This is a genomic window from Neisseria musculi (assembly GCF_014297595.2).
Lineage (GTDB): Bacteria > Pseudomonadota > Gammaproteobacteria > Burkholderiales > Neisseriaceae > Neisseria > Neisseria musculi.
Window position 1 is genome coordinate 2106456 of the sequence record NZ_CP060414.2, and the last position, 57671, is coordinate 2164126.

Annotated in this window: 49 protein-coding genes and 1 pseudogene (2 of these 50 cut by a window edge); 12 read left to right on the plus strand and 38 right to left on the minus strand. The window is 55.0% G+C overall.

What is annotated here, in order from left to right; genetic code table 11:
* Together H7A79_RS10960 and H7A79_RS10965 are read right to left on the minus strand one after the other, a co-directional pair.
* A protein-coding gene (locus H7A79_RS10960) for a YadA-like family protein (RefSeq protein ID WP_353663646.1) crosses the window boundary here: on the minus strand, positions 1-5351 show its 5' end (the start). It extends 6133 nt beyond the left edge of the window; only the first 5351 of its 11484 coding nucleotides appear in the window; the start codon lies at positions 5349-5351; its stop codon lies beyond the left edge, outside the window.
* 144 nt (positions 5352-5495) lie between these two features.
* Positions 5496-5924, minus strand: a pseudogene (locus tag H7A79_RS10965) (ESPR-type extended signal peptide-containing protein); the annotation flags it as partial.
* A gap of 1272 nt (positions 5925-7196) precedes the next feature.
* Here H7A79_RS10965 and H7A79_RS10970 point away from each other — a divergent pair.
* Positions 7197-7349 carry a hypothetical protein gene (locus tag H7A79_RS10970; protein ID WP_353663618.1) on the plus strand — a complete coding sequence of 51 codons (153 nt, stop codon included), beginning with the start codon at positions 7197-7199 and terminating at the stop codon, positions 7347-7349.
* Between the two features lie 34 nt (positions 7350-7383).
* Here H7A79_RS10970 and secB read toward each other — a convergent pair whose 3' ends face one another.
* From secB to H7A79_RS11025, 11 genes are all read right to left on the minus strand, one after another.
* Positions 7384-7818, minus strand: coding sequence for a protein-export chaperone SecB (secB, locus tag H7A79_RS10975; RefSeq protein ID WP_187000260.1), 435 nt, complete (start codon positions 7816-7818; stop codon positions 7384-7386).
* Positions 7819-7877: 59 nt separating this feature from the next.
* The gene (grxC, locus tag H7A79_RS10980; RefSeq protein ID WP_187000261.1) at positions 7878-8138 is read right to left on the minus strand and encodes a glutaredoxin 3; all 261 of its coding nucleotides are present in this window, start codon (positions 8136-8138) and stop codon (positions 7878-7880) included.
* 248 nt (positions 8139-8386) lie between these two features.
* Complete coding sequence (gene cysE, locus H7A79_RS10985) at positions 8387-9190, minus strand: serine O-acetyltransferase (RefSeq protein ID WP_135036529.1); 804 nt, start codon at positions 9188-9190, stop codon at positions 8387-8389.
* A 302-nt stretch (positions 9191-9492) separates the two neighbouring features.
* Positions 9493-9951, minus strand: coding sequence for an aspartate carbamoyltransferase regulatory subunit (gene pyrI / locus H7A79_RS10990; RefSeq protein WP_187001702.1), 459 nt, complete (start codon positions 9949-9951; stop codon positions 9493-9495).
* Positions 9952-9961: 10 nt separating this feature from the next.
* On the minus strand, positions 9962-10882 hold the full coding sequence (gene pyrB / locus H7A79_RS10995; RefSeq protein ID WP_135036554.1) for an aspartate carbamoyltransferase: 921 nt from the start codon (positions 10880-10882) through the stop codon (positions 9962-9964).
* A 1070-nt stretch (positions 10883-11952) separates the two neighbouring features.
* A complete protein-coding gene (gene rpsJ, locus H7A79_RS11000) occupies positions 11953-12264 on the minus strand; it encodes a 30S ribosomal protein S10 (protein WP_135036525.1) in 312 nt (103 codons plus the stop codon).
* A gap of 18 nt (positions 12265-12282) precedes the next feature.
* The gene (gene tuf, locus H7A79_RS11005; protein WP_187000175.1) at positions 12283-13467 is read right to left on the minus strand and encodes an elongation factor Tu; all 1185 of its coding nucleotides are present in this window, start codon (positions 13465-13467) and stop codon (positions 12283-12285) included.
* Between the two features lie 81 nt (positions 13468-13548).
* Positions 13549-15654 (minus strand): elongation factor G, encoded by a 2106-nt coding sequence (fusA, locus tag H7A79_RS11010; protein WP_187000262.1) that lies wholly within the window; start codon positions 15652-15654, stop codon positions 13549-13551.
* Between the two features lie 18 nt (positions 15655-15672).
* The gene (gene rpsG, locus H7A79_RS11015; protein WP_135035583.1) at positions 15673-16143 is read right to left on the minus strand and encodes a 30S ribosomal protein S7; all 471 of its coding nucleotides are present in this window, start codon (positions 16141-16143) and stop codon (positions 15673-15675) included.
* Positions 16144-16263: 120 nt separating this feature from the next.
* On the minus strand, positions 16264-16635 hold the full coding sequence (gene rpsL / locus H7A79_RS11020) for a 30S ribosomal protein S12 (RefSeq protein WP_002218431.1): 372 nt from the start codon (positions 16633-16635) through the stop codon (positions 16264-16266).
* Between the two features lie 241 nt (positions 16636-16876).
* Positions 16877-19345, minus strand: coding sequence for a calcium-binding protein (locus H7A79_RS11025; protein WP_187000263.1), 2469 nt, complete (start codon positions 19343-19345; stop codon positions 16877-16879).
* A 42-nt stretch (positions 19346-19387) separates the two neighbouring features.
* Between H7A79_RS11025 and H7A79_RS11030 the strand changes: the two genes are divergently transcribed.
* Together H7A79_RS11030 and H7A79_RS11035 are read left to right on the plus strand one after the other, a co-directional pair.
* The gene (locus H7A79_RS11030; RefSeq protein WP_187000264.1) at positions 19388-21190 is read left to right on the plus strand and encodes a DUF294 nucleotidyltransferase-like domain-containing protein; all 1803 of its coding nucleotides are present in this window, start codon (positions 19388-19390) and stop codon (positions 21188-21190) included.
* Between the two features lie 14 nt (positions 21191-21204).
* Positions 21205-21813: a 3'-5' exonuclease gene (locus H7A79_RS11035; RefSeq protein WP_187000265.1), complete on the plus strand. Its 609-nt coding sequence runs from the start codon at positions 21205-21207 to the stop codon at positions 21811-21813.
* Between the two features lie 371 nt (positions 21814-22184).
* Here H7A79_RS11035 and H7A79_RS11040 read toward each other — a convergent pair whose 3' ends face one another.
* Together H7A79_RS11040 and H7A79_RS11045 are read right to left on the minus strand one after the other, a co-directional pair.
* Entirely contained in the window at positions 22185-22691 is a 507-nt protein-coding gene (locus tag H7A79_RS11040; RefSeq protein ID WP_187000266.1) for a GNAT family N-acetyltransferase, read from the minus strand.
* A 74-nt stretch (positions 22692-22765) separates the two neighbouring features.
* Positions 22766-23140 carry a DUF4298 domain-containing protein gene (locus H7A79_RS11045; RefSeq protein ID WP_187000267.1) on the minus strand — a complete coding sequence of 125 codons (375 nt, stop codon included), beginning with the start codon at positions 23138-23140 and terminating at the stop codon, positions 22766-22768.
* Between the two features lie 746 nt (positions 23141-23886).
* Here H7A79_RS11045 and bioB point away from each other — a divergent pair.
* The gene (gene bioB / locus H7A79_RS11050; RefSeq protein WP_187000268.1) at positions 23887-24894 is read left to right on the plus strand and encodes a biotin synthase BioB; all 1008 of its coding nucleotides are present in this window, start codon (positions 23887-23889) and stop codon (positions 24892-24894) included.
* Entirely contained in the window at positions 24894-25094 is a 201-nt protein-coding gene (locus H7A79_RS11055) for a hypothetical protein (protein WP_187000269.1), read from the plus strand. Before bioB ends, H7A79_RS11055 begins: the two co-directional genes overlap by 1 nt.
* 337 nt (positions 25095-25431) lie before the next feature.
* Here H7A79_RS11055 and H7A79_RS11060 read toward each other — a convergent pair whose 3' ends face one another.
* Both H7A79_RS11060 and H7A79_RS11065 read right to left on the minus strand, forming a co-directional pair.
* On the minus strand, positions 25432-27294 hold the full coding sequence (locus tag H7A79_RS11060) for an RNB domain-containing ribonuclease (RefSeq protein WP_187000270.1): 1863 nt from the start codon (positions 27292-27294) through the stop codon (positions 25432-25434).
* A gap of 285 nt (positions 27295-27579) precedes the next feature.
* Entirely contained in the window at positions 27580-28806 is a 1227-nt protein-coding gene (locus H7A79_RS11065; protein ID WP_135035535.1) for a YihY family inner membrane protein, read from the minus strand.
* A 113-nt stretch (positions 28807-28919) separates the two neighbouring features.
* On the opposite strand from H7A79_RS11065, the gene wrbA reads away from it, so the two are divergent.
* Both wrbA and nfsA read left to right on the plus strand, forming a co-directional pair.
* The gene (gene wrbA, locus H7A79_RS11070) at positions 28920-29525 is read left to right on the plus strand and encodes an NAD(P)H:quinone oxidoreductase (RefSeq protein WP_187000271.1); all 606 of its coding nucleotides are present in this window, start codon (positions 28920-28922) and stop codon (positions 29523-29525) included.
* Positions 29526-29565: 40 nt separating this feature from the next.
* The gene (gene nfsA, locus H7A79_RS11075; RefSeq protein ID WP_135035529.1) at positions 29566-30297 is read left to right on the plus strand and encodes an oxygen-insensitive NADPH nitroreductase; all 732 of its coding nucleotides are present in this window, start codon (positions 29566-29568) and stop codon (positions 30295-30297) included.
* Between the two features lie 134 nt (positions 30298-30431).
* On the opposite strand, the gene H7A79_RS11080 is transcribed toward nfsA, so the two are convergent.
* Together H7A79_RS11080 and prmA are read right to left on the minus strand one after the other, a co-directional pair.
* Positions 30432-31883: a tetratricopeptide repeat protein gene (locus H7A79_RS11080; protein ID WP_343060886.1), complete on the minus strand. Its 1452-nt coding sequence runs from the start codon at positions 31881-31883 to the stop codon at positions 30432-30434.
* A 333-nt stretch (positions 31884-32216) separates the two neighbouring features.
* Positions 32217-33104, minus strand: coding sequence for a 50S ribosomal protein L11 methyltransferase (gene prmA, locus H7A79_RS11085; RefSeq protein ID WP_187000272.1), 888 nt, complete (start codon positions 33102-33104; stop codon positions 32217-32219).
* A gap of 244 nt (positions 33105-33348) precedes the next feature.
* On the opposite strand from prmA, the gene rpmE reads away from it, so the two are divergent.
* Positions 33349-33564: a 50S ribosomal protein L31 gene (rpmE, locus tag H7A79_RS11090; protein ID WP_135035523.1), complete on the plus strand. Its 216-nt coding sequence runs from the start codon at positions 33349-33351 to the stop codon at positions 33562-33564.
* 238 nt (positions 33565-33802) lie between these two features.
* Here rpmE and H7A79_RS11095 read toward each other — a convergent pair whose 3' ends face one another.
* Positions 33803-34315, minus strand: coding sequence for an ACP-like domain-containing protein (locus H7A79_RS11095; protein WP_187000273.1), 513 nt, complete (start codon positions 34313-34315; stop codon positions 33803-33805).
* 207 nt (positions 34316-34522) lie between these two features.
* Here H7A79_RS11095 and dxs point away from each other — a divergent pair, with 207 nt between their 5' ends.
* Positions 34523-36424, plus strand: coding sequence for a 1-deoxy-D-xylulose-5-phosphate synthase (dxs, locus tag H7A79_RS11100; protein WP_187000274.1), 1902 nt, complete (start codon positions 34523-34525; stop codon positions 36422-36424).
* 718 nt (positions 36425-37142) lie between these two features.
* On the plus strand, positions 37143-38063 hold the full coding sequence (gluQRS, locus tag H7A79_RS11105) for a tRNA glutamyl-Q(34) synthetase GluQRS (RefSeq protein WP_187001704.1): 921 nt from the start codon (positions 37143-37145) through the stop codon (positions 38061-38063).
* A 246-nt stretch (positions 38064-38309) separates the two neighbouring features.
* On the opposite strand, the gene leuS is transcribed toward gluQRS, so the two are convergent.
* From leuS to H7A79_RS11175, 14 genes are all read right to left on the minus strand, one after another.
* Positions 38310-40940, minus strand: a complete 2631-nt coding sequence (gene leuS / locus H7A79_RS11110) for a leucine--tRNA ligase (RefSeq protein WP_187000275.1) — start codon at positions 40938-40940, stop codon at positions 38310-38312.
* A 164-nt stretch (positions 40941-41104) separates the two neighbouring features.
* A complete protein-coding gene (locus H7A79_RS11115) occupies positions 41105-41593 on the minus strand; it encodes a dihydrofolate reductase (RefSeq protein ID WP_135033974.1) in 489 nt (162 codons plus the stop codon).
* Positions 41594-41987: 394 nt separating this feature from the next.
* A complete protein-coding gene (gene dnaJ, locus H7A79_RS11120; protein WP_187000276.1) occupies positions 41988-43109 on the minus strand; it encodes a molecular chaperone DnaJ in 1122 nt (373 codons plus the stop codon).
* A gap of 141 nt (positions 43110-43250) precedes the next feature.
* Entirely contained in the window at positions 43251-43676 is a 426-nt protein-coding gene (locus H7A79_RS11125; protein ID WP_187000277.1) for a F0F1 ATP synthase subunit epsilon, read from the minus strand.
* A gap of 10 nt (positions 43677-43686) precedes the next feature.
* Positions 43687-45084 carry a F0F1 ATP synthase subunit beta gene (gene atpD, locus H7A79_RS11130; RefSeq protein WP_187000278.1) on the minus strand — a complete coding sequence of 466 codons (1398 nt, stop codon included), beginning with the start codon at positions 45082-45084 and terminating at the stop codon, positions 43687-43689.
* 36 nt (positions 45085-45120) lie between these two features.
* Positions 45121-45996, minus strand: coding sequence for a F0F1 ATP synthase subunit gamma (gene atpG / locus H7A79_RS11135; RefSeq protein ID WP_187000279.1), 876 nt, complete (start codon positions 45994-45996; stop codon positions 45121-45123).
* Between the two features lie 32 nt (positions 45997-46028).
* Positions 46029-47573, minus strand: coding sequence for a F0F1 ATP synthase subunit alpha (atpA, locus tag H7A79_RS11140; protein ID WP_135033979.1), 1545 nt, complete (start codon positions 47571-47573; stop codon positions 46029-46031).
* A gap of 10 nt (positions 47574-47583) precedes the next feature.
* Positions 47584-48117 carry a F0F1 ATP synthase subunit delta gene (locus tag H7A79_RS11145; RefSeq protein ID WP_187000280.1) on the minus strand — a complete coding sequence of 178 codons (534 nt, stop codon included), beginning with the start codon at positions 48115-48117 and terminating at the stop codon, positions 47584-47586.
* A 4-nt stretch (positions 48118-48121) separates the two neighbouring features.
* Entirely contained in the window at positions 48122-48592 is a 471-nt protein-coding gene (locus tag H7A79_RS11150; RefSeq protein ID WP_135033981.1) for a F0F1 ATP synthase subunit B, read from the minus strand.
* Between the two features lie 73 nt (positions 48593-48665).
* Positions 48666-48899 (minus strand): F0F1 ATP synthase subunit C, encoded by a 234-nt coding sequence (gene atpE / locus H7A79_RS11155; RefSeq protein ID WP_004284425.1) that lies wholly within the window; start codon positions 48897-48899, stop codon positions 48666-48668.
* 88 nt (positions 48900-48987) lie between these two features.
* On the minus strand, positions 48988-49857 hold the full coding sequence (gene atpB / locus H7A79_RS11160) for a F0F1 ATP synthase subunit A (protein ID WP_135033982.1): 870 nt from the start codon (positions 49855-49857) through the stop codon (positions 48988-48990).
* Positions 49847-50200: an ATP synthase subunit I gene (locus tag H7A79_RS11165; protein ID WP_135033983.1), complete on the minus strand. Its 354-nt coding sequence runs from the start codon at positions 50198-50200 to the stop codon at positions 49847-49849. The genes atpB and H7A79_RS11165 overlap by 11 nt, the downstream gene beginning before the upstream one ends.
* Positions 50201-51222: 1022 nt before the next feature.
* Positions 51223-52083, minus strand: coding sequence for a ParB/RepB/Spo0J family partition protein (locus tag H7A79_RS11170; protein WP_135033984.1), 861 nt, complete (start codon positions 52081-52083; stop codon positions 51223-51225).
* A 456-nt stretch (positions 52084-52539) separates the two neighbouring features.
* The gene (locus H7A79_RS11175) at positions 52540-52986 is read right to left on the minus strand and encodes a hypothetical protein (protein WP_135033985.1); all 447 of its coding nucleotides are present in this window, start codon (positions 52984-52986) and stop codon (positions 52540-52542) included.
* A gap of 124 nt (positions 52987-53110) precedes the next feature.
* Here H7A79_RS11175 and H7A79_RS11180 point away from each other — a divergent pair, with 124 nt between their 5' ends.
* Positions 53111-53557 carry a MarR family winged helix-turn-helix transcriptional regulator gene (locus tag H7A79_RS11180; protein ID WP_135033986.1) on the plus strand — a complete coding sequence of 149 codons (447 nt, stop codon included), beginning with the start codon at positions 53111-53113 and terminating at the stop codon, positions 53555-53557.
* A 64-nt stretch (positions 53558-53621) separates the two neighbouring features.
* A complete protein-coding gene (locus H7A79_RS11185) occupies positions 53622-53825 on the plus strand; it encodes a hypothetical protein (protein WP_353663619.1) in 204 nt (67 codons plus the stop codon).
* Here the strand turns inward: H7A79_RS11185 and H7A79_RS11190 are convergent.
* From H7A79_RS11190 to nuoN, 4 genes are all read right to left on the minus strand, one after another.
* Positions 53822-54088 carry a hypothetical protein gene (locus tag H7A79_RS11190; RefSeq protein ID WP_187000281.1) on the minus strand — a complete coding sequence of 89 codons (267 nt, stop codon included), beginning with the start codon at positions 54086-54088 and terminating at the stop codon, positions 53822-53824. The genes H7A79_RS11185 and H7A79_RS11190 overlap by 4 nt on opposite strands.
* Before the next feature lie 240 nt (positions 54089-54328).
* Positions 54329-55453: a glutamate 5-kinase gene (gene proB / locus H7A79_RS11195; protein WP_187000282.1), complete on the minus strand. Its 1125-nt coding sequence runs from the start codon at positions 55451-55453 to the stop codon at positions 54329-54331.
* Positions 55454-55611: 158 nt separating this feature from the next.
* Positions 55612-55911, minus strand: coding sequence for a DUF2818 family protein (locus H7A79_RS11200; protein WP_135033989.1), 300 nt, complete (start codon positions 55909-55911; stop codon positions 55612-55614).
* 388 nt (positions 55912-56299) lie between these two features.
* Positions 56300-57671: the 3' portion of an NADH-quinone oxidoreductase subunit NuoN gene (gene nuoN, locus H7A79_RS11205; RefSeq protein ID WP_187000283.1), read on the minus strand. Its footprint extends 71 nt past the window's final position; 1372 of the gene's 1443 nt are visible here — the last part of the coding sequence; its start codon lies beyond the right edge, outside the window; its stop codon occupies positions 56300-56302.

Consider the following 57671-nt stretch of genomic DNA (forward strand, 5'->3'; position numbering starts at 1 on the left):
ATGTTTTTGCCGGCATCAACGGTTACGGTTTCGCCGTTTTGCACCTTTTTATCGGCAGGTGCGGCGGTGTTGTCGACCGCTTGGCCGTCTGAAGCAGACGTGGCCAGGTTGAAGCCTGCGGCTTTCAGTTGGGCAACGTTTACGGCATCGGTGTCGTTTGTGCCGGCGGCCACGCTGGTAATCTGGCGGGTAACGGTAGTGCCGTTGCCCACAGAAACAGCTCCATAAAGGCTCCTGGATGTCCAAGTGGTATTGTTTTTATCTGTTACCGCGCCCAAAGGATCAACACCTTCTGCGCCCCCTGCCACATTTGCCACGCTGCCGGCACCCAATGCCACCGCGTTGTCAATCGCTGCGCGGGAACTGTTGCCGATGGCTACCGAACCCGTATTTTCAGCTACGGCGCTCGCGCCGAAAGCCGCAGAATTATCAGCCTGCGCGCGCGAGTTGCTGCCAACCGCCGTTGCATATCTGCCGCCTCGTTCGGCCTGACCGCTATTATCGGTTTTGCCGGTTCTTGCGTTGTAGCCCAGCGCGGTGCTGTATTGGGCGTTTGATGTGGTAGCGGCAGAGGCACCCAATGCCACCGAGCCCATGCCGCCCGCTTCTGTTTTATAGCCGACAGCCGTAATCAGGCCGGCCTCCGGTATGCCTGCGGCGGCCGTGGCTTTGGCATCTTCACCCAGCGCGATGCTGCCGTTTGCGGTAACGGTTGCGCCTTTGCCGATGGCAACAGAATTGTTGCCGCCCTTGCTGTTGGCTGCATCGCCTGCCCGCGCGCCTTTGCCCAACACCACGGCATTTTCGGCTTCGGCTACTGCTGTGGCAGATGAGCCGATCACGATTGAGTCGTTGGATTCGGTTTGTGCGCCGTAACCAATGGCGATATTGTTTTCTTTACCGCTGCCCAAGGCTTTGGCAGCCGCGCCGATGGCGATGCCTCTCAAACTTTCGGTTCGGCTTTCCGAACCCAATGCCAACGCTTTTTCCGAGCCTGCATTCGCTTTATAGCCCACTGCTGCCGCTTGGGCGCCGGATGCGGCGGCGCCGACACCCGCAGCCAGTGCACCATCGGCTGTGGCACCTTTGTTATCGTAGTTATCCTGCCTGTTGCCGCTGTCGTTGGTGCTGTAGTAGCGGGTTTTCGCCGCCTCCACTGCCGCATCTACCGCATTGATAGCCTGATTAACATTGCCATACTTCTTACCGCCTATCTCTAATTCGGTGCCGTCAAGTGTGTTGCCGCCCACCTTAACGCCGTCATTGCCCAACACCACTTGGTTATCGCCGCTGCCTGCGGTAACTTTATCGAACACCACTTCGTCTTTGGTGGCCACTGAGATGGTATTGCCGTTTTGGGTGAGTTTGATGTTTTTGCCGGCATCAACGGTTACAGTTCCGCCGTTTTTAACCTTTTTATCTGCAGGTGCGGCGGTGTTATCGACCAGTTGGCCGTCTGAAGCAGACGTGGCCAGGTTGAAGCCTGCGGCTTTCAGTTGGGCAACGTTTACGGCATCGGTGTCGTTTGTGCCGGCGGCCACGCTGGTAATCTGGCGTGTTGCGGTACCATCGGCACCCACAGAAACTGCCGCCATTGTTGATGTCCACGCTGAGCCGGTTCTATCGGCAACTGCGCCGAGCGGGTCAGCTCCGAGTGCGCCCTTATCCACGTTTGCCACGCTGTTGGCGCCCAAAGCCACACCCATATCAACTGATGCCGAAGCGTAGGCACCGATGGCCAATGATCCTTCTTTTGTAGCTACGCTGTTGGCACCCTGGGCGATAGAGTAATCGGCCTGCGCCGCTGCATTGGTACCGATTGCCACGGCATACCTGCCCTGCTCTCTAACATTTCCGTTCTCAACCAAGCCGGTTTTGGCGTTAAAACCCAAAGCGGTGCTGTATTCGGCAGCACTTGTGGTGGCAGATGAAGCACCCAAAGCCACCGAGCCTACGCCGCTGCCTTCGGCTTTATAGCCGATGGCGGTGATCAGGCCACTCTTCGTGGCCGCAATGGCGGTTGCCTTGGCTTCTTCGCCCAACGCAATGCTGCTGTCGGCTGTTACTTCTGCACCTTTGCCGATGGCAACAGAGTTGCTGCCGCCGTTATGGGCTTTGGCTTCTTTGCCCAACACCACGGCATTTTCGGCTTCGGCCTCTGCCCGGGCAGAGGTGCCGATCACGATGGAATCGTTGGATTCTGTTTGCGCCTCATTACCGATGGCGATATTGTTTTCTTTATCGCTGCCCAGGGCTTTGGCAGCCGCACCGATGGCGATACCGCTTGTGCTTTGGGCTTGGCTTTGCGCACCCAATGCCAATGCCTGCTCTGCACCGGCATTGGCGTTATAGCCCGCGGCCAATGCGCCGGTTTGCGATGCAGCGGCACTCATGCCCAATGCAACCGCATTATCCCCGCCTGCATTGGCTCCGCTGCCGGCTGCCAATGCGCCTGTTTTGGAGGCCTTAGCCTGCGTGCCCAATGCAGTGGCGTTGGCGGCTGTGGCTTTTGCATAATAGCCGGCCGAAAGCGCGGCATCTCCTGTTGCATTGGCCTGATAACCGATATTGGTTGCACCGGTGCCCTCCGCTTGGCCGCCCACGGCAATGGCAGAATCGCCTTCGCTCACTGATGATGTGCCGATGGCTACGGCATTGTTGCCGTCTGCGCTGGTGTTGCTGCCGAATGCCATTGCGCCCTGGCTTGATGCGAAAGCGGCTTTGGTGTTGGTTTTGGCGTTATAACCTACGGCATTATCGTAATTTTTGCCGGCTTTCGCCGCCACGCCCGCCGCCAATGCGCCTTCTCCCTCTGCGCCGGCGTTATCATGGTTATCCTGCTCTGCACCGCCGTCGTTTACGCTGTAGTATTTGGTTTTGGCGGCCTTCACGGCTGTATCCAAAGCGTTAATGGCCACGCCCACATTGCTGTAGGGGGTGCCGTTTACACTAAGCTGGGTGTTGTCGAGCGTAATGTCCTCCGCGTTGGGATTTGCTGTTTTGTCCACAGGAAAGGTGATGCTGCTTACTTTCAGATCATCTTCAAGCGCAAACGTGATGGTTTCGCCGTTAGTTGGCGATAAGCTTTGCGAGAGCTTCATATTTTTGCCGGCATCAAAAGCAATGGCATCGCCGTTTTTCACTTTTGCCACTCTGGAGTTTTCTGCGGTGCCGCCGCTGTTTTTAAGAGTGGTAAACTTAAAGCCTGCCGCCTTGAGCTGCGCCACATTCACGGCATCGGCATCTTCCTGGCCGGCGGCCACGCCGGTAATCTGGCGGCTTTGCTGATTGCCGTTTTCGTAGTTGCCTACAGAAACCGCCGCTTTGGTGGATGTCCAGGCGTAGCCCGTTTTATCGGCTGCCGCCTCCAGCGGATCTGCGCCGGTGATACCTGCACTCACAGAAGCCCGGCTGTCTTTGCCCAAGGCAACGCCGTCTGAAACTTCCACTTTGGTGTTGCTGCCCAAGGCCACTGCACCCGATATGGCTTTTACGCCGCCGAAGGTGATGCTGTCGGTGCGGTCGGGCGTGGTATCTCTGGCGGGGGCAATGTTGGTGGTGGTGAGCGTTGCGTTTGATGCGCCGATTTTCACGTTGTTGCCGAGAATAAAGCTGTCGGAGCTGGTGTTACCGATCAGGTTTTTATTGCCGATGGCGTAGCTGTTGGCGCCGCCTACCACGCTGCGGGTGTTGATGGCCCGGTCGGCAGCCTGGGCGGTGGCGTTATTTTGCAGCGAGCTGCCGATAGCGCCCGAATATTGTCCGCTCACCACCGCGCCCGAGCCCAGCGCCAGACCGCCATGCGCGCCCGAAACCACCAGGGCATCGCTGCCCAAAGCCACGCCGCTGTCGGCATGGGCGGCAGAATAACGCCCCACCGCCGTAGCGCGGTCGCCGGCAAACGAAGTGGTGCCCAAGGCCAAACCGTGCGCCTGTTTGGCGCGCGCCCGCGAGCCTACTGCGGTGGCATAGTTGCCCGCCACGGCATACGAACCGATGGCCAGGCCGTTTTCATTGATGGATTGGGCGGTATTGCCCAAAGCCACGCCGCTGTTGTGCGTGGTTTTGGAAGCCACGCCGATGGCCACTGATCCCGTGCCTGCTGCATTGTTTTGCTTACCGATGGCGATGGCGTTGTGGCCGGTGCCGCCGATAATGTTGCTGGTGCCTATCGCAATGGCCGGCTCTTCGTTGGCGGTGCCTGCTCCTGCAACAGTGTTGCTGCTGCCCATCACCACGGCGTGGGTGCGGGTTACAGTGTTTGCATTACCCTGAAGATGCACGTTGGCATTGGCATTCACTTTATTGCTGCTGCCGATAATGGTGGCGTTGCTCAGGTTGAGCGGAGTATTGGCGGCAGTGCTGACATTGTTGGCACCCAGCACATAAGTGCCGGTGCCGGATACGGTGTTGTTGCTGCCGATGGCGGCGGCATTGGCGGCAGTAACATTATTGTTTTTACCGAGCGACACGGCATTCTGCCCGCCTGCTTTGGCATCATTGCCCACTGCGGTGGCAGATTGGGCCGTAGCTTTGGCTCCCGAGCCTACCGCCACGGCACTGTCTTGGGTTGCCTCTGAGTCCAACCCCACCGACACGGCATAAGCTCCTGCGCCTTGGGCATTTTTTCCGATAGCCACTGCGCTGTCGGCATTTGCTCTGGCATTTTGTCCGACAGCTATCGTATCTTTTACGCTGGCCGCTGCATTCGCGCCCAACGCCATGCCATATCGCCCCGATGCAGCAGCACCGTTACCCACCGCTACAGCGTATGAACTGGTTGCAGTAGCGGCAGTACCCACTGCCATTGCCCCTTCGGCGGTCGCACCGTCATTATCGTAGTTGTCCCGTTTGTTTCCGGCATCGTTCACACTGAAATAGCGGGTTTGTTTGCGGATATTGGTCAGCTCTTCGGCCACCGAATAAAGCTGGCTACCGTTGATGGCATCGGTGCTGGCAGCTGAAACCATACCCGGTGCCACATTTTTCAGCTGACGCTCATAGCCCGCCGAACCGAATGAAATCTGGTCGCCCGCCTTCAAATTATTGCCGCCGCTGAATGTGAACGTTACACCGTTAATGGTTACATTACGGGTCAATGTAGCCGATTCGTCCGTTGTCGAACCGGCACCGATCGCCACCGCATTTTCTTTATCCGCCCTTGAGCCGACACCCAAAGCAACCGAAGCGGTACCGCTGGCATTGGCGCGGGTACCTAAGGCCGAAGCCAAATCCCCCGCATTGGCACTTATGCCTACTGCCACCGCGGCAGAACCTGCTGTAGTAGGATAATAACGTTTTCCCACTCCTTTACCGGGCTGGTCGAAATGCACCAAGTAATCACCTGTCAACTGATTATATTTTAAGGCTTGGGGCGTATTGTTGGCACTAGCATTATCATGGGCCGTATTCCACCCTGTTAGAACTGCACTATTTGTAGTGGCCACCCCATCCAAGTCATCCCCGCCAATAGCAATGGAAGATGTCCCGCTAGCTCTGGTATTGGCTCCCACAGCTACAGATTGTACCCCCGACGCCTTTGCCTCAGAACCCAAAGCTACTGACTGATTAGCGTGTGCAGTTGCGTCTGCTCCACAGACAACACTGCCTGTATTTGCAGCAGAATTCGGGTATACAGTATTAGTAGTACATGTTAAATTGGCCGCATGTACATTGGCCGAAACAGCATAAAACCCCAGTAACAGGGGAATAGTACGCAATACCAACGATAAAATCCGAATACCGCCCGCCGCTTTCACGCGGCAGCCGGCAGGCTTGCCTTTGGCAGTTTCAATTTCAGACACGGCAACCCATGCCCCTAGTGCTTCGTTCCAAATACTACGGTAATTCTTGTTCATAGGTTTTATTCCTTTGGATTCAGACTGTTCAATACTTCTCCGGCAAATTCCGAAGCAGCACCCCATCTACAAAATCTCAACTGACGTTTATTGTCACTTAATAGCAAAATATGCATTGCCAATCTATATCTTAATTTATAGTATTGAAACTTATATTTTTGCCGTTTGCGATACAAATCAGCCGTTTATCGAAATATCATTATCAAATATAATTTGATTTTTAATATTTCTTTTAAAATATATACAATATCCATGCAATTTGTGTGCCATATGAAAAATGACTTGCCTATTTTTAACAAAAAGGTGTTCAGGCCGAAGGCCGTTTGAAACGCCTGATTACCGTGATTTCCGTGCGGGCAGGCGGCACGGCGGCGCGGGTGAAGGACATAACGCGACAATGCGGCGGGGTCATGGCGTGCATAGCGGTGCCTTTTGCCGCATCGCACCTATGTGGTCGGATATAAAAGGCTTGAGGCCGTCTGAAACATCTGATTATCGTTATGGGCTTTGCAAGATTGCTGCGCTGCCCCGCGCAGGCGGGAATCCGATTGTTTTTTAAGTGATTGAAATAAACATGAGATATTTTTAAAGCCCGATTCCCGCCCACGCGGGAATAACGGGGCATCAATGTTTTCAGGCCTGGATTAGTTTTTTGCAAGGGGCTTAGGCCGTCTGAAAGTTTTCAGGCGGCCTTACGGCATCTTTACAAAGGTTTCGGCCTTTTCCTGACGGGGTATCTTTTCCCACCTGCAAGCTGTTTATGGCGGTTTGGGCTGAAACCCAACAAGGCGGGGGCAAGCAAGGCTGGCAAAACACTCGGCAAGCAGCGCGCGGCAGCGTGGCGGTGCGGGCGGGTAAGCGGGGCCGGGCGGCACGGCGGCGGGATAGTGCGGGGCAGTCCTGCCTGCCGTAAAAAATTGGCCGTCTGAAAGTTTCAGACGGCCTTTGGCTTAAACGGCTTGGCGTGTTCCCAAACATGACATTTCTCAAACACGCGGGCTTGTTTCTAAACGGTTTGGGTTTGGGGAGAACTTGTGCAAGGCAGCGGGCGGCAGGGTCAGGGGTGTGCGGGGAAAACCGCCGCGAGGGCAGGTGGCACGGCGGCGCGGGTGAAGGGCATCGCAGCAACACGGCGGGGTCATGGTGCGCATGGTGCCGTTTGCCGCATCGAGCCGATGTGGCCGGATAGAAAAGGCTTGAGGCCGTCTGAACGTTTCAGACGGCCTTACGGCATCTTTACAAAGATTTCGGCCTTTACCTGACGGGCTATCTTTTCTAATCTGCTAACTTTTTTGCGGCGGTTTCAATCCCGCCCCAACCCCGCGCGGCAGGCAACGCGTGGCGAAGCAGGAAACGGGGCTGGAAACCGGCAGCGGGCAAGCAGCACGCGGCAGCGTGGCGGTGCGGGCGGGTAAACCGGGCCGGGCGGCGCGGCGGCGGGGTAACGATGCGGTGGTTTTGTCTGCCGTAACAAGATTCAAGGCCGTCTGAAAGTTTCAGACGGCCTCGATAAGCTGTTCAGGCGTTAGGCGTTGCCTTCTTGGGCTTGTTGGTACATGGCCTCGAAATTAATCGGTGCCAGCAGCACGGGCGGGAAGCCTGCGCGGGTGATGGCGCTGGAAACGGCTTCGCGGGCATAGGGGAAAAGAATATTCGGGCAGGCAACGGCCAGCAGAAGCCGGGTGTCTTCTTCGGGAATGTTTTCCAAACGGAAAATGCCGCTTTGCGATACTTCGTTGAGAAACATCACGCGCTCATCGGGCAGTTTGGCGGTTACGGTTACGGTTACGGTTACTTCGTGAAAGTTTTCTTCGAGCTTTTCACTTTCGGTGGATACGCGCATATCGACTTCGGGCTCGCCCTGCTCTAAAAAGATGCCCGGCGCATGGGGCACTTCCAACGATAAATCTTTGATATACAGTTTTTCAATGCTGAATACGGGTTGCTGTTCTTCGCTCATGGTTTTCTTTCTGTTGGTTTAAGGGATTAATCATGCTGCACACGGCAGCGGGAAACGGTTCAGCCGCCGGCCAGCAGGCTTTTCAGGCGGCCTTTTTGGTGCAGGGCGTATAAATCGGTGAAGCCGCCCACATGGGTTTCGCCGATAAAAATCTGCGGCACGCTGCGCTGGCCGGTGCGCTGCTGCATTTCGCTGTAGCCGGCGGGGTTTTGGTCGATGCGGATTTCGGTTATTTCTTCTATGCCCTGCGATTTTAAAAATTGTTTGGCCATGGTGCAGTAGGGGCAATGGGGGCCTGTGTACATGGTGATCGGCTGCATGGTATTCCTTTTTTATGCGGGTGTGCCGGCGCGGCGGGGGTTTGCTTGGCGGCAACGGCAGCTCGGGGCTGCCGGGTTTTGCCGCTGCCTGCGGCCTGCCTGCTTTTGGCTGCTTTTCAATGTGAAGCAGACGGGATATATGGGCGTTGCTGTGTTTTTGCAAGCGGGCGGTAAACCGCGCCGGTTTGCGGGATATGCCTTCAGGCCGTCTGAACGGTTTCAGACGGCCTGAAGGCAGCCTGCGGGGTTCAAATCACAAAACCTATGCTTTGATCCATTTCGGCGGCGGGGTTGCAGGCTACTTTGCCGGCAGGTTTCGCGGGTACGCCCACTACGGTGGTGTGCGGCTGCACTTCGGCCACCACCACGCTGCCGGCGCCGATTTTGGCATTTTCGCCGATGCGGATGTTGCCCAACACTGAGGCATTGGCACCTATCATCACGCCGTCGCCCACTTTGGGGTGGCGGTCGCCGCTTTCTTTGCCTGAACCGCCCAGGGTTACGCCGTGGAGAATCGAGATGTTGTTGCCGAGCACGGCGGTTTCGCCCACAACAAATCCTGTGGCGTGGTCGAGCATCAGGCCGCTGCCGAAACGGGCGGCGGGGTGGATATCGACGCCGAACACTTCGGATGAGCGGTTTTGCAGAAAATAGGCCAGGGTTTTGCGTCCGCAGGTGTAGAGCCAATGGTTGATGCGGTGCGCCTGAATCGCGTGAAAGCCTTTGAAATATAACAGCGGCAGCGAATATTCATCGCAGGCGGGGTCGCGCTCGTAGCAGGCCAGCAAATCGAGCTTGACGGCTTCGGTGATGGAGGAATCGCTGCTTAAGGCTTGGATATACATTTCAAACAGGGCGCGTGCGTCCATTATCGCGCTGGAAAGTTTGCTGGAGAGATGGTAGGCCAAAACCGAATCGATGGTGCTGTGGCGCAAAACGGTTTGGTGCAGAAAGCTGGCCAGAAGCGGCTCGGCGGCTGCGGCTGCTTCGGTTTCTTCGCGAATGGCCTGCCAAACATCGAAATTCGGGGTGTTGAGATGGTCTTTTTTCATGATGAGGCCGTTTGAAATAGTGGATTGAACCGGTGTTATATTATAAGTTTGGCGGTGCTGGCAAGCGCGCACGGCAACCATCTGCAGATGGTATGGTAGGCGGCTTGATCTCCGTTGCGGCGCTGCTTGCTCCGCCGCTGCCCGAAGAGAGTGGTTGTGCAGGCCGGCAAAACGTTAATGGAATCGGTTTCTTGCCTGTATGGCTTGCGGCTTGCTGCCTTGTGCCGGAAATAAAGCGGATTCGCTGCATTCGGAATCAAACCGCACTGCCTGCATTTTTAACCGCGCTTGGCAGCCGTGTGTCAAGCCTCGGCAACAAATTCACGCGAATAGGTTTTTTCGCAATAATGACACTTCAGCCTGGTTTGGCTGCTTTGGGTTTTCACATAAAAACGGCTCTTCACCGGCTCGCCGTGGCTGGCGCAGTTGGGATTGGGGCAACGGAACACTTCGCTGATGATTTCGGGCAGGCTCAGGTGGCGTTTTGCAACCACTTGGAAATCTTCAATCACGTTAACTGTGGCTTCCGGCGCAAACACGGCCAGCCGGTTGGCGGCTGCTTCATCGAGATGCACGCCCGAAATTTTAATAATGTCTTTGCTGCCGTGGCTTTTGCTGGGCAGATTGAAACCCACGGTAACGGCGTTGCCCGGGTGCAGCAGTTTGAATTGGCGCAGAATCGTGAGGCCTTTGCCGGCGGGGATATGGTCGATAACGGTGCCGCTTTGGATGGCTTCAACGCTGTATTGCTTTTTGTTCATCATGCGCTCCTTATACTTCTTCGTTGAGAATCAAAGACAAAATCGCCATGCGGGCATACACGCCGTTGGCGGCCTGCTGAAAATAACAGGCATAGGGGGTGGCATCGACATCGGGGTGGATTTCATCTACCCTCGGCAGCGGGTGCAGAATACGCAGGTTGCTCTTGGCAGCGGCCAGCATAGATGCCTCCAGATTGAATCTGCCTTGGATTTTGGCAAATTCCTGCTCATCGAAACGCTCGCGCTGCACGCGGGTCATGTAGAGAATATCCGCCCATTCTACGGCTGCTTCCAATGAGGGCAGAATCTGATAGCGGCAACCGGCTTCGTCTAATTCTTCGGTGATGTAGTCAGGCATGGCCAGGCTGGGCGGCGAAACGAAAGCAAATTCACAGCCCCAGCGTTTTAACGCCTGCGCCAACGAATGCACGGTGCGGCCGTATTTCAAGTCGCCCGCCATCGCGATTTTCAAATTGTTCAGACGGCCTTGCGTTTCGTAAATGGTTACCAAATCGAGCAGGGTTTGGCTGGGGTGTTGGTTGGTGCCGTCGCCCGCATTAATCACCGGCACGCTTGAAAACTCGGCCGATACGCGTGCGGCACCGTCTTTGGGGTGGCGTTGGATAACCGCATCGGTGTAGCCGGAAATGATGCGCGCGGCATCGGCCAGCGTTTCGCCTTTTTTCGCGCTGGTGTTGGCACCGTCTGCAAAACCGATTACCTTGCCGCCCAAACGCTGCACGGCAGTTTCAAACGATAGCCGCGTTCTTGTGGAAGGCTCGAAAAAACATGAGGCTATCAGTTTTCCTGCCAGCAAATCACCGCGCGGCTCGGCCTTGAGTTTGAGCGCGGTGTGCAGCAGCAGTTCAAGCTGCGGGGTGCTTAAATCGGAGATGGAAATCACATTTTGACGGTAGAGCAGATTGGGCATGGCATTTCCTTTTCCCATAAAAAAACCCGTTGATACGGGCATTGTCGGAAAACGGCAAAACCGCTGCGGCAGGCAGCGCAGCTGAAAAGACGGCGCGGGCAAACAAAATACATGGCGGTTTTGCGGTCGGTAAACTGCGGCTGATTATCGCACAAATCGAAGGCCGTCTGAAAGCATTGTTTCAGACGGCCCCAACAGCATTTGCGGTTTCTCAAATTTCCAAAACATGCCCGATAGCGCCGCTCCATACAGCTAATCCAATAAAAGACATTGCGCAGGGGGCGTGCAACCACCATTGCCTGCCCGCTGAAGCCATTGCGGGACGGCCAATCTGGGAAATGCCCGCAGCCATAGCGAAACTGCGCAGTATTGGGAATCACGAAACCAGCATGGCGGCAAAAATAAAATCTGCCCCGCTCTGCCTAACCCGTTTCAGGGCAAAACGGGCGCAGCCGCATCGCGGTGAAAATGGTTCCCGACAGCCTGCAACCGCACACTTTCCCAATCGGCAGCCTGCCCGGGCTTGCAGTGCATGCAGGCTGTCTTAGCAAACCCCTGAGGCCTTGGCAAAATTCATTCAGGCCGTCTGAAATATTCACTATCGCCATTCCTTCACAGGCGGGAAGCTGGTCTGTTTTTATAACTTATTGAAATAAAATAATTAATGGTTTTAAAACCAGATTCACGCCTGCGCGGGAATGAGGGGAGCTTAAGCATTTCAGACGGCATTAAGGGTATTTGCAAAGACCCTCTCTTTATTTCTGCAAGGCTATTTTGCAAAGGGCTCCCTCTTTATTTTCTCTCCCCGGCAACAGGCCGCTAGCGGTGCGGAAACACAAAACCGATTCTGCTGCTGCCTCTTTAACGGCCAGCCAGGCCGTTCTCTTTAGATTAAGACGCAGCAACGGTGTAACGGAAATAAAATGAGCACACTATATAGTGCATACTGCCTGCAGCTTGCATCTGCCTTGTATTGCCATAAAAAAACCGCACCCCGTAAGCCGGGATATGGTGCCCGGCTTTCGAGGTGCGGTTCAAACCTTGCGGTTTGCTTGAAGATTCAACCTGAATTACTGCACTTTGATTTCCACATCCACACCTGCGGGCAGGTCGAGTTTCATCAAAGCATCGGTCGTTTTATCTGTCCAGTCCACGATGTCCATCAGGCGCAGGTGGGTGCGGATTTCCAATTGCTCGCGTGAAGTTTTGTTCACGTGCGGCGAACGCAGAATGTTGAAACGCTCGATTTTGGTCGGCAGCGGAATCGGGCCTTTTACCACGGCACCGGTACGCTTGGCGGTTTCAACGATTTCTTGGGCAGATCGGTCAATCAGGCTGTAATCATACGCTTTTAAGCGGATACGGATTTTTTGGCTTGCCATTTATCTATACCCTTCAAATCAAGCAATGATGGAAGATACTACACCGGCACCCACAGTACGGCCGCCCTCGCGAATCGCAAAGCGCAAACCGTCTTCCATTGCAATCGGCGCAATCAATTCTACCGTGATGGTTACGTTTTCACCCGGCATAACCATTTCCACACCCTCTTCCAAAGTTACCGCGCCGGTAACATCGGTGGTGCGGAAGTAGAACTGCGGACGGTAGTTGGCGAAGAACGGAGTATGGCGGCCGCCCTCTTCTTTGCTCAACACATACACTTCGGCTTTGAACTTGGTGTGCGGGGTAATCGAGCCGGGCTTGGCCAATACTTGACCGCGCTCCACTTCTTCACGCTTGGTGCCCCGCAGCAAAACACCCACGTTGTCGCCTGCCTGACCCTGATCCAGCAGCTTGCGGAACATTTCCACGCCGGTACAGGTGGTTTTTTGGGTGGCTTTCAGGCCTACGATTTCGATTTCATCGCCTACGTTGATGATACCGCGCTCCACACGGCCGGTTACCACAGTGCCGCGGCCGGAGATGGAGAATACGTCTTCAATCGGCAGCAGGAAAGGTTTGTCTACGGCACGCTCGGGTGTGGGGATGTAGCTGTCCAAAGCGGCGGCCAGTTCGAAGATTTTTTCTTTGTAGCCGGCATCGCCTTCCAAGGCGCGCAGGGCGGAACCTTGCACGATCGGGCAGTCGTCGCCGGGGAAGTCGTAGCTTGACAGCAGGTCGCGGATTTCCATCTCAACCAGCTCCAGCAGCTCGGCATCGTCAACCATGTCGCATTTGTTCATGAATACGATGATGTAGGGCACACCCACTTGGCGGGCCAGCAGGATGTGTTCTCGGGTTTGCGGCATGGGGCCGTCTGCAGCGGACACCACCAAAATCGCGCCGTCCATTTGGGCGGCACCGGTAATCATGTTTTTAACGTAGTCGGCGTGGCCCGGGCAGTCTACGTGGGCGTAGTGGCGGCCTTCGGTTTCGTATTCCACGTGCGAGGTATTGATGGTGATGCCGCGGGCTTTTTCTTCCGGGGCATTGTCGATTTGGTCGTAGCCTTTAGCCTGACCGCCGAATTTTTCTGCCAAAATGGTGGTCAGTGCGGCAGTCAAAGTGGTTTTACCATGGTCAACGTGACCGATGGTGCCAACGTTTACGTGCGGCTTGCTCCGCTCGAATTTTTCTTTAGCCATGAGCTAATTCCTTTATATAAAGAACGATTAAAGAACAGGATTTGCGGCCGTCTGAAATTTCAGACGGCCTGTTTCAACAGTTCAGCCTTTGCGGGCTTCTGTAACTTGCGCGGCAATGTGTGCGGGAGCTTCTGCGTATTTCTTAAACTCCATCGAGTAGGTTGCACGGCCTTGGGTGGCGGAACGCAGGTCGGTCGAGTAGCCGAACATTTCTGCCAGCGGCACTTCGGCGCGGACTTTCTTGCCGCCGATGCCGTCGTCGTCCATACCCAACACGATACCGCGGCGGCGGTTCAGATCACCCATCACATCACCCATATAATCTTCGGGCGTTTCTACCTCAACGGCCATAATCGGCTCCAGCAATACCGGAGAGGCTTTTTTCATACCTTCTTTGAAAGCCATGGAGGCGGCCAGTTCAAAGGCGATTTGAGAAGAGTCCACATCGTGATAAGAACCGAAAATCAAGCGGATACGCACATCAACCACAGGGTAGCCGGCAACAATACCGTTGGACAGGGTGTCGCGGATACCTTTATCGACCGAGGGGATAAACTCGCGCGGAATCACGCCGCCTTTGATTTCATCGATAAATTCATAGCCCGCACCGCCGGGTTCCAGCGGCTCCATTTTGATGACAACATGACCATATTGGCCTTTACCGCCGGACTGCTTAACGTGTTTGGCTTCGGATTCCACTTCTTTGCGGATGGTTTCGCGGTAGGCCACCTGCGGCGCACCCACATTGGCTTCCACACCGAATTCGCGCTTCATACGGTCAACGATGATTTCCAAGTGCAATTCACCCATGCCGGAAATAATGGTTTGACCGGATTCTTCATCGGTACGCACACGGAAAGACGGATCTTCTTTGGCCAAGCGGTTGAGTGCAATACCCATTTTCTCTTGGTCTGCCTTGGTTTTCGGCTCAACGGCAACGTGAATCACCGGCTCGGGAAATTCCATGCGTTCCAAGATAATCGGAGCATCTTCGGCACACAGCGTCTCACCGGTGGCAACATCTTTCAAACCGATGGCGGCAGCAATATCGCCCGCGCGCACTTCTTCGATTTCGGTACGGTCGGCAGCGGTCATCTGCACCAAACGGCCGATGCGTTCGCGGGTGCCTTTAACAGAGTTCACCACATTGTCGCCCGATTTCACCACGCCGGAATACACGCGGATGAAAGTGAGCTGGCCGACATATTTGTCGTTCAGCATTTTAAACGCCAACGCTGAGAATTTGGCATCATCACTTGCTTGACGGCTGTCGGATTCTTCGTTGTTCGGATTCACGCCTTGCACCGGAGGAATATCGGTAGGCGCGGGCAGAAATTCTATCACAGCATCGAGCATACGCTGCACACCTTTGTTTTTAAAGGCAGATCCGCACAACATCGGCTGGATTTCACCGGCCAAGGTGCGCTCGCGCAATGCAGCTACGATTTCTGCTTCAGTCAGCTCTTCACCGCCCAAATATTTATCCATCAGCTCTTCGCTGGCTTCGGCCGCCGCTTCGATCATGTTTTGGCGCCATTCTTCGGCAGTATCAACCAAATCTGCGGGGATGTCGCCGTATTCGAACGTGGTGCCTTTATCGGCTTCGTTCCAAATGATGGCTTTCATTTTCAACAGATCTACCACACCCTCGAAGCTGTCTTCCGCACCCACGGGAATAACAATGGGCACGGGATTGGCGCGCAAACGGGTACGCATCTGTTCGACCACGCGGAAGAAGTTTGCGCCCTGACGGTCCATTTTGTTCACAAAAGCCAAACGCGGCACTTTGTATTTATTGGCTTGACGCCATACAGTTTCCGATTGCGGCTGCACACCGCCCACCGCGCAGTAAACCATAACGGCACCATCAAGCACACGCATGGAACGCTCTACCTCCACGGTAAAGTCCACGTGTCCCGGGGTGTCGATGATGTTGAAACGGTGTTCGGGAAACTGCCCGCCCATACCTTTCCAGTAGGAAGTTACGGCAGCGGAAGTGATGGTAATCCCGCGCTCCTGCTCTTGTTCCATATAGTCGGTAGTGGCGGCACCATCGTGCACTTCGCCCAATCTGTGGGTTAAGCCTGTATAGAACAGGATACGCTCGGTAGTGGTGGTTTTACCTGCATCGATGTGTGCGGAAATACCGATATTGCGATAAAGATTAATCGGGGTTTTACGAGCCATTTTATGCGCCTTTCGAAATTAGAAACGGAAGTGTGAGAAGGCTTTGTTGGCTTCGGCCATGCGGTGTACTTCTTCACGTTTTTTCATTGCACCGCCGCGGCCTTCGGCTGCATCGATCAATTCGCCGGCCAAACGCAGATCCATGGATTTTTCACCGCGCTTACGGGCAGCATCGCGCACCCAGCGCATTGCCAGAGCCAAGCGTCGTGAAGGGCGAACCTCAACAGGAACTTGGTAGTTGGCACCGCCCACACGGCGGCTTTTCACTTCTACAACGGGTTTGGTGTTGGCAATGGCTTCGTTGAACACTTCGATTGCTGCTTTGCCGGTTTTTTTCTCGATTTGCGCAAGGGCCCCGTAAACGATGCGCTCGGCAACGGATTTTTTACCGTCAATCATCAATACGTTCATAAACTTGCTCAGCTCAACGCTGCCGAATTTCGGATCGGGCAATACATCGCGTTTGGGAACTTCTCTACGTCTTGGCATTTTAATTCCTTAAATATCTATTCAGTCGGGACAACCCCATGAATGCCTATCGAAGCATTCACTTACTCGGCCATGCCTGCTTTTCAGACGGCAAAACCGACGTGCCGTAGTGTTATTTGGTTACTTGGGCCGTTTGGCACCATATTTGGAGCGGGCCTGTTTGCGGTCTTTAACGCCTGCGGTATCCAAAGAACCGCGGACGGTGTGGTAACGCACACCCGGCAAGTCTTTTACACGACCGCCGCGAATCAGCACCACGCTGTGTTCCTGCAGGTTGTGTCCCTCGCCGCCGATATAGGAAATCACTTCAAAACCGTTGGTCAGGCGGACTTTGCACACTTTGCGCAATGCAGAGTTCGGTTTTTTCGGAGTGGTGGTGTACACGCGGGTGCACACGCCGCGTTTCTGCGGGCACGCTTCCAGTGCGGGCACTTTGTTTACGTACACCGGCTTTTGACGGCCTTTGCGTACCAATTGATTGATAGTTGGCATATTTTCTCGTCCTGTTGAGTGAAATATCTGCCGGCACCATGCCGACAAGAGCGGAATTATAGTTTCGGTGCAAACACTTAGTCAAGGCATTGCAAAACACGGCCTGCAAACATTCCGCAAAACACAGTTTCTAGGCAGCGCCTGCGCAACACAACAAGGCCGTCTGAAACTTTTTGCTTTCAGACGGCCTCGATTCCCACCGTCTTAGCGATATTGCGGCAGACTGCCCACGACTGCCCTGCTAAATAACGCTGACATTCATTTCCGCATCCACCTTCACTTTGGCATTGTCAAAGGCAAACTGGTTATAGCGGTAGCCGCTGTTCGAAAAGAAATTCTGCACACTCACCCGATCTTCGCCGCCGTAGGCCTGAACCAGCAGGTGATTGCCCTCGCGGCTGAACACCGCATTTTCCAGCAACGCATTTGTGAAAATCAGGGTATCGGTGTGTTCGGCCTGATAGCCATAATCGCTCACTATGTCCTGCCCGTGGCCTTTGGCAAAGATATAGGTGTCGACTCCGCCGCCACCGTAGAGTTTGTCGTTGCCTTCGCCTCCGTCCAGCGTATCATTTCCCGCACCGCCGTTCAATTCGTCATCGCCTGCACCGCCATCGAGCTTATCGTTGCCGTGCTCTCCATATAAACGGTCGTTGCCTGCACCGCCCGCCAGCCTGTCTTCCCCGTCTCCGCCATAAAGGTTGTCGTTGCCTTCATCACCGAACAGGCTGTCGTTGCCGCCATAGCCGTAAAGTGTATCGTTGCCTTCGCCGCCATTCAGAATATCCACCGTATTCCAACCATTGAGCGTATCGTTTTTCTCTGTGCCGCTGCCTTTTACCGTTATGCCGGCCATATCGGCGGCTGTGATGGTTTTGTCGTCAAAGGCAAAATCAAAATAACGGTATCCGTTGCCGTCAAAATAACCCCGCACCGCCACCTGATCGTTGCCGCCGTAGGCCTTAACCACCAAATCATTTCCGCTGCGGGTGAATACCGCATCGGCAAAGTCGGCTCCGCTAAAGCGCAGGGTATCGGTGTGTTCGGCCTGATAGCCATAATCGCTTACCACATCCTGCCCGTGGCCTTTGGCAAAGATATAGGTGTCGGCTTCGCCGTTGCCGCCGTAGAGTTTGTCGTTGCCTTCGCCGCCTATCAGCGTGTCTTTGCCATCACTGCCATAAAGCTTATCGTTGCCCGCGCCGCCATTAAGAATATCCGAGCCTGCGCCGCCGTTCAGTTCATCATCACCTTTCCCGCCCATCAGCGTGTCGTTGCCCGCGCCGCCGGCCAGTTCGTCATCGCCTTCCCCGCCATCGAGTACATCGCTGCCGCTTCGACCATAGATCCTGTCGTTGCCGCTGCCGCCGGCTAAAAAGCTTGCCCGGTCGTTGCCGTAAAGCGTGTCATCGCCGTCTGAGCCGAGCTTGTGTCCGATTTTCTCCACCGCTTCTGCGCCCAAAGCCTGCGCATACCGGCCCAGCAGGTTATTTTCGGCCGCGCTTTGCGCATATTGGAGCATTTGCGCCGAAAGCGCTTCGGCGGCGTTGCCCTTGCTGCCGGCGCCGGCCATCAACTCCCCCAAATCCACAAATGCTTTTTCGGGGTTTTCGGCATAAACCTGATTGAATTTTTCGATCACTTTGCCATAGTCTAAAACAAATTCGTTATTTTCTATTTTCAAACCGATTTCGTTTAAATAAGGCTGCAGGCGGGTTTGAAACAGCAATGCCTGATAAATGTTTTTGCTCAAAGCCGCATACGCCTTGTCGGCCGCTGCAAAAAACTGCCCGGCATCTTCGCTGCTGCTGATAAACACCGTGCCCGAATATTCGCCCGAAAAAGCATCAAGCGCCGCCACCTTGCCGGCATAGGCCTTTAACTTGGCCGACTCTTCCGGGGAAGGCAGATAAAGATTATTGCGCATTTCCCGCTCTTCACCTGGCGTAACCGCGCGGCCTTCATTGGCTGTTTTAACCCAGGCGCTGGAAAACACCGCGCCTGAATGATAACGCGGGTCGGTTTTCGCCCACTCGCCCACCAAAGCATCCACCAAAGCCAGCTGCTCCGCCTTGGTTTCGGCCTTGCTGTAGGCGGACAACACTTCGGCCAGCTTGGGCGACAGCGCCGCCGCCTCGCGCAGATCGCGCAATCTGCCCATGCCTTGCAGGTTTGCCGCCTGCATCTGCGCTTCGGTGAGTTTCACCGGGTCGGCATAGCGGCTGTGCAGATGGTCTGCCGCCAAGAGCAGATCGCCCATTTCGCGCTTTCGGCCGTCTGAAAGGGTATAGGAGCCTTTTTGGGCAATGGTGTTGCCGTTGTCCAAACGGATATCGGTATTTTGATAGGCCAAATCCAGCGACTGAATGCCCAACTCCGCCAAACCGAAAAGCTCGCCTTCTTGCGAAATGCCGTCCTGATTCAGATCGCGCCACACTTTCAAAGCAGCAAATTTCTCGTCTTTGTTATCGATCAGGCCGTCTGAATTGCTGTCGAACCCGGCCAATGCGGCATAGCCGTGGGCGGCATGTTCTCCGTTTTGCAATACCGAGCTGTCGCCGAACAGCTCGCCGCCGTTGTTAATCAGGCCGTCTGAATTGCGGTCGATTACCAGCAAACCGTCGTCGGCAGCCGCCCAGCCCGTTGATGTGCGGATGCCGTCTGAAACCCCTGCAAACCGCCCCGCCCCAATTTTTATAAAACATGGCATAATCGTTTGAACAACAACACAAAGCCTGCAAAGGACACCGCCATGGAACGTTTCGATTTCAACTATGCCCCTTTCAACTATCTGAGCAACCCCGAGCGGGTGATGCTGCAAAAAGCCGTGGATATTGCTTTTTTCGCCAACGGCGAAACCATTATCCGCCCTGATGAGCCTATAGGGTTTCTTTATGTGGTGATAAAGGGGCTGGTAAAAGAAACCGGCGCTGACGGCGAGGTGGTGTCGCTCTACCACCCGCGCGACACGTTTGAGGCGCGCGGGCTGATTGAGGGGGTGAGCCACCATCAGTTTTCGGTGGAAGAGGAAACATTGGTTTATACCGTTCCGAAAGAGGTGGTGCTGAAGATTATCGAAAGCAACCCGCGCTTCGGCGCGTATTGTTATGCCAGCGTGGCCGACAAGTTTGCCAGCCTTTCCAACAGTAAAAACGAGAGTGAGTTTGAAAGCCTGTTTACCGCCAAAGTGCGCGATGCCTACCGGGGCAGCCCCACCTGGCTCGAAGGCGGCGATTCGGTTTTGCGCGCGGCGCAGATGTTGAAGGAAAATAAAACCAAATCGGCACTGGTGCGCCATGAAGGCAAAATCGGGGTGTTTACCGAATCGGCGTTCCGCGACATTGTGATTGCGGGCGCGCCTTCAAGCGATGCCATACACAACTGGGCGGTGTTCAACCTGATTGCCATCGATATAGGCGATTTCGTGTTTAACGCGCTGCTGCGCATGACCACGTTTAAAATCCAGCGCGTAGTGGTAACGGAAAACGGCCAACCCATCGGCACGCTCGAGCAGATAGATGTGTTGGCCTATTTTTCGAACCACAGCCATTTGGCCGCCCAACGTTTGGAGCGCGCCAAAACCATAGACGAATTGGTGGATATTGCCGGCCAGATGACCGACTCTGTCCGCCTGCTGCGCAGCAACGGCGTGCGCGCGCCGCAGCTGGCACAGCTGATGCAGGTGCTCAACAGCAGCCTGTTTGAAAAAGCCTGGCGCATTCTCGCTCCGGCTGATTTATACGACAATTCATGCCTGATTGTGATGGGCTCGGAAGGGCGCGGCGAGCAGATTCTGAAAACCGATCAAGACAATGCGCTGATTCTGCGTGAAAGTGTCAATCCTGAAGAAGCCGCCGAAGCGGCGGAGCAGTTTTCGGCCGCGCTGGCGCGCTTGGGCTACCCGCACTGCCCCGGCAAAATTATGGTAAACAACCCCGCATGGCGCAAAACGCTGCCCGAATTCAAAAAAACGGTGGGCGGCTGGTGCCGCTCGCCCGATGGCGAAGCGATGATGAATCTGGCGATTTTTACCGATGCCAAAGCAGTGGCAGGCGATGCCGCCATGCTGACCGAAGTGAAAGAACACCTGCAAAAACGCATGACCAACGATGCAGGGATGCTGATGGCGTTTGCCCGCGCCGTGGATCAGTTTGACAGCCAGAGCAGGGGCTTTTTCTCGCAACTGCTCAGCCGTGGCGGCAGCGAAAAAATGGACATCAAAAAAATGGGGCAGTTTCCCGTGGTGCACGGCATCCGTGCCTTGAGCTTGGAAGCGCGCATCGAAGAAACCAACACATTCGAGCGCATCCGCCATCTGGTGCGGCTCAACGTTATCGATGAAGCGCTCGGGCAGGATGTGGCCGAAGCCTTGGGCTATATCATGGACTTGCGCTTCAGCGCCAACCTGCATATTCTCGAAAGCGGCACGGGCACGCCCAACCAGGTGGATTTCGCCAACCTCTCTACGCTGGAGCGCGACCTGCTCAAAGATGCCCTGCAAGTGGTGAAACGCTTTAAAAACGTGATCCGCCACCATTTCCACATCACTTCGTAAACGGGAGGCGGCTTATGTTTGAACGTTTTTTACGCAACTGCAACCGCAGAAAACTCACCGACCCGCATTATGGTTTTCTGTTTGAAGAACAGCCCGGCGAATGGGTAAGTTTCGACTGCGAAACCACCGGCCTCGATGTGAAAGAAGCCGAAATTTTATCGATAGGCGCGGTAAAAATACGCGGCAACCGCGTGCTGGCGGGCGAATCGTTTTATGTGCTGGTGAAACCCGAAAACCCGATGAAGGCCGCCAATATCACCGTGCACGGCCTGCGCCCCACCGATCTTTCAGACGGCATTCCCGTGGAAGAAGCCGTTAAGCAGCTGCTCGAATTTATCGGCGGGCGGGAGTTGGTAGGCTATTATCTCGAATACGATGTGGCGATGATCAACAAATTTCTGAAACCCATGCTCGGTATCAAGCTGCCCAACAGGCAAACCGATGTATCCTCGCTGTTCCACCAATGGCAAAGCAGGCAAAACGTCCACGACAGCTATGTGGATCTGCGCATGGACAATATGTTTAAAAAACTCAGGCTGCCCGACCTGCCCCGCCACAACGCGCTGAACGATTCGATTAATGTGGCGCTGATGTATCTGCTGCTGAAACAGCGGTTGAAATAGAAAAACCAACGCTTTTTTAAGGCTTAACAAACCAAACCTCAACAAGCGTTGTGCAAGGTTTGAGGCCGTCTGAAAAAACATTTGCTTTTCAGACGGCCTCAAACCGTAACAGATTCAGATTAAGCCCGCTCAGCCGCCATGCCCGTCTCTTGCACGCGCCTGCCCAGAATCACAATATCGGCAAGAAAAGTTTCCATATCGCACACCTGCGGCAGCCGCTCCCACCCGCGAAAACCCAGCGAAGCAAACAGGCGGATACTGGGGGGTGTTGTGGGCGAAAATCACAGCGATGATATGGAGGCCGTCTGAAAGGCAGATATTTTTCAGACGGCCTCAGCCGTAACCGGACATTCGGGTGAAACCCACCCGGCCTACCCTTGCACGCGCCTGCCCAGAATCACAATATCGGCAAGAAAAGTTTCCATATCGCACACCTGCGGCAGCCGCCCCCACTCGCGAAAGCCCAGCGAGGCAAACAGGCGGATGCTGGGGGTGTTGTGGGCGAAAATCACGGCGATGATGTTGCGGATGCCTAAAGCAGGCGCCTGCGCACACATATATTCGGCAAGCCGCCTGCCCAAACCGCCGCCGCGCGCATCTCGATGCACATAAATGCTGATTTCGGCACTGATGCGGTAGGCATGGCGGGGGTAGTAGTCGCTGAAGCTGCCCCATGCCAGCACCTGCCCCGCAAGATTTTTCACCACATACAGCGGCCGGTTGCCGCCGTGTGCGTCAAACCACGCCCGGCGGCTTTCGATGCCCGCCGGCTGCAAATCGGCGGTGGCGCGGCGGCTAGGAATGGCGCTGTTGTAAATGGCAACGATTTCGGGCAGATCGGCCTGCACGGCAGGCTGTATGGTGTGCGGTTGCTGCATAAACGTTCCAAAGTGTAGGTATGGTGCTTTCAAACGGCCGGCAGCCTTACAGAGTTCAAAAACACCGTTTGGAATTATATGCCGTTTTCCACAACTTCCGCCTCTTCCTCTTCACCACCCCTGTCCAACACTGCTATTGCGGCGCGCAGCCATTGCCAGGCAAGGGTTTGCTGGTCGGAAAAAGCATTCCACAAAGTGTCTTCGCCCATCACGCTGTATTCGCCCTGCGTGCGCAGGTCGATATCCAGCCCGTTTTCGATGGCTTGGTGGTAGCGGGCGAATCCGCCCTCAAAATAAAACTGTTCCAACTGCCGCATAATGGCTGCGCTGCGCCGCCATTCCTGCCGCCCCGCTTCGAGCTTGGGCAGCAATTCAGTCCATTCTCGGTAAAGCTGCTGGATTTCGTTAATGTGCGCCTGTGCGGCGGCGGGGTCGGGCAAGGTATCCATATTGTTTCCGTATCAGGGTTTCCATGCGCCGGCAGGCTTTGCACACGCTTGTGTTCCGGCCTGTTTTTCCGGCATTTTTCCAATCTGCACCGGTATGTTTTGCTTTCCTGCGCGGCGGCCGCTGCCGCCCCGTAACCGGCATTTGTCCGCACAGGCAGCTCTGCTACGGAGCAGGAAATCAAAACAACGGCTCCGGTCCGGCCGAAGCAATATCCATCTGCCGGCGTGCAAATATAAACCAGAAAAATCAAGGGCGCAAACCCCGCCCCGACAAAGGCATGCTCATAGTGGAACAATACAGAACGATACCGCACCACTCCGCCTCAGCCCAAAGCGGGCGGTTCTGCATAACCGATACTGCCGTCCTTTCCCTGCTGCTGCGCGATATTGAACAGGCTGCCTAATCCCGCTACACTTCACCGCATTGTGCAGGCCGTCTGAAAAGTTTGAAACCTCTGCCGGCAAACCGCCACCATAGCAAATCCGCTTTATTTGCAATACCGGGCAGCAGGCCGCAGAGGATACAGACAGTATGAAACCGATTCCGTTGCCGCGTGGGCGGCTGACAAAACCGTTCTCGTTGAGCCGGGGCGTTGCAGCGCCGCAACCTAAATACAGCGGATTCACTTCTGCCTCAGGCTTTTTCAGACGGCCTGATACACCCGGCCGCTGCAATCATTGCGCTTGCAGCTTGAGCACGTCAGCGTCATTGCGCCGCTGCGAAACCGAAACAGAAAGCTTCCGTTATGAATACCGCCCCCGTTGCCCTGCGCCGCAAAAGCGCGCGCAAACCGCACCCCACCGCCCGATATTGGCGCAAATGCCAGGTTGAAGAATTGTTTGAAATGCCGTTTCTCGACCTCGTTTACAAAGCCGCCGAAATCCACCGCGCCCACTTCAACCCCCGCGAAATCCAGCTCTCCACCCTGCTCTCCATCAAAACCGGCGGCTGCCCCGAAGACTGCGGATACTGCCCGCAATCGGCGCACCACAACACCGGTCTCGAAAAATCGCAGATGATGGATGTGGAAGCAATCCTCAAAATCGCCCGCACCGCCAAAGCGCGCGGTGCCGGCCGCTTCTGCATGGGCGCAGCCTGGCGCGGGCCCAAGCCGGAAGACGTGAAAACCGTTGCCGAAATCATCAAAGCCGTAAAAAGCCTGGGGCTGGAAACCTGCGGCACGTTCGGCATGCTCGAAGACGGCATGGCCGAAGATTTGAAAAACGCCGGGCTGGACTACTACAACCACAACCTCGACACCGACCCCGAACGCTACAACGACATCATCCGCACCCGCGCCCACGAAGACCGCATGGACACGCTGGGCAAAGCGCGCGGCGCGGGCTTGAAAGTGTGCTGCGGCGGCATCGTGGGCATGAACGAAACCCGCCCCCAGCGCGCCGGCCTGATTGCCAGCCTTGCCAACCTCGACCCGCAGCCCGAGAGCGTGCCCATCAACCAATTGGTGAAAGTAGAGGGCACGCCGCTGGCCGATGCCGAAGATTTGGATTGGACGGAATTTGTGCGCACCATCGCCGTGGCGCGCATCACCATGCCGCAAAGCTACGTGCGCCTTTCCGCCGGGCGCACCGCCATGCCCGAAGCCATGCAGGCCATGTGTTTTCTCGCCGGCGCCAATTCGATTTTCTACGGCGACAAACTATTAACCACCGACAACCCCGAAACCGACAGCGACCGCCTGCTGATGGAAAAACTGGATTTGCACCCGCTGCAATATCAGGCTGCCGGGTGATGCCCGTCAAACGCCGTGCAGAAACGGCACCGGCGCCCCGGTGCTGCGGCTTCTCCAAACCTGTGCCGCTCTCCGGTTTGCCGGCGCAGTGCAGGCGTTTTGGTACAGGTATTTTTCAGATATGGATACAGATGGCGAAAAAAGGCGAAAAAGGCCGTCTGAAAAACCTTTCAGACGGCCTGCTGCCTACCACCATTTGACTGCATTAATAAAATATCCTGCCGCTGCCAACCCGCCGATAAACGCAACCGCCCAAAACCGCCTGCGCGGCAGATTCCATACCGCCACGACAACCTGATTCAGTTTGTCGGATATTCATAAAAGCACCTCCTTGCGCCAATTATTTGAAAATACATTTGAAGTTTTCCTATCAAACACTCCACATCACCATAAGCGGATTAAAGCATTTTCCGAGGGCGCAAACGCACTGAAATGCTTCACTGCATATTGTGTGTTTTCCATTTGAAGGCAAACCATAAAAAGGCCGTCTGAAACTTTTTCAGACAGCCCTTCTCCACACCCAAAACCCGCAGCACCCTACGCCGCAGGCGGCAGCATTTTCAGATAATTCAAAGCGATAAACTGCTTGTCGGCATCCACTTCGGCCACCGAAAGCAGCAGCTGCGATTTGGGCAGCGCATCAAACGGAATGCCCGTGGCGCGCACGGTGAGCGGCAGGCCTTCAATGCGCACCAAATCTTCTTTCAACAGCGTGGCCTTCAATTCTTTCAACGCCTGCTGCCTGATATAGACCAGGCTCCAGTAGCCCTCCATTTTGCGCTGGAAATCGGCATAGGCGGTGTAGGCCGCATCGAAATCGCGCAGGGCGGCAAACAAGGCGGTGTCGTTGCTGCCAAACAACGGCTCGGCTTCACTGTTTATCAGGCTGAGCAGCTGCTTTTGGTTGATATAGTCGGCGGCACGGCGCAGCGGCGAAGTGAACCAGCCGTAGTGCTGCACGCCCATGCCGCTGTGCGGTTCGGATTGGGTGCTCATGCGCACTTTGCCGTTGCCCGGCTGCACGCGGAAAATGCCGGGCAGGCTGTTTTCATCGAGCATCTGCGCCCATGTGCTGTTGGCCAGTATCATCATTTCGCTCACCAGCGTATCGATGGGCGAGCCGCGCTCGCGGCGGGAAACGGCCACGCTGCCGTCTTCGCCCGGCTCGATGCTGTAATCGTATTGCGGGGCGCGGCAGGGCTCATATTTGCCGCGCGCCTGCTGCCGCGCCACGGCGAAGCGGTGCAGCCAGATTAAATCCTGATGGTGGTTAAACACAGCCTGCCCTTCGGCATCGAGACCGGTTTCGGCGTTGAAATGCGGTTCGATGGCTTGGATACGCAGGTTTTCGGCGATATAGACGGCTTCGATTTTGTGCACGGGCGCGCTGATGTTGAAATCGGCATCAACATCGAAATAAATGCTCACGGCGGGGCGGCAGCCGCCGGCATCGAGGCTGAAGGCGGCAATCCAGTTCTCAGGCAGCATGGTGATTTTGCCGCCGGGAAAATACACCGTGCTCAACCGCTCCATAATGGTTTTTTCGATGGCGCTGCCCGCTCCGACCGCCAGCGCGGGCGCGGCGATGTGGATGCCCACACGTTTGATGCCGTTGCCCAAATCGGTAACACTCAAGGCATCGTCCACTTCGGTGGTGTCTTCGTCATCGATGGAAAACGCCTGCACGGCAGCCTGCGGCAGCGCGGGCAGCTCGGGCACGGGGATATCGGCAAACGCCGTGCCTTTGGGAAAATGCTTGACTTCAAAGCCGTCACGCAGATATTGCGGAATCGAAGCCACACCGCCGGTTTGCAAGGCCAACTCCAGCGGGGTGAGTTTGAGCGCGGCGGCGGCTTTGGCAAAGGCTTTGTAGATGGGGGTCTGTTTGTCGGGCGCATGCAGGATGGTTTTCAGCCCGGCGGCAATTTCAGGCGGCATGCTGCCCTGCTTGAGTGCTTCCGACCAGGCTTCGATTTGCGCATCCTGCTGTTTTTTGCGCTCCAATGCCGCCAACGCCTGTTTGAGCGTTGCTTCGGGGGCGGCCTTGAATATGCCTTTGGCTTTTTTATAGAAATACACCGGCGCGGCATAAAGTGCCATCAGCGTGCCCGCCAGCTCGGTTTTGGTGGGTGTCCGGCCGAAATATTCTTCGGCGATGGCCGCAGCGCTGAATTCTTCTTCACCGCACACCTCCCACAGCAGGCCGGTGTCGATTTCGGCCGCTTCGGCTTGCGCCTGATTCAGAAAATCGTCCGGCGGGGTGTCGAATTCGACAAACACATTGGCCGCTTTCACTTTGGTGCGTTTGCCGTGCCGGGTGTCGGCCTGATAGGCGGCATCGCTTTTCTGCACCACGGCGGCCACTTTGAACTGGCCGGATTCTTCGTAAAAAATGTTCATATCAAAGCTCAAAGCGCATTCGGAAAAGCGCGTGATTCTAACAGGATTCACTCAGGCCGTCTGAAAGGTTTGCGCCGTTTCGGCAGCAACCCGCCGTCTTTCAGACGGCCTGCGGTCAAACTACTTGCTTAATACCCGTTGTGTCATACCCGGGCTTGACCCGGGTATTCCCCAATTTGCTGAAACTCAAGAGCCTCGGGACAAGCCCGGGTATGGCGGCGGTTGGGTATTTCATACGGCCGGTGCGGATTACGCAGCACCCCGGGGCGTTTGCAACAGATCAGCTTACTGCCCCTGCTCCCGCCGCGCACGGGTATCAAATTCTGCCAGCGTGATGTCCAGCGTATCCAAGCACGGCGACATTATCTCGGCAACGGCACCATCGACTCCGTTGCGGCTGCGGCCGGCAGGACGGTAAACAAACAGCCTGAACAAATCGTTCAACACGATGGCTTCGGCGTTGGTTTTCAGCACCCAACCCTGTTTGCCCGAATAAACATAGCCGTGGCGGGCAAGCTTTTCGAGCAGCCGCCCCAATTCATCGTAGCCCATATGGATGTGCCGTCTGAAATCCTGCACCTTGAGTGTGCTGCCGGTTTGTTGGGCTTCGTTGAGCAGCAGCAGGATTGCCAACACATCGTCAAACCGCCCGCGCCCATCGACACGCCGCCGGAACGCCTCGCCCTGCCAGTAGGAAAGCGAAGCGGTGAGCACCGCGCCCGACAACACCAGCATCCACAACAGATTCAGCCACAGCAGAAAAAACGGCACCGCCGCAAACGCGCCGTAAATCAGCGTATAGCCCTTAAAGGTGCCGATATACCAGGCAAAGCCGTAGCGGGCGGCTTCCAGCAAAACCGCCGTAACCGCCGCCCCGAGCAGCGCATGGCGCGCCGGCACGAAACGGTTGGGCACCAGCCGGTAGAGCAGCCACAGCAGCAGTGTGCCGAACGCTATCGATGCAACCATGCGCACCGCCGCCGCCAACAGGGGATAATGTTCGCCAAACGGGCTGTAGGCAAGCAGCGACGACCACAGCGACAACCCCACGCCCAACGCCAGCGGGCCGAAGGTGAGCAGCGCCCAATACACCAAAAACTGCATCATCAGCGGCCGCTGCGTGCCCACACGCCAAATGCGGTTAAACGTTTGGTCGATGGTTTGGATCAGCATCAGCGAAGTAACGCCCAGCATCATGATGCCGACAGCCGTGAGCCCGCCGGCTTTTTCTTTAAACGCATCGATATATTCAAACAAAGTATCCGCGCCTTGCGGCACGATGGTTTGATTGACGAAATGCACAAAAGAAGCAGAAAGCTCGTCAAACACCGGAAACGCCGATACCACCGCCAGCATTACCGTCAGCACCGGCACCAGCGACAACAGCGTGGTAAACGTGAGGCTGGCCGACACCTGCGGCACGCGTATTTCCATAAAGCGGCGGCACACAAACCATGCAAACCCGCCCAAGCGCGAAGCGCGCACGGCTTGCCACCAAGATAAATCAGGCATATGCTTTCCCTTTCTTATTCTTCCATTTGGTCAAACATTTTCAGACGGCCGGCAGCCATTGAGCCGCATAACAGGCCGTCTGAAAACCGGCCCAATTGTAACGGAAAGCCGCAATGAACCCAAACCCTTTGAAAATACTTGTTTTATACTATTCCCAACACGGCGGCACGCAAAACCTCGCCCGCCAAATCGCGCGCGGCATCGAAAGCGTGGCCGGCTGCGAAGCCGTGTTGCGCACCGTGCCGAAAGTGTCGGCCGTGTGCGAAGCGGTGGAATCCGATATTCCCGCCGCAGGCGCGCCCTATTGCAGCGCCGAAGACCTCAAAACCTGTGCCGCCCTCGCCCTGGGCAGCCCCACCCGCTTCGGCAATATGGCCGCCGCCATGAAATATTTTCTAGACGGCACCGTGGCGCAATGGCTGGGCGGCGAACTGATCGGCAAACCCGCCACCGTGTTCACCAGCGCCGGCAGCCTGCACGGCGGGCAGGAATCCACCCTGCTCACCATGATGCTGCCCCTGCTGCACCACGGCATGATTATCAGCGGCGTGCCCTTCAGCGAAGCCGCCCTCGGCCAAACCCGCAGCGGCGGCACGCCTTACGGCGCATCGCATATGGCCGGGGCGGAAGGCCGCCCCGAATTGAGCAGCCACGAGCAGCAAACCGCATTTGCACAAGGCAGACGCCTGGCCGAACTGGCCGTCAAACTGGCCGTCTGAACACCTTTTCCCCTTATCATCACGCAACAGGAGACCCCCCATGACCGTATTACCGAGCAAACCCGCGCTGGAAACCGCCCTCAACCACCGCTCCATCCGCAAATTCACCGGCGAGCCGGTTGCGCCCGAAATGCTGCAAGCCGTGCTCGCCGCCGGGCAGGCCGCCTCCACATCGAGCTTTATGCAGCTCACCCACATCGTGCGCGTAACCGATATCGAAAAACGCAGGCAGCTGCGCGCCGTGGGCGCCAACCAGCACTACATCGAAACCTGTGCCGAATTTCTGGTGTTCTGCCTCGATTTGGCCAAACATAAAAAAATCGCCCCCGATGCGCAGACCGACTGGACGGAAATGACACTGATGGGCGCAATCGATGCCGGCATCGCCGCACAAAACGTGCTGCTTTGCGCCGAATCGCTGGGTTTGGGCGGCGTGTTTATCGGCTGCCTGCGCGACGACATCAACGCCACCGACCGCATTTTGGCACTGCCCGAAAACGTGGTGCCGCTGTTCGGCATGTGTCTGGGCCACCCCGCCCAGGATCCGATAATGCGCCCGCGCCTGCCCGCTGCCTGCGCGGTGTCCGAAAACGGCTACACCCCGCTGGACGACACGCTTTACGCCCGATACGATGCCGAGGTGGCCGATTATTACCAACGCCGCAGCAATCTGGATTTGAACTTCACCAAGCAGGTGCAAAACACCCTCTGCCACGAAGTGCGCCCCGACATTCTGCCGTTTTTGCAGCGCAAAGGGCTGGCCAAACGCTGATCCGGCACCCTTTGCCAACCGTGTAGCGGCAAACGCCGGCAACCAGCATAAAAGACAAGGCCGTCTGAAAGTTTTCAGACGGCCTTGTCGGCTGAATGTATAACGGCTTGAAGCCCGCTGCGCTTTATTGCCCGCTATCGGCGTTCGCGCTGCCATTGTTGCAGCAGCCGGCGCAGTTGGTCGGCGTGTTCGTGGCCGCTGTCGATGGCCTGCTGCAGCCAGGTGCAGGCGGCGGCGGTGCTTTGAGGTGCGCCCGTGCCGTGATAATACAGGCAGGCCAGATTATATTGCGCCACCGGGTCGCCCTGGTTGGCGGCCTGCTCGAACCAATAAGCGGCCTGGCCGGCATCAGCGTTCACACCCTGACCGTTGTAATACATCATGCCGAGATTGGTTTGCGCCTTGCGGTGGTGCAGCTCGGCGGCCTGCAGATAGAGTTTGCGCGCCAGAAAATAGTCCTGCCCGCGCCCTAAGCCGTAATGGCAGGCAAACGCGGCCTGATAATCCAAATCGGCTTTTTGAAACATCAACGCCGCCTGCTTGGCTTCTTCGTAGTCTTCTTGATGCGTGAGCGCGGTATCGGCAAGCAGTTTCTGGTGCGCCGCCATATCGCCCAATTCGGCGGCGCGCCGGTATTGGCGGCGGGCGGTGTCGGCATCGGCTCCGACACCCAAGCCGTAGCGGAAAATATCGCCGAGCAGGCGCAGGGCTTTGGGGTGGTTGCGGCGGGCGGCGGCCGAGGCGTGTTTGCGCGCTTTTTGGTGATCGCGCGCCACTAACCTGCCGGTCAGATAAGCCTCGGCCAGCACAGCCTGGGCATCGGTGTCTCCTTGTGCGGCGGCTTTTTCGAGCCAGCCTATCGATTCGCCGTTATCCTGATCAAACAGCACTTCGCCCAATGCGGCCTGTGCGGGGGCGAACCCCTGCCCGGCGGCGGGGGTGAAATGTTCGATGGCTTTTTGCAGGTTTTTTTCGACATACTGGCCGTAGCGGTATTGGTTGCCCAGCAGCCAATGGGCGGCGGTAACGCCTTGCGCGGCGGCCTGCATCAGCAGTTCGTGTGCTTTGGCCAAATCAGGCTCGGGCGCCTGCTGGTAATATTTGGCGAGATAAAACTGCGCATCGCCGCTGCCCTGCGCTGCCGCCAGTTCGGCCCAATACACGGCCTGCGGGTCTTTTTGGTCGGCATAATATTCGAGCAGGCGCATTTGGGCGTGCAGCACGCCGCTTTCGGCCAGCGCGGTGTATTCGCCGATCTGCTGCTCGAAACGCTCGCCGTCGGCAGCGCGCAGCTGCAGCAGGTTATAGCGGGCATAGGGGTGGCCGCTTTCTGCCGCTACCGTGAGCCAATGGCGGGCGGCTCTGTAGTCGGGGCGTGCGCCCGCACCGTTGAGCAGGCAGCCGGCCAGCTGGAACGCGGCTTCGATATGCCCGGCCTGCGCGGCCTTATGCAGCAGGGGCACGGCGGCGGCGCAGTTGTCGGGGTTGTTCAGCAACAGCTCGTGGCCTTGTTGAAACAGTGATTCGGGGGTGGCTTGGGTCATGTTGGTGTGTAGCAGATTGGGAATGGAAACATTGTATCGCAAAAGCGGCGGCAGTTCGGTGTCCCGGCGTATAGTGAAAATATGCCGCCGGCGGCTGGCGAAGGCTGCGGCCTTCAGACGGCACCCTACACGCTTGAAACCGTAACGGCATCCGCCCGCCCTGCTGTGCTGCTGTACTGTCTGCTGCCCGGTATTGAATAAAGCAGGTTCACTATAGCGGATTGGTTATATTAGCCCATTGTTAAAACGGCCCAGCGTGCCGCACGACAAAAGGCCGTCTGAACGTTCAGACGGCCTTTTGTCGGCCTAATGCACCGATTAGCAGCGAACCCTGACATTTCGATACCGGGCGGCAGCACCGCAAAGCGGGTTCGCTTAACGTTTCACGCCGCTCAAACACGCCCAGCCTTCATCGGTTTGGGCGGGCAATAAATCAAACCATTCGCTGTAAATGCCGCTCATTTCTTCAACCTGCCCGTCAAGAATGCCCGAAAGCACGATATGCCCGCCCTGCTTGGTACGCTCGGCCAAAAGGCTGCCGAGCAGGCGCAGGGGGTTGGCGAGAATGTTGGCCACCACCACGTCAAACCGTCCCTCCGGCAGGGCATCGGGAAGATAGAAGTGTGCAGGGACGCCGTTTTGGACGGCATTGTTGTTGCTGGAACGGATGGCCTGCCCATCGATGTCCACGCCGGTGGCGCTGCCTGCGCCCAGCTTCAGGGCGGCAATGGCGAGAATGCCGGAGCCGCAGCCGTAATCCAACACAGATTCGCCGCCTTGCAGATGTCGGTCGAGCCATTGCAGGCACAGGCGGGTGGTGGGATGGCTGCCGGTGCCGAAAGCCAGCCCCGGGTCGAGCTGCAGATTGACGGCACCGCCGCCCGGGGCTTCGTGCCACGAGGGGGTTATCCACAAACGCTCCGAAATCTGAATCGGCTCAAACTGCGCCTGCGTAAGCCGCACCCAATCCTGCTCGGGCAGGTATTCGGTGTCGTAGCCGGGCACGGCAATGTTGCAGTCTCCTGCCGCCGCAGCCACAACCGATGCGGCATCGGTGTTATCGTCAAATAAAACGATAACTTTGCTCTGCTGCCAAACCTGCCCGGCAGGCATGCCCGGTTCGCCGAAAATGGCCTGTTCGTTAGCGGTGCCTGCATAGGCATCTTCAATGGCGGCAGAAAGTGCGCCGTGCGCCATCAGCGCATCGGCAAGACGCTCGGCAGTGTGGTCGCTGACAGCGATGGTGATTTGTCGGTAAGCCATGATATTGCTTTCTTTGCGTGCAGAATCTCAAGCCGTCTGAACCGTTGCTGTTTTCAGACGGCCCGTTATGTCGGCACGGTGAATCCGCTTAACACTTAAAGAGTGCGATTTTAGCAAAAAGCCGTTGCAAATTAAACCGAAAACCCCAATATGGCTTGACAAAACGGCAGCAAACGGCAATACTGCCGAGCTTGTTTTTGAAGCATAGGCACAATCCCTATGCCCGCTAACGAAAGGAAATAAAATGAAACAAGGTATCCACCCCGATTACCATGAAGTGAGCGTAACCTGCTCTTGCGGCAATAAATTCGTTACCAAATCCACCATGGCCAAAGAAAACTTCAACATCGAGGTTTGCTCCCAATGCCATCCGTTCTACACCGGCCAGCAAAAAATCGTTGACACCACCGGCCGTGTGGACAAATTCAACCAAAAATTCGGCAATATGTTCAAACGCTGATTGGCGGATGCTCCGGAATAAAAAAGACTGCACATGCAGTCTTTTTTTATTTGGCCGGCGGTTCGGCAGGCTGCTCCCAACCCTTTCAGACGGCCTCTGCCGGCTACACAGCGGCACCCTTTCTCATTGCCGTTACGGCACGGCTCTTTACCTTAGCGTATTGTTCGAGCTCCCTGCCGCCTTGCGCCCGAGATGAAGGCTTCGCTTATGCCCCCTGCCGGCAACCTGCCGCCCGCCGTTACTGTGCAGGCATACAGTTTTTCACCACCACCGTATCCACCGGCAGCGTTTCGCCACCCACTTTCTCCTGCTCGTGGCGCACCAAAAAGCCATTGCCCTCTTTATATAAATCACTTTGATACTGATTGCCGATGGTCCAAGTGTAGGTTCCGTTGCCGAAAGCGGTCAAATCTTCGTTGCTGTATTCACCGCTGTAAGGCAGCGTCAGCGTTTGGCCTTCGGTGCGCACTTCGGCGGCAGGCTCATCGGTTTCGCGGTAATAGCGCGCATCCAGCGTTTTGCCTCCATCGCATTGGTAAGACTGCCAAGCCGCATCTTCTGCTTTGCCCAAACTGCCGCCCAAAGGAATATCGGCGGGTGCCGATGCCGTTGCGGCGGCTGCCACCTCTGCCGGCGCCGGTTCCGACACAGGCGCGGCAGTCGAAACCTCCGCCGTCTGCGCCTGCTCCTGTTTGCAGGCAGACAATGCCAGCATGGCGGCAACGGTTAAAGATAATGTACAAAGTTTCATCAGAATACTCCCAAAAATACCGACAGCCGTTAGTGTAAAAGAAACCGTTGGAATTTTCACCCCGCCCGCAGAATGATTTTCCCTACCGGCAGGATAAGGCCGTCTGAAAAGGCTCCGGCAGCGGTTTAAATCTGCGCGGCGGCCGCTGCAATCTCTTGCTATAATCTTCTACCTACACGCTGTTTTATCTTGATAAAAGACCACGCCATGAGCCAAACCCCACTACTCGACACCATCAACCTGCCGCAGGATTTGCGCCGGCTCGACATCAGGCAACTGCCGCAGCTCTCTGCCGAGTTGCGCACTTTTCTGCTGGAATCGATAGGCAAAACCGGCGGCCATTTCGCCAGCAATCTCGGCGCGGTGGAGCTGACTGTGGCGCTGCATTATGTGTATCACACTCCCGAAGACCATTTGGTGTGGGACGTGGGGCATCAAAGCTATCCGCACAAAATCCTCACCGGCCGCAAAAACCGCATGGACACCATGCGCCAATACGGCGGCTTGGCGGGGTTTCCCAAGCGCGGCGAATCGGCATACGATGCTTTCGGCGTGGGGCACTCTTCCACTTCCATCGGCGCGGCACTGGGCATGGCGGTGGCCGACAAGCTGGCGGGTAAAACCAACCGCAGCGTAGCGGTAATCGGCGACGGCGCAATGACCGCCGGCCAAGCCTTCGAAGCCCTCAACTGCGCGGGCGATATGGATATCGACCTGTTGGTGGTGCTCAACGACAACGAAATGTCGATTTCGCCCAATGTCGGCGCGCTGCCCAAATATCTGGCGCGCAATGTGGTGCGCGATATGCACGGCCTGCTCTCCACCATCAAGGCGCAATCGACCAAAGTGCTCGACAAACTGCCCGGCGCGTTGGAAATCGCCCAAAAAGTCGAACACAAAATCAAAACCATCGCAGGCGAAGCCGAACACGCCAAGCAGTCGCTGTCGCTGTTTGAAAACTTCGGCTTCCACTACACCGGCCCCGTGGACGGCCACGATGTCGAGCAGCTGGTGCACGTTTTGAAAGAGCTGCGCAGCAAAAAAGGCCCGCAAATCCTGCACGTTATCACCAAAAAAGGCCAGGGCTACAAGCTGGCCGAAAACGACCCGGTGAAATACCACGCCGTTTCCACATTGGCAAACGAGGCCGGCAAAGAAGCGGAACAACTGCTGCCCAAGCCTGCCGCCAAGCCCACCTACACGCAGGTTTTCGGCCGCTGGCTGTGCGACCAGGCCGCCGCCGATCCGCGCCTGATTGCCATCACCCCCGCCATGCGCGAAGGCAGCGGGCTGGTGGAATACGAGCAGAAATTCCCCGAGCGTTATTTCGATGTGGGCATTGCCGAGCAACACGCCGTAACCTTTGCCGGCGGCCTGGCCTGTGAAGGCGCCAAGCCCGTGGTAGCGGTTTATTCCACCTTTCTGCAACGCGCCTACGACCAGCTTATCCACGATATCGCCCTGCAAAACCTGCCCGTTTTATTTGCCGTTGACCGTGCCGGCATTGTCGGCGCAGACGGCCCCACCCATGCCGGCCTGTATGATTTGAGCTTTCTGCGCTGCATTCCCAATATGGTGGTGGCCGCCCCCAGCGATGAAAACGAATGCCGCCTGCTGCTCTCCACCTGCTACCGGCTCGATGCGCCCTCGGCAGTGCGTTATCCGCGCGGCTCGGGCCGCGGTGCCGCCGTTTCAGACGGCCTGGATACCGTGCCCGTTGGCAAGGGCATCGTGAGGTGTGAAGGCAGCCGCACCGCCGTTTTTGCGTTCGGCAGCATGGTGCAGCCTGCCCTGGCCGCCGCCGAAATGCTCAACGCCACCGTGGCCGACATGCGTTTTGTCAAACCGATAGACGAAGAGCTGATTGTGCGGCTGGCGCAAAGCCACGACTATCTGGTGGCCGCCGAAGAAAACGCCGTGCAGGGCGGCGCAGGCAGCGCGGTGTTGGAAGTGCTGGCTGCACACAACATCTGCAAACCCGTGCTGCTGCTGGGCGTGGCCGACACCGTTACCGAACACGGCGACCCGCAGCGGCTGCTCGATGATTTGGGCTTGAGCGCGGCCGCGATAGCCGGACGCATCCGCCGCCGCTTCGGGTTGGAAGCATAATGCAGGCCGTCTGAACCGCCGACCCTGTGCAGCAGCATTCATCCCATTTCCGCCACAGGCGGCAAGCCGCACAATACAGGGGGTATAAAACCAGTTCTGTTGCTGCTCAGGCAGCCTGCAAAACCGTTTGCTTTAAGCCGGGCAACGCAACAACGGAAATAAAGGAGACTCGCCGCCCACCGCAACAGCCGCGCCGGCCTGTTGCCCCACCGCTTGTTTGAACCACCCGCCGTTTCGGGCAGGATACACCGCCCCGCCGTCTGCCTGCATTGCCACTGCCCGAACATACCAAGCAGACCCGGAAGCCTTGAGAAAGGTTCAGGCCGTCTGAAAAAACCGCGCCGTTTCTGCGCAGACTGCGCCGCCCGCTTTGCCGTCATGACGGCATCGGCCTTGCCGCACCGGTTGCACCATCTGCCACCCGATGCCCGCTGCTGATTCAGCGGAACCGGCCGCAGGATTCCGGCCCGTAGCCAAAGCCGCCGGCACAATATTTTTGGTTTGACGGCCAAATTTCTGCCGGCGCACGGCACGGCCTGATTGAGGATTTGCCTGCCCGCCATCATGAAAAACGGAAAACAAACTTTGCACGGCGTGTCGGATTGTGCAGCCGCGCAATCCTGATGCCGTAACAGCAACAACCGCGCCGCCGTTTCACGCCCCACCGCACGGCCGCGCCGCTTTTGCCCCCTTCCCGCCACCCGACCCACCCGCCGCCATGCCCGCCACCCACTACATCGGACGCTTCGCCCCCAGCCCCACCGGCCTGCTGCACATCGGCTCGCTGCTCACCGCTCTGGCCTCCTACGCCGATGCCAAAGCACACGGCGGGCGTTGGCTGGTGCGCATCGAAGATCTCGATCCGCCGCGCGAAATGGCCGGCGCGGCAAGCCATATTCTGCGCACGCTCGAAACCTTCGGTTTCGAGTGGGACGGCGAAGTGGTGTATCAGAGCCGCCGCCACGCGCTTTACCGCGAAGCCTTAGGCCGTCTGAAAGCGGCCGGCTTGGCCTACCCCTGCTATTGCAGCCGCAAAAGCTGGCAGAATAACGCGGCAGCAGGGGTGGACGGTTTCGTGTATAACGGCAGATGCGGCCGCGCAGGCTTCAGGCCGTCTGAAAACGATTCGGCAAAAAACCCGGCGTGGCGGCTGCGGGTGCCCGATGAAACCATTGTTTTTCATGATGCCGTGGTCGGCCGCTGCGCCCAAAACCCCGCCCGCGACATCGGCGATTTCGTGCTGCTGCGTGCAGACGGCTGCTGGGCCTACCAGCTGGCGGTGGTTGCCGATGATGCCGAACAGGGCATCACCCATATTGTGCGCGGGCAGGATTTGCTGGTTTCCACACCCCGCCAAATCTGGCTGCAACGCTGCTTGGGATACCCCGCCCCGCACTATGCCCACCTGCCGCTGCTGACCAACCGCCACGGCCAGAAATGGTCGAAACAAACCCTTGCCCCCGCGCTCGATCCGGCGCAACGCCTACCCCTGCTGCGGCAGGTGATGGGCTATCTGAACCTGCCCCCCGCGCCCGATACGCAAAGGCCGTCTGAATTATTGGCCTGGGCAGTGGAACATTGGAATCTGGCCGAAGTGGGCAAAACAGCGGTGTGTACGGAAAATGATAATCCCGCTTAATCTTCGTTGCGGCCTTGCCGCGTCCTGCCCGAAGAAGCCGTGGCTGAAACAGCCCGAGCCGGCCGTCTGAAAGGGCAGCTGTGGTTTTTCAGACGGCCGGTTGTGAAGCAGCAACGGCCGTGATTGAAAATCGGGAGTTGTGATGATTGGAGATAGCCGGTATCTGCACGGTTATTTTTGCCGCATCCATGCAGAAGGCCGTCTGAAACAACCGTTCAGACGGCCTTTGTCGGCTTCGGGCAAAGGTCAAACCACGATATTCACCAGGCGTTTGGGTACGACAATGATTTTTTTCGCCGGCTTGCCTTCCATAAATTTTACTGCACCCTCGGCAGCCAGCGCGGCGGCTTCAATGTCGCTGCCTGGCGCATCGGCGGCAACGGTGATTTTGCCGCGCAGCTTGCCGTTTACCTGCACCATCATTTCAATTTCCGCCTTCTCCAGCGCGGCAGCGTCTGCCTGCGGCCAGCCCGCCGCCCATAAGGTTTCAGACGGCCTCAGCCCGCTCCACAGGGCTTCGCAGATATGCGGCACAATCGGCCACAGCAGGCGCACAACGGCTTCGAGCACTTCCTGCGCCACGGCGCGGCCTTGTTCGCCCGAGGTATCGGTTTTATCGAATTGGTTGAGCAGTTCCATCACGGCGGCGATGGCGGTGTTGAACTGCAGGCGGCGCTCGTAATCATCGCTCACTTTGGCAATGGTGCTGTGCAGCTTGTGGCGCAGGTCTTTCAATTCTTTGCTTAAAGCGTCTTGGCTGCCGCTGAATGCCGCCGCTGTGCCGCCGCTGTTTGTAAACTCATACACGGTGCGCCACAGGCGGCGCAGGAAGCGGTGTGCACCTTCCACGCCGGCATCGCTCCATTCGAGCGATTGTTCGGGCGGGCTGGCAAACATCATAAACAGGCGGGCGGTGTCGGCGCCGTAGGCTTCGATGATTTGCTGCGGATCCACGCCGTTGTTTTTCGATTTCGACATTTTTTCCACGCCGCCGATGGTAACGGGCAGGCCGTCTGCACGCAAAACGGCGGCAGTGGGGCGGCCTTTTTCATCGGTTTGCACATCGACTTCGGCGGGGTTGAACCATTGCTTTTTGCCGCCTTCCGGCTCGCGGTAATAAGTGGCCTGCAGCACCATGCCCTGCGTGAGCAGACTTTGGAACGGCTCTTTCGCTTTTACCATGCCTTCTTCGTGCATCAGCTTGGTGAAGAAGCGGGCGTAGAGCAGGTGCAGAATGGCGTGTTCGATGCCGCCGATGTATTGGTCGGCCTGCTGCCAGTAGGCCTGCGCTTGGGGCGCCACCATGCCGTCTGAAAATCGGGGCGACATATAGCGGAACTGATACCAGCTCGATTCCATAAAGGTGTCCATGGTGTCGGTTTCGCGGCGCGCCGGGCTGCCGCAGCAGGGGCAGACGGTTTGGTAAAATTCGGGCATCTTCGCCAGCGGCGAACCGGTGCCGTCCGGCACCACGTTTTCAGGCAGCACCACGGGCAAATCCTGCTCGGGCACGGGCACATCGCCGCAGTTTTCGCAGTGGATAATCGGAATCGGGCAGCCCCAGTAGCGTTGGCGCGATACGCCCCAATCGCGCAGGCGGTATTGTGTTTTCGGCTCGCCCGCGTTCAGGCTTTGCAGTTTTTCGCCGATGGTGTCGAAGGCCGTCTGAAAGTCCAGCCCGTCAAACCCGCCGCTGTTGATTAAACGGGTATTTTCTTTGCTGCCATACCATGGCTGCCACTGTTGCGGGTCGAATACGCTGCCTTCCTGCTCAATCACCTGTTTGACGGGCAGGCCGTATTTGCCGGCAAACTCGAAATCCCGCTCGTCGTGTGCAGGCACCGCCATCACCGCGCCGTCGCCGTAACCCCACAGCACATAGTTGGCCACCCACACTTCCAAACGCCCGCCGTTGAGCGGGTTTACCACATAGCGGCCGGTGGGCAGGCCTTTTTTCTCCATCACCGCCATATCGGCTTCGGCCACGCTGCCGGCCTTGCATTCGGCAATAAAGGCCTGCAATTCGGGGTTGCCGGCAGCCGCAACGGTTGCCAGCGGGTGCTCGGCGGCCACGGCCACATAGGTGGCGCCCATCAGCGTGTCGGGGCGTGTGGTGTACACCTGCAAAAACTCGGCATCGCTGCCGCTCAGGCCGGCTTTGCTGTCTTCTGCCACAGCAAAGCGCACCTGCATACCGCGCGATTTGCCAATCCAGTTGCGCTGCATGGTTTTCACCTGCTCGGGCCAGTCCAAACCTTCCAAGTCGTTCAAGAGTTGCTCGGCGTAATCGGTGATTTTGAAGTAATACATCGGGATTTCGCGCTTTTCCACCAGCGCGCCGGAGCGCCAGCCGCGCCCGTCAATCACTTGCTCGTTGGCCAATACGGTTTGATCGACCGGATCCCAGTTGACCGTGCCGTTTTTGCGGTAAACCACGCCTTTTTTAAACAGTTTGGTGAAGAATAATTGCTCCCAGCGGTAGTATTCGGGGGAGCAGGTGGCCAGCTCGCGCGCCCAGTCGATCGCGAAACCGAGGCTTTTGAGCTGGTTGCGCATATAAGCGATGTTTTCATACGTCCACTTGGCAGGCGCAACTTTGCGGTCGATGGCGGCGTTTTCGGCCGGCATACCGAATGCGTCCCAGCCCATCGGCTGCAATACGTTGAATCCGTTTAAGAATTTAAAACGGCTGCGCACATCGCCGATGGTGTAGTTGCGCACATGCCCCATATGCAGCTTGCCGCTGGGATAGGGAAACATAGAAAGGCAGTAGTATTTGGGTTTGGAGGTGTTTTCGGCCACGTTGAAAATATGGGCTTCATCCCACTTGGCTTGCGCCGCCGGCTCAACGGCAGACGGTTGGTAGTGTTCTTGCATGATGATGGCTTCGATATTACGTTTGAAGAGAGTTTTAAAGAGAATAAAGATAAGGAGAAATTATAACAGCTTGGCTGTGAAACTTTGCGGAAATGTATGGTACAGGCCGTCTGAAAGGCGGGCGCTGCTTTCTTCAGACGGCCCGGGTGTGCGAAAACGCCGGATTATTCCGAGCGCACATAATGTACAAATGCATAATTTATGCCGTTTGCCGCCGTATGTGTTTCACGGCTTTTTTCCTGCCACCGGCTGCTGCTGATTTTTGGGAAAAACGCATCACCCGCCACTTTCAAACCCACTTCGGTGATACGCAAATCGGTGGCCGCCGGCATAGCTTCGGTATAAATCTGTGCGCCGCCCATGATGATGATTTCGGCATCTGCGGCGCACGCCGACAATGCGGTTTGCAGGCCGGGCATGGTTTGCGCGCCCTCTGCCTGATAATCCGCACGGCGGGTAATCACGATATTGCGGCGGCCCGGCAGCGGTTTTTTCGGCAGCGACTCCCATGTTTTCCGCCCCATAACCACGGGTTTGCCTGTGGTATAACTGCGGAAAAAAGCAAAATCTTCAGGCAGATGCCACGGCATGGTGTTGTCGATACCGATGCAGCCGTTTTCCGCACAAGCGGCAATCAGGGTAATTTTCTGCATAAAATTCTTTCCAATCTTGACTTTATTTAAATTTATCAGCATTCATGGCTGCCTGCTTTCAAACCATAACGGCATCAGCCTGCCCGAGTCGGACTATCGTGAGTCCGCTTGATTTGCGGTGCCGGCCGGCCACAAACACTACAGATAATACGGGGCCTTTTCCATTGCCGCCTGGGCGGGGCGGGGCAAGCCTCTCTTCTTTGAACCAGGCGCAGCCACACTGCAGTGCAAATGAGGAACCCGGCAATATCTGCGGCCTGCCGCCTTAAACTGTTTTGAAACCGGATTCACTACCGCTCTGCCGGATTTTGTTTTTGATAAATTTTCAGACGGCCCGAATACGCATCAAGGCCGTCTGAAAATTGAGAGCGATACTGCAAAGCCTATCTTGTTATTAATCGAAAATATCGCGCACTTTGTCAAAAAACGATTTTTGTCTCGGGGTTTGCGAACGCTCCATACCGGTGGAAATTTTTTCAAATTCTTCCAACAACTCTTTCTGGCGTTCCGTTAAATTAACCGGCGTTTCCACCACAACATGACAATACAAATCCCCTACTGCGCTGGAACGCAACGACTTGATACCTTTGCCTTTTACACGCATACGGCGGCCGGTTTGGGTTTCTTTGGGGATATTCAGCTTCACTTTGCCCTCCAGTGTCGGCACTTCAACCTCGCCGCCCAATGCAGCAATGGCAAAACTGATCGGCATTTCGCAATGCAGATCCAAGCCGTTGCGCTCGAATGTTTTGTGTTCTTTAACGTGTACCACAACATACAAATCACCGCTCGGCGCGCCGTGCACACCCGGCTCGCCCTCGCCGCTCAAACGGATACGTTGGCCGTTGTCTATGCCTGCCGGAATATTGACTTCAACGGTTTTGCTGGCTTTCACCCTGCCTTCGCCGCGGCATTTCACGCACGGGTCTTTGATTTCTTTACCCGTTCCGTGGCAGGTCGGGCAGGTTTGCTGCATCTGGAAAATGGCCTGCCGCACATGAATAATGCCGCTGCCGCGGCAGGTGGAGCAGGTGCCGGCCGATGTGCCCGGCTTCGCGCCGCTACCGTGACACACATCGCATTCTTCGTAAGTGGGGATGGTAATACGCTTTTTAATACCTTTGGCGGCCTCTTCCAGCGTGATTTCTACTGCATATTGCAAATCGGCACCCTGATAGTTCTGCTGGCGGCTGCCTCCTGCCCCGCCGCCGAACATTTGGCTGAAAATATCGCCGAAATCAAAACCCTGTGCCCCGCCGAAGCCGCCAAAACCGCCGCCGCCCATATTGGGATCTACCCCGGCATGGCCGAATTGGTCGTAAGAAGCCCGCTTTTGTTTGTCGGCCAAAATATCATAGGCTTTCTGCACTTCTTTAAACTTTTCTTCGGCCCCTGCATCGCCCGGGTTACGGTCGGGATGGTATTTCATGGCAAGTTTTCGATAGGCTTTTTTAATTTCATCGTCACTTGCACTGCGGGCTACGCCCAGTATTTCATAAAAATCTTTATTGTTCATGATGAATATTCGGTAATGGTATAAAAATCGGCTTTTAAAATAAGGGCAGAAAATCGAAACTCAAGAGAAAGCCGGCATTTCGGCTGCGGTATATAAAAAGCACAGCCTGAAGCTGTGCTTTTCGGATTTGCCGTAAACCTGTTATTTATTTTTTTGAGACCGAAGATAATCTAAGGTTTTGAGCTGTGCAATGGCAGCTGCCAAGGCTGCTTGCGCTTTAGCCAGAGATTCATCGTCCTGAGCTTGGGAGATGCGCGCTTCAGCAGCTTTTTTAGCTTCTTCGGCCCGCGCCTGATCCATCTCTTCACTGCGCACAGCCACATCGGCCAATACAGTCAGTTTGTCGGGCTGAACCTCCAGCAGGCCTCCTGAAACAGCTACCAGCAATTGTTCAGATTCTCCCGGTACGGTCAAACGCAGAGCACCCGGGCGAACCAAACTCATAATCGGCTCGTGTCGCGGATAAATACCGAGTTCTCCCGTCAGGGTCGGCACAACCACAAAGCTGGCCTCGCCTGAAAAGATATGCTCCTCGTTACTTACCACTTCAACTTGCATGATGTTCATGCCGACCTCCTTAGTTTAGGGCTTTCGCTTTCTCTACGGCCTCTTCTATGCCTCCCACCATATAGAAAGCCTGCTCGGGCAAGTGGTCGTATTCACCGCTCAGAATAGCCTTAAAGCCGGCAATGGTATCCCGCAGGGAAACATATTTACCGGGAGAACCCGTAAACACCTCTGCCACATGGAAAGGTTGCGACAGAAAACGTTGGATTTTACGCGCACGCATCACGGTCAGTTTGTCTTCTTCAGACAATTCATCCATACCTAAAATGGCGATAATATCACGCAATTCTTTGTATTTTTGCAGGGTCGACTGCACGCCGCGTGCCACATCATAGTGCTCCTGACCCAAAACCATCGGGTCAAGCTGTCGCGAAGTGGAATCCAGCGGATCTACTGCAGGGTAAATACCCAAAGAAGCGATATCACGGCTCAATACCACGGTTGCATCCAAGTGGGCGAAAGTGGTTGCCGGAGACGGGTCGGTCAAGTCATCTGCAGGTACATATACGGCTTGGATGGAAGTAATCGAACCGGTTTGTGTGGATGTGATGCGCTCTTGCAAACGACCCATTTCTTCTGCCAATGTCGGCTGGTAGCCTACAGCCGAGGGCATACGGCCCAACAATGCGGATACTTCCGTACCGGCCAAAGTGTAACGATAAATATTGTCTACGAAAAACAATACATCGCGGCCTTTACCTTTTTCGTCTTTTTCATCGCGGAAATATTCGGCCATGGTCAAACCGGTCAGGGCTACACGCAAGCGGTTGCCCGGGGGCTCGTTCATTTGACCGTAAACCATCGCCACTTTATCCAATACGTTGGAATCTTTCATTTCATGATAGAAGTCGTTGCCTTCGCGGGTACGCTCGCCCACACCGGCAAACACAGACAAACCGCTGTGTGCCTTGGCAATATTATTAATCAATTCCATCATGTTTACGGTTTTTCCTACGCCCGCGCCGCCAAACAAGCCCACTTTGCCGCCTTTTGCAAACGGACACAGCAAGTCGATTACTTTGATGCCGGTTTCAAGCAGTTCGGTCGCGCTTGACAGCTCGTCAAACTTCGGAGCCACTTGGTGAATGGAACGCTTTTCGGCGGCTTCTACCGGACCTGCTTCATCAACAGGATTGCCGAGTACATCCATAATGCGGCCCAATGTGGCTTTACCTACAGGTACTGCAATAGGCGAACCGGTATTGTTTACAGCCATACCGCGTTTGAGGCCGTCTGAACTGCCCATGGCAATGGTACGCACCACACCATCCCCCAGAAGCTGTTGAACTTCCAAAGTCAAATCGGTATCGACCAATTTGAGGGCATCGTAAACGCGCGGGATAGCTTCGCGGGGAAATTCCACATCAACTACCGCACCGATAATTTGTACGATTTTGCCTTGGCTCATTATCGTATCCTATTTTAAATGCACGGCACCGCAGCCTCAAACAGCCGCAGCACCTGCAACAATTTCTGACAACTCTGTGGTAATCGCGGCTTGGCGGGATTTGTTATACACCAAACGCAACTCTTTAATGGCGTTACCGGCATTATCGGTGGCAGCTTTCATCGCCACCATACGCGCTGCTTGTTCCGATGCCATATTGTCACTCAACGCTTGATAAACCACAGACTCCAAATAGCGGCGAACCAAATATTCCAAAACAGCAACCGGACTGGGTTCATAACGGTAATCCCAGTTAAAATCACTGTTTTCGCTGACACTTTCAATTGTGTTTTGACCGATGGGCAATAAAGTTTCAATACGCGGCTCTTGACGCATTGTATTCACAAAACCCGAATACACCAAATGAACGGCATCCAGCTGCTTTTTGCCGTAACGTTGGAAAATCTCGGTTAATGCACCCAGCAATTTTTCCATACGGGGTGTGTCCCCTAGATTGATGACACTGGCAATCACATTCAAACCGATGCGCTGGCAAGCCGCCAAACCTTTACTGCCTAAACAGACCACATCAACTTCAATACCCTGTTGTTGGTACTCTTGAACTTGCGCCAAAAACTTTTTCAACACGTTGGCATTTAAACCCCCACACAAGCCTTTATCGGTGGTGATCAAAATGAAACCTGCACGTTTTACTTCTTTATGCGGTTCCAAAAACCTGATACCGTGATCCGAATGGGTTTGTGCCAAATGGCTCATTACCAAACGCACTTTTTCAGCGTACGGACGCGCCAAGCGCATCCGTTCTTGAGTCTTCCGCATTTTAGAGGTTGACACCATCTGCATCGCCTTAGTGATCTTTTGGGTATTCTGAACACTGCGAATTTTGGTGAGAATCTCTTTTCCTACTGCCATTTCAGACTCCTTTCATCTTTCTTTGGGAATGCTTACGCGTAACTGTAAGAAGATTTAAAGGATTTCATCGCCTGAGTCAGCACCTGTTCATTTTCATCAGACATGGCACCCGAGTGGTTAATAGCATCTAAAACATCGGGATGCTGGGTTCTCACATAGCTCAAAAAGTCCACTTCGAAAGCTAATGCTTTAGAAACAGGGACATCTGAGTAGGAACCGTTGTTAATCGCCCACAGAGTCAAAGCCATTTCGGCGGTATTAAGGGTGCTGAATTGTTTCTGTTTCATCAATTCAGTTACCACCTCACCGTGTTGCAGTTGTTTGCGGGTTGCCTCATCCAAATCAGAAGCAAACTGTGAGAATGCCGCCAATTCACGGTACTGAGCCAACGCCAAACGAATACCGCCACCCAGTTTCTTAATGACTTTGGTTTGTGCCGCACCGCCTACCCGCGATACAGAAATACCTGCGTTAATTGCAGGACGGATACCTGAGTTGAACAAATCGGTTTCCAAGAAGATTTGGCCGTCTGTAATGGAAATAACATTGGTCGGAACAAATGCAGATACATCCCCTGCCTGAGTTTCAATAATCGGTAACGCAGTTAATGAACCGGTTTTACCTTTTACCTCTCCATCGGTCAGGCGTTCGACTTCATCGGCATTTATACGGGCTGCACGCTCCAGCAATCGGCTGTGCAGGTAGAATACATCGCCCGGATAAGCTTCACGGCCGGGAGGGCGGCGCAACAGCAAAGAGATCTGACGATAGGCAACTGCCTGTTTAGACAAATCGTCATATACAATCAGCGCATCTTCACCACGGTCGCGGAAAAACTCACCCATCGTGCAACCGGCATACGGCGCAATAAATTGCAATGCCGCCGCTTCTGATGCAGTGGCTGCAACAACAATCGTGTGTTCCAGCGCACCATATTCTTCCAATTTTCGTACTACATTGGCAATGGAAGACGCTTTTTGACCCACTGCAACATAAATACAGATAACGCCTGTGCCTTTTTGATTAACGATAGCATCTAACGCAACGGCTGTTTTACCGGTTTGACGGTCACCAATAATCAATTCGCGCTGACCCCTGCCAATAGGTACCATTGAGTCAATGGATTTCAAACCTGTTTGCATGGGCTGGTCTACCGATTGGCGTGCAATTACACCGGGCGCAATTTTTTCAATCGGAGCGGTTAACGCTGTATTAATCGGACCTTTGCCATCAATGGGTTGGCCCAACGCATTCACAACACGGCCTACCAACTCACGACCGATAGGCACCTCCAAAATACGACCGGTGCATTTAACTTCATCACCTTCTTTAATATGCCCATATTCACCCAACACCACAGCACCAACGGAGTCGCGCTCCAAGTTCATTGCCAAGCCGAAAGTGTTATCGGGAAACTCAAGCATTTCACCTTGCATAACGTCCGATAAGCCGTGAATGCGGACAATACCATCGGTTACGGAAATAACGGTTCCGCGGGTGCGGATCTCTGCGTTTACCGATAGATTTTCGATTTTGGCTTTAATCAAATCGCTAATTTCAGCAGGATTAAGCTGCATGAAAACTCTCCTAATTTGTCATAGCCGCATACAAGGCATTTAATTTACCCTGCAACGACAAATCCAGTACTTGGTCACCAATTTCCACTTTGACTCCGCCAATCAACTCAGGATCCACTTCGGTAATTGTTTTCAAATTGATACCGAAACGTTTTTGCAAGTCGGCTGTCAAATCTTCCAACTGGGCATCATTCAGCGGGTAAGCGCTATAAATAACAGCCTGTTTGGTGTGATTCAGTGCCAAGGTTAAGTCTTGAAATTGTGCATAAACTTCAGGGAGAATCTGTAAGCGCTTTTGTTCGGCAAGCACCGATACAAAATTTTTCAGATTGGGGTTGCTCAAACCTACCAAATCAACCAGCATTTCCACTTTCTCGGAAGCACTTTTGCCAGATTGTCCGATAAATGCCGCAACTTTTTCCTGTTGCACAACAGATGCCAATGCTTTCAGGCCGCCCAACCAAGACTCTATTTGGTTATTCTCTTTAGCCAAACCAAACAATGCTTTTGTATAAGGTCTAGCAATTGTTGCGAACTCAGCCATAAGATTACAGCTCCTGTTTCAGGGCACCGAGCATTTGTGCGTGCTTGTCTGCATTAACTTCGCTACGCAAAATGGATTCGGCACCTTTAACGGCCAATGCAGCAACCTGCTCGCGCAAAACTTCGCGTGCACGGTTGGCTTCCTGCTCCACATCAGCCTTTGCCTGAGCTGCAATACGGGCAGCTTCGTGAGCAGCCTGCTCCTTGGCTTCTTCTACGATTTTGGCTGCACGTTTTTCGGCGTTGGCCACTATTTCGGCAACCTGGCTACGCCCATCGGCCAAGAGTTCTGCAACTTTCTTTTCTGCCTGCTCAAAATCGCTTTTACCACGCTCGGCAGCCGCCAAGCCCTCGGCAATTTTGTCGGCGCGCTCGTCTAACGCTTTTGCGATTGGCGGCCACACAAATTTCATGGTAAACCATACCAAACCGAAAAAGACGATTAGCTGCGCGAATAAGGTTGCATTGATATTCACTTTACTTAACCTTCGTATTAGGGTTAATCAAACAAACGGGGGTCATCTGCATAAAAGCAGTTTGCCGTTAGGATTAGCCTGCAAACGGGTTAACGAAAGCAAACAGCAAGGCAATGGCCACACCGATCAAGAATGCAGCATCAATCAAACCGGCAATCAGGAACAACTTGGTTTGCAGCGGGCCGATCAACTCAGGCTGGCGGGCAGAAGATTCCAAATATTTAGAGCCCACCATGGCGATGCCGATGGATGCACCCAACGCACCCAAAGCAACAATCAGACCACATGCAATAGCAATCAAACCCATTTTAAAACTCCTTAATAAAAACAAAGGTTACAAACCACGTTGAAAAACTACTTATTTACTTGCTTAAAAAGCAACAAGCTATTTCGAATCAGTGTGCGTCATGCGCCTGGCCGATATACACAAAAGCCAAAGCCATAAAGATAAACGCTTGAAGAGTAATAACCAAAATATGGAAAATAGCCCATACCATACCGGCGAGTATATGAAATACGAACATAACCGGATCCATCACGCCGATGCTGCCCGCCGACACAGCCCAAGCACCACCCAGCAGCGCAATCAGCAGAAACACCAGTTCGCCTGCATACATATTGCCGAACAACCGCATACCGTGCGACACAGTTTTAGACAAAAATTCCACGATATTCAAAATAAAGTTGGCAGGAGCCAGCCACGGGCCGAAAGGGGCAGTAAACATTTCGTGCATCCAACCGCCAAAACCCTTGATTTTGATATTGTAATAAAGGCAAATCAGCAACACGCCAACAGCCAACGCCAAAGTCGTGTTCAAATCCGCAGTAGGCACAACGCGCAACAGAGCATGATGTTCTCCAGTTGCCATCTGCCAGCCCAGGGGCAGTAAATCTACCGGCAACAAATCCATCGCATTCATCAGGAAAATCCACACAAACAGCGTCAACCCCAACGGGGCTACAAATTTGCGTGATTGCTCGTTGTGGACGATGCTTTTACACATATCGTCTACAAACTCGAAAAGTATTTCTACAGCCGCCTGAAAACGTCCGGGAACACCAGCGGTTGCCTTTCGGGCACCGCGCCACAGAAAAAAGCTGCCAACCGCCCCCAACACCACGGCAAAGAATATTGCATCCAAGTTGACAAATGAAAAATCGGCGATATTTTTCAGACCTTGCCCCTGGGTTACATCCTGCAGGCTTGTCAAGCTCTGTAAGTGGTGCTTGATGTAGTCTGCAGCAGTCATTGATTCACCTGCCATAATTTCCAACTCTCAATAATGCTAAAAAAACCAAATGGCTGACCACAAACAATCCCGCAATAAAAGGCAGGAATTGCAGCGTTTCATGCCAAATTGTAAAAACAATCAGCATCAACACCAAAGCCAGCATTACTTTTAAACCTTCTCCCAGCAGGAATATCTTACCCGCCCATTGCGGATACAGCCTGAAAATTTTTAGAAGTAATACCGCAACTGCCGAGGGCAGCAAATAACTCAACCCGCCAGCCAAAGCAGACCAAAAGCCGCCACTGCCGCCGATAAGGGCGCACAACACGGCAACCGCTGCCAACGCCGACAATTGCGCATACACAATCTGATTCATATTGAGGTTGAGCCAAAGGCAGATTAAGCCAAGCTACTATAATCAAGATGTGTTTAAGCGTCAAGACAATTGCCAACCTTGATGAATCAAATATCCGACTCGGTTTTGCTTTTATTGCCGCATCTCTCCGCGCACCACCGCAAAGCCACTACATAATACTACAGCACAGCAAAAATTAAACGGCGCAATCTCTGCTGATTTCTGCATAATCTGCTTCTTTTTCCTGTTTTCATAAGTGGTTTATACCAAAGCAAAGGCCGTCTGAAAAAATAAACCACCCTCCCCGATTGCAACGGTCTGTCGGCCGGCTTCAAATGACCGAACCCTTATAGCAAACGGGGGTTCGGCTTTTCCACTCCAACATAATACCTATCTTGATACCTATCTTGGCTGCAACGGCCGATCCACGCTGAAATCAGCACAGCATTGCCCTTGGCTCAAAAACAAAACCATTTTGAAGCGGCACCATACATACTTTCAACCGTCTGCAGCCTTGCCGCACAATCAGGGCAACCCATCTCAGCCTTCCGCTCCGAACCTGCCCTTGTAGGCGCCATTGCCCCCAACCCGTCTGTGTACCCATAAAAAACCATATCCCACATAAAAACTATCTCATAAGCCGGGTGAACTACCCGGCTTATTGGCTTATTTTTAGATGCCGTTCATTGTTTGAAACGGCTGCTCTGCTCGGGTTAAATTCAGCCTGTATTTTGTGGGCACCACACTGTTACGCCAAGGCCGTCTGAAATTTTCAGACGGCCTTAAACCTTAGCACCACACAAAAAACATCCCCCCGCATTGCCCTGCTGCTGCCCGGGTTAAATCCGGCGCAGGCAGACAAAACCGCCACGCCCATCAATATCAACTCTGCCGCCTTGCCGCGCGCCTGCCACCTGCACCGCTATGCCCGGTTCGGGCCGGGTTGAAACCGCCATAAAAAGTTTATAGCGTGGAAAAGATATCCGGTTGGGCAAAGGCCGTCTGAAAATTTCAGACGGCCTTTCGAATACTCAGATTGCTTTTTAAGCGTTATATTCCACACCCAGCTGTTGCAACAGGTTTTCCAGCGTTTCAGGGGTATCGAAATACAACACGATTTTGCCTTTTTTCTGGTTTCGGGTCTGCACTTCGGCATTCACACCCAATTTATCGGTAATTGCATCATTCAAACGGCGGATATCGGGATTGATTTTTTTGACGGTTTCTGTTTTTTTACCCTGATGCAGCAGTTGGCTGCGGCGTTCGACTTCGCGCACCGACCAGCCGTTTTTCACAGCCTTCTGCGCCAGCAACAGTTGCTCCACCACCGGCAAGGTCAGCAAAGCGCGGGCGTGGCCCATTTCCAAACGGCGCTGATAAAGCATATCCTGCACCGGCTCGGGCAATGCCAACAGACGCAGGCTGTTGGAAATGGCGCTGCGGCTTTTGCCCACGGCTTTGGCGATGGTTTCGTGCGTTAAACTGAATTCATCGGCCAGGCGTTTCAATCCGCGCGCTTCTTCGATAGGATTAAGGTTTTCGCGTTGCAGGTTTTCAATCAGACCCATCGCCAAGGCGGCTTCATCGCTGATGCTTTTCACCACCACGGGGATTTCCGTCAGGCCGGCCAGCCGACTGGCACGCCAGCGGCGCTCACCGGCAATCAGCTCGTATTGCGACAGGCCGCGCTCGCGCACGATAACGGGCTGGATAACGCCTTGCGCTTTGATGGATTCAGCAAGCTCGTGCAGGGCTTCATCGTCTATCTGCACACGCGGCTGGTAACGGCCGGGCTGGATATCGGTCACCGCTACCGTGGTCAGGCGCTCGTTGCTGCCGTCATCGATATTGTTGGAAATCAGTGAATCTAAGCCGCGGCCTAAGCCGCCTTTGGGTTTTGCCATGTGGGTGGCTCCTTTTTTCAGACGGCCTTAATTGTATCGGATATTGTGTTAGGGCGCACAGGCAGGGAAACTTGCGGGGCTTCCTGCCCGCATTCGGGGCGAAGTTGGAAAATTCGCTGCTGCCATATGGTTTTCACGGTTATCTGGAAAACCATATGCGATATTTGCCTGAATGGTGTAGATATTAAGATTGCCGCAGAGTTTGGAAAGGAAACGTTGTTATCGGTGCAGAATCTCCGCAGTTTCACGGCAGCCGGGCGGCGCGGATAAAATGGTGCGCCGTTTCAGGAGAATGGGAAAACAGTTTATGCTAAAAATCAGCCGGAGACAAACCATGCAGATCCTGAATTTGCATGATCTCGGCGTGCATATCTGGGCGGCAATACGGTAGAAATCATTGTCGAAAAGCATCTGCCCAAACAAACAGAACACGCGCTAAGCATAGATGAAAAAATATTATTTCTTCGGACGACGGATGGCCCTGCCATCACGCATGCTTAAAGCCATTAAAGTGAAATTTACCGCGCCTGCCAATAACTCTATCGCCTGTACGGTATAAAATATTGTGTCAAACCGGCCGGCAGCGGCACGCATATTCAGAAATAAGGCGCACGGTATCAATATCAACAATCCGTTTGCGGCGATAACTGGCATTCGTTTACGTTTGGCTGCAATTCTGGCATGTTTGCTTTTGCCGCCCATTTTCATGCCCGTTGCCCCGGTTGCCGCCATGCTTATCACGAGTAAAATCATGCCATAGGCGATGCTTTGTTTTAACAAAGCAACTGCGTGATGCGGTAAAAACAGTTCGCTGATAACGGTACTACTCCAAAATGCAGCGATTAGTGCCGTGGCTGTGCAGACGGCAGTGAAATGAATGGCACGCAGAATATTTCTGTTCATGGTGTATATTCCTATCAGGCTGGCTTAATAGTAAGCTATAGTTTAAATATAGCAGACTATAAAAAACAACAGCAAGCTATATTTCAAGAAGATTTAATATTGATTTGTTTTTAAAGGTAAATAAATGGAAGCAGAACAATCCGCAGGGTATCTTATCAATCATCTTGCCCGCCAATTTGCCATTTTGCTGAGCGAACGGTTAAAGCCTTTAGACTTGGCACCCGCACAATTTCCCATTTTGCTGCATTTATGGAAACAAGACGGCTTAAGCCAGCACGAGTTGGTTGAAAAAGCCGAGCTGCGCCAAGCAACGATTGCCAATACTTTGGCACGCATGGAAAGAGACAATTTGATTGTGCGTGTCGCCCATCCAAATGATGCGCGTGTCCGTCTGATCAAATTAACAGAGAAATCCAAAACTTTAGAACAAGCAGCAACCGAAATTGCGCAAACCATCAATCAGCAGGCTTTATCCGTATTAGATGAAAACGAACGGCAGCAATTTCTCTTGATGATGCAAAAAATTATCGCGCAACAAAAAAAGATGATGGGAAACCATTCTGAACGCTGAGCCGCGTATCCGGCACCGGTGGCCGGCCTGTTTACCGCTATCGGTTGGTGCTTTACCCCTCAGAATGCTGCCCATCTCTCAAGAATGCGGAGAATCGGCAGCACACGGCAGAGCCTGCCCTATGCGCCATCGGTTTGCCGAACCTGCCCAACCTTATCCGCACATGATGATCCCCGCAACAGAGATGTGGGTTGCCAAAACTGAAACGGCGTTACAGAGCAGCCCTAACGGCATTCAGACGGCCTTAAGCCCCGGCTGTTTCGGCTAGTGAACCTTGAACGGCAGAAACGATAAATCCATAACACAGGCTTTGTGGTTCAACCCATCCACTTTCACCCTAACGCTTCTGCCTAAATAAGGCTTGGGATTCTGAGCCATCGGCGGGCCGGCAAATGTTTGGATGTTGCCGTGGTGCGGATTTGCCGCAGCAGCGATGATTTCATATTGGTCGATATAGCCGCTGTTTCCCGTTTTGCGGCTCCATTCCCTCACCCCGCGAACTACGGCCTGAGCCGCCACTCCGTTTTTCACCCCCCTGCTCTCCCTGATATTTCGACAATAAAATCAATAAAAACAGGCCGCACGGCAACAGCGTTATCAGCCGCGCCCCACACAGAAACAATCAGCGCGGCACCGGCAACACACCCGCTATGATTAATATGGTGAATCTGCCCCTGCACAGAAATGTCCGGGAGCAGATTTTTCAGATTGGAACCGGCGCCAGCAAAAGTTTGGTTTCAAACGGCCTGTATGCCGGCCTACCTGCCGGATTCAGCGGTGCAACACCATATTGTCGCGGTGTATCAGCTCTTCTTCGTTGATATAACCCAGTTTAGCGGCAATCTGCTCAGACGGCGTTTTCAGGATTTTGCCGATTTCAGCACTGCCGTAATTCACCAAACCACGGGCAATCTCCCTGCCTTCGGCATTCAACACGGCTACCAATTCTCCACGGTGAAAACAGCCCTTAACCTGCACACAGCCCACCGGCAGCAGGCTGCGGTGGTTACGAACCAGTGCGGCCTCTGCGCCACTGTCTATTTCTAGGCTGCCTGCCGTCTGCACATGGCCGAGCAGCCACTGTTTGCGGGCGGCCACCCGGCTGCGGCTGCTGGTAAACAGCGTGCCCAGGCTTTCGCCGCCGTGCAGGCGCAGCAGCACGTCCGGTTCGCGCCCCGACACCACTACGGTGGCCGCACCGCTCAGCGCGGCACGTTTGGCCGCCAACACTTTCGTGTACATACCGCCGGTGCCGACACCGCTGCCTGCGCCGCCCGCCATGCTTTCCAAATCAGGGTGATCGGCGGCAATGCGGCTGATAAACCGCGCCTGCGGATTTTTGCGCGGGTCGCTGTCATACAGGCCTTGCTGGTCGGTGAGGATAACCAGGGCATCGGCATCGACCAGATTCGTCACCAGCGCCCCCAGCGTATCGTTGTCGCCGAGTTTGATTTCATCAGTGGTAACGGTGTCGTTTTCATTGATAATCGGCACGATGCCTTTTTCGAGCAGGGTCAGCAGGGTGCTTCGGGCATTGAGATAACGGGTGCGGTTGCTCAAATCTTCGTGGGTGAGCAGAATCTGGGCGGTGTGTATGTTATGCGGGCGGAACGCGGATTCGTAGGCCTGCGCGATGCCCATCTGCCCCACTGCAGCGGCGGCCTGCAGCTCGTTGAGCGCTTTCGGCCGCCCCGGCCAGCCCAACCGCTTGATGCCTTCGGCAATGGCACCGCTGGATACCAACACCACTTTTACGCGGCTTTGTTTCAAAGCAGCAATCTGTGCAGCCCACAGGTTGAGTGCGGCCTGGTCTATGCCGCGGCCTTCGGCGGTAACGAGGCTGGAGCCGACCTTCACTACCACTAATCCGGCTTGGGATAAGTTTTCGATCTGCATAAGGGTTTCTTTCAACGGTGTTTCAGACGGCCGCTTGTCTGGCCGTCTGAAAAGCATAACGGATAAAATCACTTCGACACAAGGCAGCAAACCGCAGACAGTACAACCAGTAGCAGCAACGCCGTAGCGGAGTCAGTTTATCCACTATAAAGTTGCGGTTATTCGCGGTTGCGGCCGTGCCAGAAATACCGCCGCACAAAGGCGGGAAAGGCAAAAATAAGATACAGGCAGACCGCCACGGCATAAAATTCCCAACCCTGCGGATGCACACTGCCCGCCCGCGATTCGAGCAGATACGCCAAACCGGCGGTGATGCCGAAACCGGTAAACAATTCGAGCAGATGATGGCCGAAATGCTTATGCTTGAGCGCAAAAATCCCAAGCAGGCGCGGGGTGAGAAACGGAGCGTTGGCAAAAATAAACGCCAGCAGCAGCAGAATATACATAGATACGGTCATACGGAAACCTTGTGTTGGTTCAGACGGCCTGAGAAGCCTTTGCAAAAATCAAAAAAACATCACCAAAAGTTTCTTTTTCACCATCCCTCGCAGGCGGGAACCCGGTCTTCTAACATTAACCCATGTTTGATTTCGGTGATGTATAAAAATAGCGCCGGTTTCCCGCCTGCGCGGAAATAATATAACGGCGGTGAGTATTTCAGACGGCCTAAACCGATGTTGCAACAGTCCCGTCCTTTATTCTTTGGCTTTGATTAACAGCAGCGCGCAACCCGGCAATATCCTGCCGCCCTTAAGGCCGTCTGAAAAATTTTCGACCCGGCCGCCATATTAGCAAAAACGGCAACACCCGTGGGGTTGCCGTTTGACTTGCAAAAAGCTGCAAGGCTTACAGGGTGTTTTCCAACGCTTTCAAACACCAATCCATCACGCTTTGCGGCATCACGCCCCAAACCAGCAGCAACGCGGCGTTAACCGATAAAAACACTTTCGCTGCCACATTGCCGCCGACCGGCCGCTCACCGGCAGCAGAGTCGAAATACATCACTTTCACCACACGCAGGTAGTAAAACGCGCCAATCAGGCTCATCACCACGGCAAACACCGACAGCCAGATATAGCCTTGCGACAACAACGCCTTAATCACGGCAAATTTGGCATAAAAACCCATCAGCGGCGGTATGCCGGCCATTGAAAACATTGCCAGCAGCATCAGAAAGGCATACCAGGCATTGCGCTGGTTCAAACCGGCCAAATCGTTGATTTCTTCGCATTCTACGGCTTCGTCAGACAACAGCATCAACACGCCGAAACCCACCAGCCCCATCACCACATAAGCAATGGCGTAATACAGGCCGGCGGTAAAACCCACCGCGCCCGCCATAAACGCCAGCAGGATAAAACCCATATGGGAAATGGTGGAGTAGGCAAACATACGTTTGATGTTGGTCTGCATAATTGCCGCCAGATTGCCGACCAACAGCGAGGCCACGGCAAGAATGGCCAGCATCTGCGTCCAATCGTGGTGAACCGTTCCCAAGCCTGTAACCAAAATCCTGAACGCAAACACCACGGCGGCGATTTTCGGCACACTGCCCACCAAAGCGGCCACCGAAGTGGGCGCACCCTGATACACATCGGGCACCCACATATGAAACGGCACTGCACCCAGCTTGAACGCCACCGCCACCACAATAAATACTACGCCGAGTTTCAGCAGCCATTCCTGCGCCTGACCATCGTAGGCCGTTGCCAGCACGGTGGCAAACTCCAGCGAGCCGGTGGCACCATACACCATAGAAATGCCATAGAGCAGCAGACCGGAAGCCAGCGCGCCCAACACGAAATACTTCAACGCGGCCTCGGCGGCTTTGGCCGAATCGCGGCGCAGGGCAATCATGGCATAAAGCGACAGCGACAGCAGCTCCAAACCGATATAGGCGGTTAGGAAATGCCCCGCGCTCACCATCACGCTCATACCGATAAGGGCAAACAGCGACAAGGTGTAAAATTCACCTTTAAAAATGCCGCGCACCCGGTTATACGGCTTGCTGTACGCAAACAAAACAAACAAGCCGGCATACATCACCATTTTCGACAGGCGCGACATACCGTCTGCGATATACATACCGCCAAACGTATATACACTGTCGGGTGTCCACACCAGCCATTGCGTTGCCGCCACCACCGCCAAAGAAAGCAGGCTCAGAATATGGGTAACGAAACGGTTTTCGTCTTTCACCCATAAATCCGCCAACAAC

Excerpts from the sequence above, each read along its gene's own strand:
- bioB (WP_187000268.1), top strand. The coding sequence starts at position 23,887 with ATGAATACCGCCCCCGTTGCCCTGCGCCGCAAAAGCGCGCGCAAACCG.
- rpsG (WP_135035583.1), bottom strand. The coding sequence starts at position 16,143 with ATGCCAAGACGTAGAGAAGTTCCCAAACGCGATGTATTGCCCGATCCG.
- rpmE (WP_135035523.1), top strand. The coding sequence starts at position 33,349 with ATGAAACAAGGTATCCACCCCGATTACCATGAAGTGAGCGTAACCTGC.
- H7A79_RS11035 (WP_187000265.1), top strand. The coding sequence starts at position 21,205 with ATGTTTGAACGTTTTTTACGCAACTGCAACCGCAGAAAACTCACCGAC.
- gluQRS (WP_187001704.1), top strand. The coding sequence starts at position 37,143 with ATGCCCGCCACCCACTACATCGGACGCTTCGCCCCCAGCCCCACCGGC.
- fusA (WP_187000262.1), bottom strand. The coding sequence starts at position 15,654 with ATGGCTCGTAAAACCCCGATTAATCTTTATCGCAATATCGGTATTTCC.
- H7A79_RS11095 (WP_187000273.1), bottom strand. The coding sequence starts at position 34,315 with ATGAAACTTTGTACATTATCTTTAACCGTTGCCGCCATGCTGGCATTG.
- prmA (WP_187000272.1), bottom strand. The coding sequence starts at position 33,104 with ATGGCTTACCGACAAATCACCATCGCTGTCAGCGACCACACTGCCGAG.
- tuf (WP_187000175.1), bottom strand. The coding sequence starts at position 13,467 with ATGGCTAAAGAAAAATTCGAGCGGAGCAAGCCGCACGTAAACGTTGGC.
- H7A79_RS11115 (WP_135033974.1), bottom strand. The coding sequence starts at position 41,593 with ATGCAGAAAATTACCCTGATTGCCGCTTGTGCGGAAAACGGCTGCATC.
- H7A79_RS11045 (WP_187000267.1), bottom strand. The coding sequence starts at position 23,140 with ATGGATACCTTGCCCGACCCCGCCGCCGCACAGGCGCACATTAACGAA.
- H7A79_RS11125 (WP_187000277.1), bottom strand. The coding sequence starts at position 43,676 with ATGAACATCATGCAAGTTGAAGTGGTAAGTAACGAGGAGCATATCTTT.
- rpsL (WP_002218431.1), bottom strand. The coding sequence starts at position 16,635 with ATGCCAACTATCAATCAATTGGTACGCAAAGGCCGTCAAAAGCCGGTG.
- leuS (WP_187000275.1), bottom strand. The coding sequence starts at position 40,940 with ATGCAAGAACACTACCAACCGTCTGCCGTTGAGCCGGCGGCGCAAGCC.
- rpsJ (WP_135036525.1), bottom strand. The coding sequence starts at position 12,264 with ATGGCAAGCCAAAAAATCCGTATCCGCTTAAAAGCGTATGATTACAGC.
- atpE (WP_004284425.1), bottom strand. The coding sequence starts at position 48,899 with ATGGGTTTGATTGCTATTGCATGTGGTCTGATTGTTGCTTTGGGTGCG.
- H7A79_RS11055 (WP_187000269.1), top strand. The coding sequence starts at position 24,894 with ATGCCCGTCAAACGCCGTGCAGAAACGGCACCGGCGCCCCGGTGCTGC.
- H7A79_RS11165 (WP_135033983.1), bottom strand. The coding sequence starts at position 50,200 with ATGAATCAGATTGTGTATGCGCAATTGTCGGCGTTGGCAGCGGTTGCC.
- H7A79_RS11065 (WP_135035535.1), bottom strand. The coding sequence starts at position 28,806 with ATGCCTGATTTATCTTGGTGGCAAGCCGTGCGCGCTTCGCGCTTGGGC.
- pyrI (WP_187001702.1), bottom strand. The coding sequence starts at position 9,951 with ATGAACAAAAAGCAATACAGCGTTGAAGCCATCCAAAGCGGCACCGTT.
- H7A79_RS11145 (WP_187000280.1), bottom strand. The coding sequence starts at position 48,117 with ATGGCTGAGTTCGCAACAATTGCTAGACCTTATACAAAAGCATTGTTT.
- secB (WP_187000260.1), bottom strand. The coding sequence starts at position 7,818 with ATGAGCGAAGAACAGCAACCCGTATTCAGCATTGAAAAACTGTATATC.
- cysE (WP_135036529.1), bottom strand. The coding sequence starts at position 9,190 with ATGAAAAAAGACCATCTCAACACCCCGAATTTCGATGTTTGGCAGGCC.
- proB (WP_187000282.1), bottom strand. The coding sequence starts at position 55,453 with ATGCAGATCGAAAACTTATCCCAAGCCGGATTAGTGGTAGTGAAGGTC.
- pyrB (WP_135036554.1), bottom strand. The coding sequence starts at position 10,882 with ATGCCCAATCTGCTCTACCGTCAAAATGTGATTTCCATCTCCGATTTA.
- H7A79_RS11175 (WP_135033985.1), bottom strand. The coding sequence starts at position 52,986 with ATGAACAGAAATATTCTGCGTGCCATTCATTTCACTGCCGTCTGCACA.
- atpD (WP_187000278.1), bottom strand. The coding sequence starts at position 45,084 with ATGAGCCAAGGCAAAATCGTACAAATTATCGGTGCGGTAGTTGATGTG.
- dnaJ (WP_187000276.1), bottom strand. The coding sequence starts at position 43,109 with ATGAACAATAAAGATTTTTATGAAATACTGGGCGTAGCCCGCAGTGCA.
- H7A79_RS11030 (WP_187000264.1), top strand. The coding sequence starts at position 19,388 with ATGGAACGTTTCGATTTCAACTATGCCCCTTTCAACTATCTGAGCAAC.
- atpG (WP_187000279.1), bottom strand. The coding sequence starts at position 45,996 with ATGGCAGTAGGAAAAGAGATTCTCACCAAAATTCGCAGTGTTCAGAAT.
- H7A79_RS11200 (WP_135033989.1), bottom strand. The coding sequence starts at position 55,911 with ATGACCGTATCTATGTATATTCTGCTGCTGCTGGCGTTTATTTTTGCC.
- grxC (WP_187000261.1), bottom strand. The coding sequence starts at position 8,138 with ATGCAGCCGATCACCATGTACACAGGCCCCCATTGCCCCTACTGCACC.
- H7A79_RS11185 (WP_353663619.1), top strand. The coding sequence starts at position 53,622 with ATGCTGCCCATCTCTCAAGAATGCGGAGAATCGGCAGCACACGGCAGA.
- H7A79_RS11060 (WP_187000270.1), bottom strand. The coding sequence starts at position 27,294 with ATGAACATTTTTTACGAAGAATCCGGCCAGTTCAAAGTGGCCGCCGTG.
- atpB (WP_135033982.1), bottom strand. The coding sequence starts at position 49,857 with ATGGCAGGTGAATCAATGACTGCTGCAGACTACATCAAGCACCACTTA.
- wrbA (WP_187000271.1), top strand. The coding sequence starts at position 28,920 with ATGAACCCAAACCCTTTGAAAATACTTGTTTTATACTATTCCCAACAC.
- H7A79_RS11040 (WP_187000266.1), bottom strand. The coding sequence starts at position 22,691 with ATGCAGCAACCGCACACCATACAGCCTGCCGTGCAGGCCGATCTGCCC.
- H7A79_RS11180 (WP_135033986.1), top strand. The coding sequence starts at position 53,111 with ATGGAAGCAGAACAATCCGCAGGGTATCTTATCAATCATCTTGCCCGC.
- H7A79_RS11170 (WP_135033984.1), bottom strand. The coding sequence starts at position 52,083 with ATGGCAAAACCCAAAGGCGGCTTAGGCCGCGGCTTAGATTCACTGATT.
- atpA (WP_135033979.1), bottom strand. The coding sequence starts at position 47,573 with ATGCAGCTTAATCCTGCTGAAATTAGCGATTTGATTAAAGCCAAAATC.
- nfsA (WP_135035529.1), top strand. The coding sequence starts at position 29,566 with ATGACCGTATTACCGAGCAAACCCGCGCTGGAAACCGCCCTCAACCAC.
- dxs (WP_187000274.1), top strand. The coding sequence starts at position 34,523 with ATGAGCCAAACCCCACTACTCGACACCATCAACCTGCCGCAGGATTTG.
- H7A79_RS11025 (WP_187000263.1), bottom strand. The coding sequence starts at position 19,345 with ATGCCATGTTTTATAAAAATTGGGGCGGGGCGGTTTGCAGGGGTTTCA.